Annotated in this window: 43 protein-coding genes and 1 pseudogene (1 of these 44 running past the window's edge); 17 read left to right on the top strand and 27 right to left on the bottom strand. The window is 46.5% G+C overall.

Annotation, left to right across the window (positions count from 1 at the left end; translation table 11 throughout):
• The 3 genes in view from BW944_RS05375 to BW944_RS05365 are tightly spaced (at most 11 nt apart) and all read left to right on the top strand, a layout consistent with a single transcriptional unit that may run on beyond the window.
• On the top strand, positions 1-999 hold the 3' portion of the coding sequence (locus BW944_RS05375; protein ID WP_076557509.1) for a polysaccharide deacetylase family protein. Its footprint begins 726 nt before the window's first position; 999 of the gene's 1,725 nt are visible here — the last part of the coding sequence; its start codon lies off the left edge, out of view; its stop codon occupies positions 997-999.
• Positions 992-2,281, top strand: a complete 1,290-nt coding sequence (locus tag BW944_RS05370) for a glycosyltransferase family 2 protein (RefSeq protein ID WP_076557507.1) — start codon at positions 992-994, stop codon at positions 2,279-2,281. The genes BW944_RS05375 and BW944_RS05370 overlap by 8 nt, the downstream gene beginning before the upstream one ends.
• Before the next feature lie 11 nt (positions 2,282-2,292).
• Entirely contained in the window at positions 2,293-3,375 is a 1,083-nt protein-coding gene (locus BW944_RS05365; protein WP_076557505.1) for a glycosyl hydrolase family 8, read from the top strand.
• Positions 3,376-3,806: 431 nt separating this feature from the next.
• Here BW944_RS05365 and BW944_RS05360 read toward each other — a convergent pair whose 3' ends face one another.
• On the bottom strand, positions 3,807-4,862 hold the full coding sequence (locus BW944_RS05360; RefSeq protein ID WP_076557504.1) for a lipid II:glycine glycyltransferase FemX: 1,056 nt from the start codon (positions 4,860-4,862) through the stop codon (positions 3,807-3,809).
• 308 nt (positions 4,863-5,170) lie between these two features.
• Here BW944_RS05360 and BW944_RS05355 point away from each other — a divergent pair, with 308 nt between their 5' ends.
• Genes BW944_RS05355 through BW944_RS05345 form a run of 3 tightly spaced genes read left to right on the top strand, consistent with a single transcriptional unit; the run spans position 5,171 to position 9,433 of the window.
• Positions 5,171-7,417, top strand: a complete 2,247-nt coding sequence (locus BW944_RS05355; protein ID WP_076557502.1) for an EAL domain-containing protein — start codon at positions 5,171-5,173, stop codon at positions 7,415-7,417.
• Positions 7,414-9,045: a thiamine pyrophosphate-binding protein gene (locus BW944_RS05350; protein ID WP_076557500.1), complete on the top strand. Its 1,632-nt coding sequence runs from the start codon at positions 7,414-7,416 to the stop codon at positions 9,043-9,045. Before BW944_RS05355 ends, BW944_RS05350 begins: the two co-directional genes overlap by 4 nt.
• Position 9,046: 1 nt before the next feature.
• Positions 9,047-9,433 (top strand): carboxymuconolactone decarboxylase family protein, encoded by a 387-nt coding sequence (locus BW944_RS05345; protein ID WP_076557498.1) that lies wholly within the window; start codon positions 9,047-9,049, stop codon positions 9,431-9,433.
• Between the two features lie 340 nt (positions 9,434-9,773).
• On the opposite strand, the gene BW944_RS05340 is transcribed toward BW944_RS05345, so the two are convergent.
• The 5 genes and pseudogenes from BW944_RS05340 to betB form a co-directional block, all read right to left on the bottom strand.
• Complete coding sequence (locus BW944_RS05340; RefSeq protein WP_076557496.1) at positions 9,774-10,919, bottom strand: MFS transporter; 1,146 nt, start codon at positions 10,917-10,919, stop codon at positions 9,774-9,776.
• Between the two features lie 156 nt (positions 10,920-11,075).
• Positions 11,076-12,414: pseudogene (gene ltrA, locus BW944_RS15440) on the bottom strand (group II intron reverse transcriptase/maturase).
• Between the two features lie 513 nt (positions 12,415-12,927).
• Positions 12,928-13,476 carry a choline uptake/conversion transcriptional regulator CudC gene (gene cudC, locus BW944_RS05330; protein WP_159438157.1) on the bottom strand — a complete coding sequence of 183 codons (549 nt, stop codon included), beginning with the start codon at positions 13,474-13,476 and terminating at the stop codon, positions 12,928-12,930.
• A gap of 128 nt (positions 13,477-13,604) precedes the next feature.
• Positions 13,605-15,290 carry a choline dehydrogenase gene (gene betA, locus BW944_RS05325; RefSeq protein WP_076557494.1) on the bottom strand — a complete coding sequence of 562 codons (1,686 nt, stop codon included), beginning with the start codon at positions 15,288-15,290 and terminating at the stop codon, positions 13,605-13,607.
• 27 nt (positions 15,291-15,317) lie between these two features.
• Positions 15,318-16,784, bottom strand: a complete 1,467-nt coding sequence (gene betB, locus BW944_RS05320) for a betaine-aldehyde dehydrogenase (protein ID WP_076557492.1) — start codon at positions 16,782-16,784, stop codon at positions 15,318-15,320.
• A gap of 617 nt (positions 16,785-17,401) precedes the next feature.
• Here betB and BW944_RS05315 point away from each other — a divergent pair.
• Together BW944_RS05315 and BW944_RS05310 are read left to right on the top strand one after the other, a co-directional pair.
• Complete coding sequence (locus BW944_RS05315) at positions 17,402-19,057, top strand: high affinity choline transporter 1 (protein WP_076557490.1); 1,656 nt, start codon at positions 17,402-17,404, stop codon at positions 19,055-19,057.
• Between the two features lie 576 nt (positions 19,058-19,633).
• Positions 19,634-20,344 carry a helix-turn-helix transcriptional regulator gene (locus tag BW944_RS05310; RefSeq protein ID WP_076557488.1) on the top strand — a complete coding sequence of 237 codons (711 nt, stop codon included), beginning with the start codon at positions 19,634-19,636 and terminating at the stop codon, positions 20,342-20,344.
• 188 nt (positions 20,345-20,532) lie between these two features.
• Here the strand turns inward: BW944_RS05310 and BW944_RS05305 are convergent, their stop codons facing one another.
• Positions 20,533-22,044, bottom strand: a complete 1,512-nt coding sequence (locus BW944_RS05305; protein ID WP_159438153.1) for an outer membrane protein assembly factor BamB family protein — start codon at positions 22,042-22,044, stop codon at positions 20,533-20,535.
• 296 nt (positions 22,045-22,340) lie between these two features.
• Here BW944_RS05305 and BW944_RS05300 point away from each other — a divergent pair, with 296 nt between their 5' ends.
• The 5 genes from BW944_RS05300 to BW944_RS05280 all read left to right on the top strand — a co-directional run bounded on the left by BW944_RS05300 (position 22,341) and on the right by BW944_RS05280 (position 26,841).
• The gene (locus BW944_RS05300) at positions 22,341-23,441 is read left to right on the top strand and encodes an acyltransferase (RefSeq protein ID WP_076557484.1); all 1,101 of its coding nucleotides are present in this window, start codon (positions 22,341-22,343) and stop codon (positions 23,439-23,441) included.
• A 62-nt stretch (positions 23,442-23,503) separates the two neighbouring features.
• Positions 23,504-24,436 carry a glycosyltransferase family 2 protein gene (locus tag BW944_RS05295; protein WP_076557483.1) on the top strand — a complete coding sequence of 311 codons (933 nt, stop codon included), beginning with the start codon at positions 23,504-23,506 and terminating at the stop codon, positions 24,434-24,436.
• The gene (locus BW944_RS05290) at positions 24,433-26,175 is read left to right on the top strand and encodes a DUF6020 family protein (protein ID WP_076557480.1); all 1,743 of its coding nucleotides are present in this window, start codon (positions 24,433-24,435) and stop codon (positions 26,173-26,175) included. Before BW944_RS05295 ends, BW944_RS05290 begins: the two co-directional genes overlap by 4 nt.
• The gene (locus BW944_RS05285; RefSeq protein ID WP_076557478.1) at positions 26,172-26,519 is read left to right on the top strand and encodes an EamA family transporter; all 348 of its coding nucleotides are present in this window, start codon (positions 26,172-26,174) and stop codon (positions 26,517-26,519) included. The genes BW944_RS05290 and BW944_RS05285 overlap by 4 nt, the downstream gene beginning before the upstream one ends.
• A 10-nt stretch (positions 26,520-26,529) precedes the next feature.
• On the top strand, positions 26,530-26,841 hold the full coding sequence (locus BW944_RS05280) for an EamA family transporter (protein ID WP_076557476.1): 312 nt from the start codon (positions 26,530-26,532) through the stop codon (positions 26,839-26,841).
• Positions 26,842-27,034: 193 nt separating this feature from the next.
• On the opposite strand, the gene BW944_RS14755 is transcribed toward BW944_RS05280, so the two are convergent.
• The 13 genes from BW944_RS14755 to BW944_RS05215 form a co-directional block, all read right to left on the bottom strand.
• Positions 27,035-27,832, bottom strand: coding sequence for a hypothetical protein (locus tag BW944_RS14755; protein WP_084193638.1), 798 nt, complete (start codon positions 27,830-27,832; stop codon positions 27,035-27,037).
• Positions 27,833-28,081: 249 nt separating this feature from the next.
• Positions 28,082-29,041, bottom strand: a complete 960-nt coding sequence (locus BW944_RS05270) for a tetratricopeptide repeat protein (protein ID WP_076557474.1) — start codon at positions 29,039-29,041, stop codon at positions 28,082-28,084.
• Complete coding sequence (locus BW944_RS05265) at positions 29,041-29,373, bottom strand: DnaJ domain-containing protein (protein WP_076557472.1); 333 nt, start codon at positions 29,371-29,373, stop codon at positions 29,041-29,043. Before BW944_RS05265 ends, BW944_RS05270 begins: the two co-directional genes overlap by 1 nt.
• Before the next feature lie 323 nt (positions 29,374-29,696).
• On the bottom strand, positions 29,697-30,659 hold the full coding sequence (locus BW944_RS05260; protein WP_143525657.1) for a DUF2927 domain-containing protein: 963 nt from the start codon (positions 30,657-30,659) through the stop codon (positions 29,697-29,699).
• A gap of 190 nt (positions 30,660-30,849) precedes the next feature.
• The gene (locus BW944_RS05255; RefSeq protein WP_076557468.1) at positions 30,850-32,802 is read right to left on the bottom strand and encodes a beta-galactosidase; all 1,953 of its coding nucleotides are present in this window, start codon (positions 32,800-32,802) and stop codon (positions 30,850-30,852) included.
• Entirely contained in the window at positions 32,803-33,750 is a 948-nt protein-coding gene (locus BW944_RS05250) for an aldose epimerase family protein (protein ID WP_076557466.1), read from the bottom strand.
• Positions 33,750-35,276, bottom strand: coding sequence for a UDP-glucose--hexose-1-phosphate uridylyltransferase (gene galT / locus BW944_RS05245; RefSeq protein WP_076557464.1), 1,527 nt, complete (start codon positions 35,274-35,276; stop codon positions 33,750-33,752). Before galT ends, BW944_RS05250 begins: the two co-directional genes overlap by 1 nt.
• 13 nt (positions 35,277-35,289) lie before the next feature.
• Positions 35,290-36,279 (bottom strand): UDP-glucose 4-epimerase GalE, encoded by a 990-nt coding sequence (gene galE, locus BW944_RS05240; protein WP_076557462.1) that lies wholly within the window; start codon positions 36,277-36,279, stop codon positions 35,290-35,292.
• On the bottom strand, positions 36,276-37,448 hold the full coding sequence (locus BW944_RS05235) for a galactokinase (RefSeq protein WP_076557460.1): 1,173 nt from the start codon (positions 37,446-37,448) through the stop codon (positions 36,276-36,278). The genes galE and BW944_RS05235 overlap by 4 nt, the downstream gene beginning before the upstream one ends.
• Positions 37,432-39,675 (bottom strand): alpha-galactosidase, encoded by a 2,244-nt coding sequence (locus BW944_RS05230; RefSeq protein WP_076557458.1) that lies wholly within the window; start codon positions 39,673-39,675, stop codon positions 37,432-37,434. Before BW944_RS05230 ends, BW944_RS05235 begins: the two co-directional genes overlap by 17 nt.
• 11 nt (positions 39,676-39,686) lie before the next feature.
• Positions 39,687-40,517: a carbohydrate ABC transporter permease gene (locus BW944_RS05225; protein ID WP_200806497.1), complete on the bottom strand. Its 831-nt coding sequence runs from the start codon at positions 40,515-40,517 to the stop codon at positions 39,687-39,689.
• Positions 40,514-41,443, bottom strand: a complete 930-nt coding sequence (locus BW944_RS05220; protein WP_084193636.1) for a carbohydrate ABC transporter permease — start codon at positions 41,441-41,443, stop codon at positions 40,514-40,516. Before BW944_RS05220 ends, BW944_RS05225 begins: the two co-directional genes overlap by 4 nt.
• 319 nt (positions 41,444-41,762) lie before the next feature.
• A complete protein-coding gene (locus BW944_RS05215; protein ID WP_084193635.1) occupies positions 41,763-43,082 on the bottom strand; it encodes an ABC transporter substrate-binding protein in 1,320 nt (439 codons plus the stop codon).
• A gap of 269 nt (positions 43,083-43,351) precedes the next feature.
• On the opposite strand from BW944_RS05215, the gene BW944_RS05210 reads away from it, so the two are divergent.
• On the top strand, positions 43,352-44,569 hold the full coding sequence (locus BW944_RS05210) for an ROK family transcriptional regulator (RefSeq protein ID WP_076557456.1): 1,218 nt from the start codon (positions 43,352-43,354) through the stop codon (positions 44,567-44,569).
• Between the two features lie 536 nt (positions 44,570-45,105).
• On the opposite strand, the gene BW944_RS05205 is transcribed toward BW944_RS05210, so the two are convergent.
• The 6 genes from BW944_RS05205 to BW944_RS15380 form a co-directional block, all read right to left on the bottom strand.
• A complete protein-coding gene (locus tag BW944_RS05205; protein ID WP_076557454.1) occupies positions 45,106-45,843 on the bottom strand; it encodes an amino acid ABC transporter ATP-binding protein in 738 nt (245 codons plus the stop codon).
• Positions 45,844-45,859: 16 nt separating this feature from the next.
• On the bottom strand, positions 45,860-46,558 hold the full coding sequence (locus tag BW944_RS05200; protein ID WP_076557452.1) for an amino acid ABC transporter permease: 699 nt from the start codon (positions 46,556-46,558) through the stop codon (positions 45,860-45,862).
• A complete protein-coding gene (locus tag BW944_RS05195) occupies positions 46,542-47,405 on the bottom strand; it encodes an amino acid ABC transporter substrate-binding protein (protein ID WP_076557450.1) in 864 nt (287 codons plus the stop codon). Before BW944_RS05195 ends, BW944_RS05200 begins: the two co-directional genes overlap by 17 nt.
• 203 nt (positions 47,406-47,608) lie before the next feature.
• The gene (locus BW944_RS05190) at positions 47,609-49,243 is read right to left on the bottom strand and encodes an amidohydrolase (RefSeq protein ID WP_076557448.1); all 1,635 of its coding nucleotides are present in this window, start codon (positions 49,241-49,243) and stop codon (positions 47,609-47,611) included.
• A 12-nt stretch (positions 49,244-49,255) separates the two neighbouring features.
• Entirely contained in the window at positions 49,256-49,789 is a 534-nt protein-coding gene (locus tag BW944_RS15385; protein ID WP_327290821.1) for a sodium:solute symporter family transporter, read from the bottom strand.
• Between the two features lies 1 nt (position 49,790).
• The gene (locus BW944_RS15380; protein WP_327290820.1) at positions 49,791-50,588 is read right to left on the bottom strand and encodes a sodium:solute symporter family protein; all 798 of its coding nucleotides are present in this window, start codon (positions 50,586-50,588) and stop codon (positions 49,791-49,793) included.
• Between the two features lie 269 nt (positions 50,589-50,857).
• Here BW944_RS15380 and BW944_RS05180 point away from each other — a divergent pair, with 269 nt between their 5' ends.
• Positions 50,858-51,598 (top strand): helix-turn-helix transcriptional regulator, encoded by a 741-nt coding sequence (locus tag BW944_RS05180; RefSeq protein ID WP_076557446.1) that lies wholly within the window; start codon positions 50,858-50,860, stop codon positions 51,596-51,598.
• A gap of 213 nt (positions 51,599-51,811) precedes the next feature.
• The gene (locus BW944_RS05175; RefSeq protein WP_076557444.1) at positions 51,812-52,144 is read left to right on the top strand and encodes a hypothetical protein; all 333 of its coding nucleotides are present in this window, start codon (positions 51,812-51,814) and stop codon (positions 52,142-52,144) included.
• 524 nt (positions 52,145-52,668) lie between these two features.
• On the opposite strand, the gene BW944_RS05170 is transcribed toward BW944_RS05175, so the two are convergent.
• Positions 52,669-55,599, bottom strand: coding sequence for an immunoglobulin-like domain-containing protein (locus BW944_RS05170; RefSeq protein WP_076557442.1), 2,931 nt, complete (start codon positions 55,597-55,599; stop codon positions 52,669-52,671).
• 281 nt (positions 55,600-55,880) lie between these two features.
• On the opposite strand from BW944_RS05170, the gene BW944_RS05165 reads away from it, so the two are divergent.
• Entirely contained in the window at positions 55,881-57,401 is a 1,521-nt protein-coding gene (locus BW944_RS05165) for a diguanylate cyclase domain-containing protein (protein WP_076557440.1), read from the top strand.
• The last annotated feature ends 270 nt before the right edge of the window (positions 57,402-57,671 follow it).

Here is a 57,671-nt window from a genome sequence, read left to right as displayed (position 1 = left end):
CTTCCTTTCATGATTGCTGTAATACCGGTTTACACAGACCCAAAAACAGGTGTGGAATACCACATGTCCGATTACCCAAAAGTGCTTGAAGTACTCAAGTATATGCAGGACAACGGTGGTTCTGTAGTCATGCACGGCTATACTCACCAATATCGCTCATCAGAGACCGGCGAAGGATTCGAGTTTTGGGATGTGGAAAACGATAGTCCTATCTATCAATCAGCGGATGAAGTGACAGAATTAAAGACAGAAAAAGATTTTTCGAACTCAGCAAAGTATGAACAATACAAACAGGATAATATTGATTTCGAAACTCGTTATATTGAAGACAAATTGGAGACCGGTATTAATGAGCTAAACGGGTTTGGTTTAAAACCTTTGGCATTTGAGGCTCCTCACTATACTATTTCCCAAAATGGCTACAATGTTGTTTCGAATCATTTCAATTCCTATATTGGGCAGGCCCAAGTAACAGATGACAACTGGGAAGTCATGGGATCACCTCCTTATATGTCGGAACCTACCTTCATGCACGGAATGAAAATGTACCCTGAAACGATTGGATACGTTCAACCGGATGATAAGAAAGCTATAGATAAAATGATCACTAAAGCTGAGAATCAGTTAATACTAAGAGACGGAATGGTTTCATTATTCTACCACCCTTACCTTGGGCCTGAACGTTTCGAAGAGTTACTGAATCGACTTGAGGAACTCCCGCCAATCGATTGGATTGATCTAAAAGAAGAGAATACTAGAACACAATCAAGCGAGGTATTAATTACAGCCTCAGGAGACGAAATACAATCAAATGGAGGCCCTTTCTCCTCCAGTTTTACTTCCTTCATTACTATGAACCATTTTATTCAAGGACTGGCTGATAAGGCTACTTGGTTAATAGTAGGGACAAGTTCCCTCGCTGTATTATTCTTTTCCGGGTACACAATTATTTCAAGAAGAAGAGTAGAAAAAGAAGAACGGAGTGAGGACCTTGGCTAATTTCTTTCTTTATACGTCCCTGTTTTTAATCTGGTTTATGTTGTTCTACCATATGTTCCTGATGCAGGGAGGATATGTTTTTTCTCAAAACTATAAAAAAACAGCAGCGAAATGGACAAAAAAATCTCATCGTTTCCCTACTGTAAGTATTTTGATTCCAGCCCACAACGAAGAAGTAGTCATTGAAGAAACTCTGAAATCCATGATTCGTCTCGATTACCCGAAGAATAAGATGGAAGTTATTGTGATAAACGATAATTCCAGTGACCGAACAGGAGAAATTGTCGAAAATTATGCGAGACAATTTCCATTTATCAAACCGGTCCACACTAAACCTCCTTATGGGGGAAAAGGAAAATCGGGTGCACTAAATAATGGATTGAAAGAAGCAACCGGAGAAATGATTGTAGTTTACGATGCTGATAATACTCCAGAGCCAGATGCAATACACTACCTGGTTCTCGGACTGGAAAATGACCCTGATGCTGGAGCCGTAGTAGGAAAATTCCGCGTAACAAACAGCAATAAAAACCTTCTCACCCGTCTTATCAATATCGAAACGATAACCTTTCAATGGCTCGCCCAGGCGGGACGGTGGTTCTGGTTCAGGATGGCAACAATACCGGGCACGAATTTCGCTATACGAAAATCGATTCTTGATCGTCTGGGAGGTTGGGATGAAAAAGCGCTCTCTGAAGACACCGAACTAAGTTTCCGCGTCTATGAACTCGGGTATCACATCCGTTTTTTCCCGATGGCAATCACCTGGGAACAGGAACCAGAAAAGCTGAAAGTATGGTGGAAACAAAGAACACGTTGGGCAAGAGGAAATGAATATGTCATATTCAAATACCTGTTTCAGTTTCATAAGTTAAAAAGAAAGAAAATGGCTGTCGATCTTGTATACTTCTTGTTCACTTATCTATTATTTTTCAGTGGTATCCTGATCTCCCACTCGATTTTTGTACTGAATCTGTTCTTTGATTTAAATCTTTCTATCGGTTTCGTTTCTTATGTACTCCTCATACTGGGCTTTCTTCTATTCGTTACAGAAGTCACACTTGCACTCAGTTTTGAGAGAGGACAGTTGACATTGAAAAACTTTTTCACTGTTCTTTTGATGTATATCACGTATTCTCAAATGTGGCTGATTCTCGTGGTGTACGCCTCGTGGCTTGAATTAAAACGTGTAGTTCTGAAACAAGAAGTGGTCTGGTATAAAACCCAACGATTCTCAGAACAGAAAAAGGGTGAGAAATCTGAAAAAGTGAAGGCACGTTAGGAGTGAAAAAAATGACAATCACTTTCACTGTTGTACTTATATTTTTCAGTATCTTTTTTCTACGTGCTTTCAACGGAAATTCGACAAACGAAGACACTTATCGTTTCATCGATCAGAATCTACGAAACTCAAATGGTACTTTTGCGACCTATATGCAGGAAGATACCGAGGAAGATGCAGACGAAGTTCAAGGAAAGGAGGCTCTTTCAGAAACTGTAGGATTGTGGATGGAATATGCCCTTACAGCTGGCAAGCAAGAGCTTTTCGAAGAAGCATATCAGCAATTGAATCAATTTTTCCTGGACCAAGACGGCTTCATTTATTGGAAGCTTTCCAAAGAAGGCGAATATGAAGAGTATATTAATGCTCTGATAGATGATGTCAGAATCATCAAAGCGCTCTGGGCCGCTCATGAAAGATGGGGCGACGATAAATATAGAGAGACGGCTGACAATATAGGAAAAGCCGTAGGAGAAAATAACGTATACGAATCAGTTATGATTGATTTCTATGATAAATCGATCGGCTACTCTTCTGATTTTCTCACTACTTCCTATTTAGGAGTAGAAGACCTGGATTTCCTTCTCGAAAAAGAATATATTACACCAGAAGTCCACGGAGAATCATTCAAGGTACTTCAAAATCTCCCGAAGAAAAACGGATTTTATCCCAAAACATACATGGTAGAGCGGGATGAATTGAAGTACGATGCAAAAATAAATATGATAGATCAATTGATTGTTGCGCTTAATTCACCCGGAGAGTCCAAAGAACTAACATCATTCATTGAAGAAGAGGTCAACACAAGAGGGACCTTGCACGGCATTTATAGCCTGAACACCAAAGAACCTCTCGTTGACTATGAATCGCCTGCTATTTATGGTCTCCTTATCAGCTATGCTATTAAATTTGATAATGAGGAGCTGGCTATGAAAACATATGATCGTTTAATCGAATTCAGAGAAAATGGTGGAGAATACAAAGGAGGTTACTCAGTCGGCGAGGATGAAAACACCCATATATTCGACAACCTCCTCCCGATGATTGCTATTGAAGAATTGAAGAATGCTGGTTGGCTTAACGAGAATTCTTAAAGTCTTTACTAATCTAAATAAACTATAAATCTAAAACTAGAAAACTTTATTGTGAATTGCACCCGATAATTAAGGAAAGTGTTATTAATTAAAATAACAGCAGTTGACCTCGATGTTACATCGGGGTCATTTTCTTTAATCCCCTCCTAATTGAAATCTATAGATATAAACACTAACTTTCCTCTTCAATTCCTCCACTGACTCATATGAACTATAGCCTATCAATGTCTTTAAAGTGATGAAAGAAAGATTCGATCGAAGTATCATTCCGATATTTGCTAAGTCACTAAATAAAATGTTCCCTATTCTTTTCCAATGATCTACTATTCCAAATCGTGCCCCTAGAAAATTGAGATAATACTCTCTTTTGAACGCTATAAAAGTTACTATCCATAAATAATTTCAATAGTGTTGATAATATCTATTTACTCTCATGCTCTATAAGCTGGAAAGAAATTAGTCGATAACTCAGTAGCTACTCTATCTTTTTTTATTTTAGTAAGCTTTTCATAGGAATGATCATCCCAAACTTTTGTGCCTATATAAAAATTTATTAAGCCATTTTTGTTCATGGATTTTTTAAAACGGAACAATCCATCATTTTCACCAGAATGACCTCCACCAAGATGGAATTTCTTATAGCCCTTACGAACTCCCCATTTGCCAACCTCATAAAATAATAAGTTATTTGGGGAAAGGGAATAATATTTAGGATTAGTTGCCCCAAGATGATAATGAATACTCTCACTGCCTTTAAGAACAATCATACCTGAAATTAATTCACCATCAATCAGGACACCAAACAATTCAACTTGATCTTTTGAAGTCATTAATTCTTCAAAATACTTCTCACTGAAATAATAACTATTCTCCGCATTATTTTTATCCATAGTAACATAGTAAAGATCAATGAATTGTTTCAAATATCTTTTTGAGGTTAAACTCTTCACTTCAGGGTTGCGTTCCTGAATCTTTCGAATTCTGTTTCTTGAAGTTGATTTCATATTTCCCCATAAAGATTCTTCATCTTTCAAATCCATATATACAGTTTTCCGATTATATTCAATATCATAGATGTCTCCAAATTGAAATGGAGTTTCGTAAAATGGATGAAATCTTACAAATTCACTGATGACTCCATGGTCTTTCAAGAAATTTGAGTATTCTTTTATAAATTCTATCTTCACTTTTTGAGTAAGATTTCCATTAACTATGATGCCTCCATACCCATAGGGAGTAGTTATATCAAAAAACTCCCCTTTGGGTAGAATTTCTTTGAATTCATCATTTTCACTGATATCACGAAAGCTTACTATATTTATAATTTGAATATCATCCTTTTCAAAATGTAGAAGAAGAGGAGTTTCCCCGAACTCAAGTTTATTTGCATAGATGTAACCTGATTGATAGTATGCATCATCGTAACAATTTTCCTTGACTATTTTGTCCCATTCTTCACTCTTGTGGAGGTCTATAATATTAAGCACTCAGCCACTCTCCTTAAATATTGAATTCATTACAAAGGGTGGTTCTAATTATTTTCACATTAACTTCGATTGTTCTTTCAAAGAAACGATTTTCTTAAAAATAGTATAGTACAACAATTCTTTAAAATCTATAAGCTCTAGTTAATTATATTTAATTTTCTGATAATTTCTAGAAAATAATTTCTAAACTCCCCCCCCACTTTATTATACAAAGAATGTAGTGATAATGCTCAATTTTTCATAGCTTCTTTTGACAGTAGTGAACAAATCAGTATATAGTTAAATTAAAACCTTCAAAGGAGAGCTTTATGACATATACTGAGCCGGATTTCATCATCGAATCGAAGCGTCTATGTGAAGAAGCCGGAATGAATCCCGAAGAAATCCCACGTCCGGATACCATATTGACCACTCAGGAACTGGAAGCGAAAAAAGACGAGTATGACGAAATCCTGGCTGTCGTCAGCTTTTTTTCAAACAAGCTTCTGGATTCCTTGAAAGGTACACCTATCCTGGTCGGGGTGGCAGATGCTGAAGGATATCTCCTGAAAGTGGAAGGCGATGAAACGATCCGTGAAACCATCAGACAGTTCGGGATCTTCCCGGGTAGTCTTTTCAGGCAGGAAGATACCGGAACGAATGTCATCAGCCTCTCTTTGGAACAGAACCATCCTATCAGCCTGGTTGGAACGAACCATTACCATACATTCCTTCATAGTACGGCCTGTTACGGAACCGCTTTCCGTTATACGGATAACAACAACCTGCTTGGCAGCTTATCCATCATGATGCCCATCGAATATAAAAACCCGTTGTTTTTGACGATGCTCTCTCAGGTGGTCGATTCCATCGAACGTGAATTGCTCCTCCGGAAACAGAACAGAAAACTGAATATCATGAATCAGATAATGCTGAGCAGGACACGAAACGGCATAGTTGTTACAGATGAGAAGGGGATTACGACAGAGTTCAATGATTTCGCTCAAAAAATCTCCGGAAACGATAAGGATTCGGTAATAGGGCGTAACATCTGTGAATCACCGGTCACGGGAGAGTTTTTCCACCAGGTATTGCAGAATGAGAAAAGCTTCTCCAATGAAATTCTCCAATTCACGGGTGAAGAAGGTGAAACCGTCGTTTGCCTCTTTGATGCCCAGCCCATCTATGAAGACGAAACTTTAGCCGGTGCCTTCGGTCAGTTCCGGGATATAACAGAACGGCACAAGCTTCAGGAAAAATACAATTACCTCGCCTATCACGATGATTTGACCGATCTTCCGAATCGCCGCTATATAAATCGCGAAACGAAAAATTCGATTGAGGAAGTACGGCAGGGAGCATCACGGAACCTGGCACTCATGTTCATCGATCTCGACCGCTTCAAAATCATCAACGATAATTTCGGACATACGTGCGGCGACCACCTTCTCGTGGAAGTCAGTAACCATCTCAAAAAATATTTAGGTGAAAAGGATGTCCTCGCCCGCATGGGAGGTGACGAATTCGTGTTCCTTCTCAAGGATTTTGAAGATGACTCCTATGCGGTCGATAAGGCAAAGAAAATCCTGCAGGAATTCCGCAACCCTTTCCAGGTGAGTGGAGAAGAGATTTACACCACCGCAAGTATCGGGATTGTCCACTATCCGGATGAATATGTGTCTCTTGAAACGTTCATGGTATATGCCGATAACGCGATGTATCAGGCGAAGTCGGACGGAAAAGACCGGTACGTCGTCTATACGACATCCTCTCTTGAAAACATGATGGAAGAATATCGTCTGGAAGCGGACTTGAGAGGGGCTCTAGAGAAAAGAGAATTCACCCTTCACTACCAGCCTCAAATCAATAACACAACAGGCGAGGTCATCGGAGTGGAAGCACTGATCCGTTGGAATCACCCGGAGCTCGGGCTTCTTTCTCCGGATAGATTCATCAGTCTTGCTGAGAAGAACGGTCTGATCACCCAGATCGGGGAGTGGGTCATCGAAGAAGCTTGCATTCAGAACAAAAAATGGCAGGACGCTGGTGGAAAACCTGTGAAAGTTTCTGTGAATATGTCCACTCAACAGTTTTTGACGAAAAACACCATTTCTCTGGTAAAAAATGTCCTTGAGCGTACCGGGCTGGCCCCGGAACACCTTGTACTTGAAATAACCGAGTATATGGCGCTGGAGTACGACAGCTCCTTCCTTGTTCTGGATGAGCTCCGAGCCAGCGGTGTCGGTATCAGCATCGACGACTTCGGAACCGGCTACAGTTCTATCAATTATCTGAAACAGTTCCGCATCGACTACATCAAGATAGACAAGTCCTTTGTCCGTGAAATCCTCCATGACCCGAACGATGCGATCATTGTAAATGCCATCATCAGTCTCGCTCACAACCTAAATATGCAGGTAATCGCTGAAGGGGTGGAAACGAGTGAACAGCTTGACTTTCTCATCCGACAAAATTGTGACGTGACTCAAGGCTTTTTCTTCAGCAAACCATTGACTGCCGAAGAAATAGAAAAATCTTATATTCGCCCGCAGGCAAATCAGGAGGATAACCGATGAAAAAACTTGCTACTATCTTAACCGATCACTTTGAACACTGGGGCCTCACCCACGTTTTCGGAATACCCGGAAAAGCGATTTCACCGATACTGTTTGAGCTTTTGAATACGGATATCGAATTCGTATTAAGCAAACATGAGGGAGCTGCCGGGTTCGAGGCTTCCGGCTATGCCATGATGAAAAACACACCAGGTGTCGCCATCGGCACATCCGGCCCCGGCGGCACCAATCTTCTGACTGCCGCAGGTCAGGCCAAAGCGTTCCATGCTCCGCTTCTCATCATTACCGGACATCCCTCCATGAAAGATACCGGAAAAGGTCAGGGACAGGATTCCAGCATGTTCGGGACAGACCTGTGCCGTATGTTCGAACCCGTGACGAAATTCAGCGCAAGAGTCGAGTATGCGGAACGTCTCGCTCCTCTCCTCTCCCATGCACTCGAAAAAGCTGTGACAGAAGTACAAGGACCGGTACACCTCTCTATCCCATTCGATATCCTTCTCGATGAAACGGAGCCTTTTCTACTTGATCTCCCGAATCGGACTCCAACGATTTCACCAGAAACGGAGAATCTTATTCCCCTGCTGAATCGAGCGGAAAAACCGGTTCTTTTCGTCGGTAAAGGAGTACATGCGAGCCGCGCTTATGAAGAAGTGGAAAAAGTTGCAGAGCATTGGCAGATCCCTGTCGTTACCACCCCCGGAGGGAAGGGCGCCTTCCGCACGGATCACAACCTCTCTCTCGGTGGCTTCGGGCTTGGAGGTACGGAAGAAGCAGCGGAATATTTAAAAGGGAAAACCGACCTGATGCTTGTTCTCGGCACAAGATTGAGCGATATGAGTCTTCCCGGGTTCACGGATGATATGTTACCGGATCAAGTCTTCCATTTCGACTACGACCCTACTTTCATCGGGAAATCACTGTTTACAGAAACGACGGCGGTTCTCGGAGATCTTAAAGCGAATCTTCAAACCCTACTTTCACAGTCTTCAACCGGGATCTCCCATTTACGCGAACTTCCTGAACCGAAACAGCCCCCTGAACCGGCCCCAACCGAACGAATGTCTGCTGTATCCGTGATCAACGCTATGCGTAACACACTCTCCGATGATACGATCCTATTCGGTGATGACGGGAGTCATTCCTTTTATGGCATCAGACATTTCGATATCCGTAAACCCGGTACATACTTCTTCGACGACATCTTCGGCGCCATGGGGAACGGAATCGGGTTCTCTGTAGGTGCAGCACTTGCAGACCCTGGCGCTCCTGTCGTATGCCTGACCGGTGATGGCTGTATGTTCATGCACGGGACGGAGATTTCCACCGCATATAACTATAATGCGCCCGTCTTGTTCATTATTATGAATAATGAACGGCTCGACATGGTGGAAAAAGGAATGCGTAAAATGATAGGTACTTCTATCGGTGGTGTGTATGAAACTCCATTGGATGGTAAAGTCTTTGCGAACTCTATGGGCCTTGATGCATATAAATGCCACACCTCTGAAGACATTGAAAAAGCTGTCATAACAGCACTTCAAACAATAAAAGACACAAACAAACCAGTAGTCATCGAAGCAATCATCGACGGCGATGAAATACCACCGACCATGGGGAGGCAATAAAATGACAGATAACAGATACGAGACAGGTAAGAAAGCGATGGAGGAGCTTTTCTCACAGGAAGTGCGAAAGGGAATGGAAGGGATGAAGGACATCTCCCCGGATCTATGGGAAATGATTGTCTCTTTCGGTTTCGGGGATCTTTATTCCCGCCAGGCTCTCAGTTTCTCCCAACGTGAAATCGTAACGATCACTTCTCTGATCACCCAGGGAGCATTCGATCAACTGAGAGTGCACCTCCAGGCTGCGCTCAATGTCGGGTTGTCCAAAGAGGAAATCATTGAAGTCATCATCCACTGCGCCGGTTACGTAGGATTTCCGAAGGCCGTCCAGGCGATGGGAATCGCAGGTGAGGTGTTTGAGGAACATGCCGACAGTTCTTCAGAGTGAGTCGAGCCTCCCCTTTTCTTAGTATTAGTCTGGTGAAATCTACTCCGATGGATGTTAACTTGTCGAGGAGGCCTTGCTAATCCTGTGACGCCCCATTTTCCCCTCCTCACATCAGTAATGAACTTCAATAGAACTATATAAAAGCGGAGGTGATATTCCATCACTTCCGCTTTTATTAGTCAAATAGACGTGTCGAGAACGTTTCTCCGATATGCTCTACTACAGAACCGAATTCTTCCTGTCTGAAGGCTTCGTGCATTAGTTGCAAAAATCTATATACCCGCTCAGGATAATACATAACAGAAGAACTTCACTTCTATGTTAAGGTACACTTTTCCCTTTACTCCTTTCTTACTCTGGTTTTCACCGATCCGAACAGATAAATCACTCCCGTGAGCCAGAACACACTCGAAACACTCACTACCTGCGCCACTGTTCCGAACAATAGCGGAGAAGTCACCTGAACAAAGCGATTCGCAGTAATACGAACGCCGAGACCCTGACTGATTACATCCCGTGGCAGCGAGTTGAGAGCGGTTGAAATGGATAAAGGCTGCCCCAGGCCTACTCCAAGGCCTAGTATGAAAGCCAACACTCCTATGACATAGACGTAATCAAAAAACGGTAGTAACAGGAACATCAGACCTGATACGAGTACCGAGGAGAGAATGACTGTGTTTCTTTCGAATCTGGAAAGGAAAAACGTCATTCCCCACCTTACTAGAAGCCCGGCAAGCGCATTCGCCGAGACGATCAGACCTATCGCTGTACCTGAAAATCCCATTTCCACACCAAGAAGCGGGAAAAAGGAGGTGAAGGCGTCCTTACCGGTCAGAATCATCGTGCTGATATAGATAGCCCTCCGGAAATTCACGATCCCTACAAGCTCTCCCATCGGTGCTTTACGCTTTTCCTCCTGATCATCAGGATCCTGGTTCTTTTCTTTAGTCAGCCAGAATGTCATGACTACCGCAATCAGACCTATTATACTGAGGACTAAAAAAGCGGCAGATGTACTTATTGCATCCGCAATGCTTCCACCGATTGCCGGACCTAGAAACGTTCCGGTTGCAGCTCCGATACTGAACTTCATTACGTGGTGATCACGTTTGGCTCCGTCATTCGACTGCCCGACGTAACTTTGAGCAGCGATGATAAAAGTCGTATGAAAGGCTCCTGCTAAAACCTGAGAGGTGATCAGGCCTGCAAGGGACGTCCAGAAAAACGGCAGACTGAGTCCGGCCATCGCCAAAGTGGCACTGATAAGAAGCGTTCCCTTGCTCCCCTGCACGTTGATGAATCGACCTATGTAGACTGATAAAAATAGCGGCAGTAATGGGAAGAGGGCAATGATTATACCGATCTGAAAGGAAGATGCTCCGAGTTCATTGCCGAGAATCGCCACTAGCGGCCTTGTTCCCATTCCGGCAGTCATGAAGAATATTGATATTATAGCAAGCAGTGTATAATCTTTTTCTTTCACCATTGGAAAAATCCTTCCATCCAAAGTAATTTCTTATTATTATACTAAAAAATTATAAGAAGCACTAAGTAAGCATACCTGCCGAGAATATCGAGTAGGAGGAGGTGACTAACCTCCGTCCTCTCACACCACCGTACGTACGGTTCCGTATACGGCGGTTCAATACGTTGAGTGTGCTTTCTTGAAAAGCTGATTGAGATTTTTCAATCCAGCCTTTTCAAGACTGTCATTTCCTATCGTTCTATGAAGGATATGGCTACAGGCAATACGCCAGTAACCTTTCCTTGTGTTTGCCCATTCCCAGGCTTTCTGCCTGGAAATCTTTAATTTCACAAGGTATCGATATTTGGTTTGGACCTTTTTCCAACGTTTCCATATGACTTGTCGCATCCGAGGTCTCAGCCATTGGTCTATGCGTTGGATATATCCCTTCATATAACTGATGCCGTAGTAGGTAATCCATCCGGTTGTTACTTCGTTCACTTCTTTCATGATGTGACGGATGGAACCACTACGTTTGCGACTCGTCTTTTCTCTGAGTTTCTTTTCGAATTTCTTTTTCGATTTGAAATGAGGGCGGAAGCCAACCCCGTCTTTGGTGGTATGTAGGCAGAAACCCAGAACCTTTCGTTTCGTCGGGCTGCCCACTTCACTTTTCTGACGGTTCACGGTAAGTTTTAAGTTATTCTCCAGGAAGGCGGTCACGCTATCCATGACTCTGTGTCCTGCTTTTCTGGATGTCACGTAAATATTACAGTCATCGGCATATCGAACGAATCTATGTCCTCGTTTCTCCAGTTCCTTATCCAGTTGATCGAGATAAATGTTACTCAGTAGAGGGGAGAGATCCCCCCCCTTGTGGGCATCCTATTTCCGTGGGATAGACAGCACCATCTACGGATACGCCACTTCTGAGAAATTTACGGATAAGTCGAAGAACGACGGGGTCTTCCACATGTTCCCCGATATGGTACATCAGTTTATCGTGATTCACGGTATCGAAGTACTGTTCCATGTCGATATCCACCACGGTGCGATGTCCCTCTTCATAGTATTCTTTCGCTCGACGTATGGCATCGTGAGCGTTTCGATTCGGCCTGAACCCGAAACTGTTATCCGAGAACGTGGGGTCTATGGTTCTTTCTAATACTTGGAGTATCGCCTGTTGAACCAGACGGTCTTTGACGGTAGGGATACCCAGTTTCCGTTTGGACCCGTCCTCTTTATCTATTTCCGCACGCCTGACAGGCGAAGGCTCATAAGAGCCATCTTTAATTTCAGAGATGAGCGTGCGCTTATTCAAAACTAAATAAGCGTACAGTTCTTGGACGTTCATCCCGTCTACACCTGCGGCACCTTTATTGGCTTTCACTTTTTCGTAGGCCCTATTCAGATTTGTACGACTGGCGATTTTGTCTATGACATAAAACACACCATCTTTTCCATCCGTTTCACCACAAGAGATGCTACACGCTTCTACATTTCTTTCGGATTCCATCCTATTCTCCTGTAGATAGCCGCCGTCAGGCGTTGGCTGTGATTTCTGCATCCTTCCACCTCCACGGTTTCCAAGATTCCTATTGTTCAGCCCTTCGTCCCTGTAGGGACTACTATGGCTTCGGCTGACTTCTTACAATTCACCAGAACATCACTGATCTGGTTGTTCCTGTGGAAAATCTCTTTCCTCTTGGCGGGAACCCTTGTAAGACCTCCCCGGGTAAGAGCTATAACTTTCCTCCCATGTAACTGCTGTATTTACTGCCTGGAATTCGGGCAGTATCGGACTTCACTTTGTTGTGCAAACTCGTCCGTTCCAAGACAGCCTTTTATACAGTTCCTATCCGTCAGTCCGGGATTTTGCCTTCGGCTTCCTTCAGATTCCACCTCACGATGGACACACTTGCCATTGGCTAACAGTTCCTACTGCCAAGCCTGTAGTGGACTTTCACCACCTAGTTATAGCCCATGCCGGGCACACACAAAAAAGAACATCTGCCCATGACAGATGTTCTCATTTTTTCTCTTCGTCTACCGGCAAAAAGTCGAAAATCTCCCCGGACTCGATCGAATCGGCCAATCGTTCAAGCCATTTGCAGTATTTACGGTAGTCTTCGAGCTGATCATAATCCAGCTTAGCTCTTTCCCGCGCTTCCTCATCGGCTTCTTCATCATCGATCACCTGCTGAAGGATATCTTCCGCGTAGTTGATGGCAGTGAGGTTCAACTTGGCTTCTCTTTCCCACTTGTTTCCGAAAAAGTGGGAGAAGTACTTGAAGAAATTCTTCTCGGCCCGGTACGAATCTTTCCGTGAGCCCTTCTTCCATACTTTCTGCACAATGCTGACTTCCTGCAGGTTTCTGACGGCGATACTCATACTCGGTTTACTCATACCAAGGTCGTCCTTCATGTCATCAAGGGTCATTGGTTCATGTTTGAAATACATCCTGGCAAACAGACGACCGGTGGAAGGCGTGATACCATAAAGATCCATGGTTTCCGCAATGGAATTGACGACCGCCCCTTCCGCTTCTTCAATCATTGCTTCCGGCTGCTTTTTCAAAGAAAGTCCCCCTTTCTTTTACCATTTTAAACATTTAATTCATTCAATATATATTAACAGTCACGTACACTATAACACAAAAAGAAATCAGGAGCCTGCTTAGACCCCTGATTCACTTTAACATATGCTTACTTGTTCACTGTGCCTGCATCGGCGGGATGGACGCCGTGCTGATAGTAGTCGATATATTCCGGTTCGAGCGGTTTTCTGCCGAGAATGATATCTGATGCTTTCTCCGCAAGCATCAGTACGGGAGCGTGGATGTTTCCGTTTGTCACATACGGCATTGCGGAGGCATCCACTACACGAAGGTTGTCCATTCCGTGAACTTTCATCGTTTTCGGATCGACGACAGCCATCGGATCGGAGGCCGGCCCCATTTTCGCTGTGCAGCTCGGGTGAAGTGCCGTTTCCGCATCTTCAGCTACCCAGTCGAGGATTTCATCTTCTGTCTGGACGGATGGTCCCGGTGAAAGTTCACCACCATTGTAAGGCTTCATCGCCGGCTGATCCATGATTTCACGAGTGACCCGTACAGCTTCGACCCATTCCCGCTTATCCTGCTCGGTGGAAAGGTAATTGTACACCATGCTCGGATGAGCTTTCGGGTCGTTCGACTGTATTTTCAGGGAGCCGCGTGCATCGGAGTACATCGGTCCGATGTGCACCTGGAACCCATGCTCCACCGGTGCTTTTTGTCCATCGTAACGGACCGCTACCGGAAGGAAGTGATACATCAGGTTCGGGTAATCGACGTCTTCATTCGAACGGACGAAACCTCCGCCTTCAAAATGGTTCGTCGCAGCTGGTCCTTTCCGGCCGAGTAACCATTGCAGCCCGATCCACGGCATTTTCGTCTTCTTCAGGCTCGGTTGTTGGGATACCGGTTCCGGACAGGCGTGCTGTATATAAACCTCCAGATGATCCTGCAGATTTTCCCCCACACCGGGAAGATGAACTTTCGGCTGAACGCCTACAGAACGGAGGTGATCCTTATCACCGACCCCGGAAAGCTGAAGCAGTTGCGGTGTGTTGATTGCGCCTCCGGAGAGCACGACTTCGTCTGCTTTCACGTAATGTTCTTTTCCGTTCCGCTTATATGTCAGACCACGGGCTTTGTCGCCGTCGATATCGATATGCTGTACGAACGCGCGTGTTTTCACTGTAAGGTTATTCCGGTGCATCGCCGGGCGCAGATAAGCCCGGGATGTGGAGAGTCTTCTTCCTTTGTACACGTGTTTATCGAACGGGGCGAACCCTTCCTGACGAAATCCGTTCACATCTGGCGTGCGGGGATGACCCGCTTCGACAGCCGCATTGAAAAATGCCTGGAACAGCGGACTTGTAGCCGGACCCCGTGTCAGCTTAATCGGGCCATCATGACCGCGGAATTCATCATCTTTATCGGAATCGAGGGCATTCTCGAGACGTTTGAAATATGGCAGGCAGTGGGCGAAATCCCACGTGCTCATTCCTTCATCCGCTCCCCAGCGCTCGTAGTCTTTCGGATTTCCGCGCTGATAAATCATGCCGTTGATTGAACTCGATCCACCGAGTACTTTTCCACGGGCATGCTTGATGCGACGTCCATGCATGTATGGTTCAGGGTCCGATTCATATTTCCAGTCATACAGGGATTTTCCTGCCGGGTACGGCAAAGCTGCCGGCATCTGAATCAGAAGGTCCCACGCATAGTCGCTGCGCCCCGCTTCCAATACAAGAACACTTTTCGTCCCGTCCTCGCTCAGCCGGTCGCCGAGGATCGACCCCGCGCTTCCGGCACCTATGACAACAATATCGTATGCTTCACTCATGTAAAAATCCTCCTCATTAGTCAGTGATTATTTGAACCAGTGAATCGGTTCAGGCTTCAGGTTTCTGTATATATGCTTCGTTTCCGTATATTCTTCAAGTCCCGGCTTACCGAGTTCACGGCCGATGCCGGACTGTTTGTATCCACCCCACGGCGCCTGTGCGAAATACGGATGGAAGTCGTTGATCCAGACCGTACCCATGCGCATTTTTGCAGCGGCACGTTCCGCTTTGTCGATATCAGTGGTGAATACCGCTCCGGCCAGACCATAAATCGAATCGTTCGCCAGTTTCACCGCTTCTTCTTCCGTCTCGAACCGCTCTACGGTAAGAACCGGTCCGAACACTTCCTCCTGCACAATTCTCATATCAGAGGTGCACTCTGTGAAAATCGTCGGCAGGTAGAAGAAACCATTCTGAAGCTCTTCATCTTCCGGACGTGCTCCGCCGATCAGGAGATTCGCTCCTTCTTCTTTACCGATTTCCACGTAGTTCTCCACTTTGCCGCGGTGCTCCGCCGAGATAAGGGGACCGGACTGTGTATCTTCCTTGAAGCCGTCCCCGAGCTTGATACGCTTGGCGCGTGCCGTAAGTTCCTCGACGAATTCGTCATGGATGGAATCTTCGATGATCAACCGGGAGCCTGCCGAGCAGACCTGACCGGCATGGAAAAATGCAGCGTTCAACGCCTGATCGACTGCCGTTTCGAAATCAGCATCCGCGAATACGACGTTCGGGTTCTTCCCTCCGAGTTCAAGCGCGATTTTTTTCACGTTTCCGCTTGCCGTCTGCATGATTTTCTTACCTGTATCGATACCGCCGGTGAAGGAAATCAAATCGACATCCCCGCTTTCCGCGAGTTCATTTCCGACGGTCGCTCCGGCTCCGAGCACGAGATTGGCGACACCTGCAGGGACACCCGCTTCTTCTATCAGTTCCGTCACTTTCACGGTCGTAAGCGGTGTGATCTCGCTCGGTTTCATGACGATCGTGTTCCCGGCAGCAAGCGCAGGAGCGATTTTCCAGGCTGCCTGCAGCAGCGGATAGTTCCAAGGAGTGATCTGACCGCAGACACCCACCGGTTCCCGCACGACTTTACTCTGACTATCCGGAATCGGAGACTCGATCACTTCGCCCCCGTCTTTGTCCGCGATGCCTGCGAAATAGCGGAAAACGCCGGCGATGTCATCCATATCCACGCGGCTCTCTTCCACTGTCTTACCGGTATCGAACGTTTCCAGCTTTGCGAGTTCTTCCCGGTCCCGCTCTATCAGTTCCGCTATGCGAAGAACTTTCTGACCACGCTCCGCCCCTGGGGTGTGCTGCCATTCCCCATGGTCGAACGCTTCTCTTGCAGCAGCGATGGCACGTTTCGCATCTTCCGCGTTTCCTTCCGCCGCTGTAGCTACGACTTCCTGATTATAAGGATTGATGATTTCTCTCGTTTCTCCGGAACGGGCGTCTACCCATTCCCCATTGATAAACATTTGTTTCATTTTTGCTACCTCCTCTGTTTCGTTTATTTTATTTAATTATTTTTAAACGTTTTTAACAATTTTCATGCTAGCATAGGGTTTTTATGTTGTAAACAGCTAGTCATTAAACTTTTCGGTTCCAAGGCGGAGATTTTATTGAGCCCTTAATGGATGGAAAATGTATAAACCTTCATTCTTTTCATTCATTTTGAACTCTTCGATTCGTTTCTTCGGTTCGTTTAAAGCCGACTGTTGATGGCCGGAGTGGAACGACCTCAGTGTGTTCCCGGAATTTCACAGTCAAACCGACCGGAAGATGACCGCCTAAAACGTGTAAAAAAGTAGTAAGTTTTAACGAAGCCAACTCTTTATCTATCAATACGTCCTTCAAATGCTGATTCCGGTATATACCGTCCAGCCATCTCACTTTTAAAAATCCGTTGAGCCATTGCCGCTGTGGTGCTGATTCCGGTTTTTCCCCCGTCACTGAGTTGACATTATTTTTATCTACGTTACAGTAATACATGTTGATTGTTTAATAATTATTAAACGTTTTAAATTAATTAAGCACAACGGTACCGTTTCAAGCGATCGATCGCCAGTAAAACAATTAAAAAATTATTTTAAGGAGTGATCTCGTGCAGCCGCAACCATCTGCAACGCCAGACAGGAAGCAGGATAATAAAAATAAAAATTATGAAAAAGCAGGATTATTAGGGTTTATAGGATTACTGCTGGTAGTAGCCGTATACGTAGCCTTCACCGGAAACGACGTCAATTGGGGAGCTCTTGTATTCATGTTCATCTCCTATGCGATTATTTTCTATATAGGATCAGTTACAGCCGGGAAAAAATCGGACAGCGCCTCGGATATGATGGTCGCCGGTCGTTCCATGCCGTTGTGGGTAGCTATGTTCACGATGACCGCAACCTGGGTCGGAGGAGGCTACATAGCCGGTACAGCCGAAACGACGTTCGCTTCAGGTGTCGTCTGGGCGCAGGCTCCATGGGGGTACGGCCTCAGTCTGATCATCGGCGGTATTTTCTACGCACGTAAAATGAGAAGGTATGAGTTCACCACGATGCTAGACCCGCTTGAAGTCCGTTTCGGGAAAAAAGTGGCGGGAGTGTTGTATCTGCCCGCATTACTAGGGGAATTGTTCTGGAGTGCCGCTATTCTGGTTGCGCTCGGAACGACATTCGGCCTGATTCTCGGACTCGACTTCACCACATCCATCATCATCTCAGCTATCATAGCCGTCGCCTACACATTCGTCGGCGGTATGTGGTCCGTCGCCCTCACCGACGTTGCACAAATCATCATGATCATCATCGGCATGTTCCTCGTCGTTCCATTCGCCCTCTCCGAAGTCGGAGGGCTGGGACAAGCCTGGGGAGCTTATAAAGAAGGGATGGCCGGATTTACGAATCTTCTGCCGCCACTCGATGGATGGAATCATCCAGACTGGGGCAATTATTACTGGAACTGGTGGGACTATGCATTGCTGTTGATTTTCGGGGGAATCCCGTGGCAGGTATATTTCCAACGTGTACTCTCTGCGAAAAATGAAAAAACAGCGATGTGGTTATCAATCGCAGCCGGATTCCTTTGCATCATTCTTGCCGTACCGGCCGTTATGATCGGTGTTGCAGGTTTCTCCGCTGACTGGGCGAGCTACGGCATCGAAGGTCCTGGTGCCGCTTCGGAAATACTCGCTTATGTCGTCAACTATATGTCACCTTATCTCGTAGCGATTGTCGCCCTCGGTGCCATAGCGGCAGCGGTCATGTCATCGATGGATTCTTCCATCCTCTCCGCTTCTTCCATGGCGGCCTGGAACATTTACCGTCCGCTCGTGAAACCGAAAGCGAACGGCAGAGACATCAAGCGCACGATTCGCGTGTCCATCATTCTCATCGGGCTCGCAGCAACGATTGTCGCCTTGAACATCGACAGTGTGTACACTCTTTGGTACTTATGTGCCGATCTCGTCTACTGTATGCTGTTCCCTCAGCTGACGACGGCACTGTTTGATAAAAAAGCGAACACGTACGGAGCGATTGCAGGACTTTCCGTGTCTCTCTTCCTTCGTCTCGGTGGCGGTGAACCGGCACTCGGACTCCCGGCTTTTCTTCCGTATCCGATGATAGAAGATGGCGTCGTGTTGTTTCCATTCCGGACGCTCGCGATGGTTTCCGGACTACTGACGATCATCGTAGTGTCACGTCTCACGCAGAAATCTTGTCCTCCTCAGCCACTTCGCAAGCTGAAGACGGAAATGCAGGACGAATAGTTTCATTTGAACCAGGCAGCTGATCAGAGCTGCCTGGTTTTTTTTGGAAGGTTATATAAGGTGTTCGGAGGTTGTAACAGGGGCTGAACACCTCAAAAATTATCTTGTGTGGTGCTCAGTGGCTCTATCTTCTTCTGAGCACCTTATACATTGACAATATGTGGTGCTCACAAGGCTAATACCTACCTGAACACTTTACAAATACAAAAGAAGCTACCTGGGCTAAGATCTCTGGCCGAAATTTCTTTTGTGCGACGTTCAGCACTTGAAGTGGGCTCCGAACACGTCATAAGTTATTTTTCACGGTATTCAGTCTACGTACAGCACATTTTGGATTGACTCATTTATGATATTATTTCATTGTTCAAAAGACCTTTATTCTGATACTTTCCTCCTAAACTTCACCCAACTCATGTCGATATGATAAATATATCCAATTTAAACCGAAACACTTACACACGTACATTAGAACACCTTAAGGGATACAAAAAATTTTCCTACCTATAGATCTATAGTCTTACACACCAACAGATTGAAGTATTTTCAAAAAGCAGGTCAAAGCTGGAAGGTGATTCCATGAACTACACAGAAACATTATACGAAAAGAACCTCATTTTCTATCAACAATTGAATAGTCGGTTCACCATCGAAGAATGGGAGGACACCAGATCTCTACTCACTTCGGGGGATAAGTTGCGTTTTCATGAAACGTTGATGAAACGGGAAGGGGCTGAGGAAACGGCTCCGGACGACACAGAGTGGGAGAGTATCAAGTTCAGATGGAAGAACATGCTGGTAGCTTCGACCTGCCACCATCATTTTCAGCCTTCCGTCCAGATCTTCTCTCTGATGAAAACAATTGATGAAATGGGACCGGAGTCCATTCAGGAAGGTGCACAATTTCTGACTGAGAAAATATTTTCGCTTTTTGAGGAGAAGGAAGCTGGGGACAACGATTTCTATTCCCGGCACGTCAAACGGTCGAGGAATTTCATCGATCGTTCGCTGCAGAATCCGGCGCTCCGCCTTACGATGATTGCGGAAGAACTCCAATTATCGCCACCTTATCTGTCAAAGCTATTCCACGAGGAAGCCGGAGAATCGATCACTACATATATCCATAAAAAGAAGATCGAATCATCCGTCGATAAATTGATGTTCAGCAACTCGTCGATCAGTGACATAGCGGCAGAATGCGGCTACACCTCCTCCACGACGTTCTGTCGTAAATTCAAAGAACTGAGAGGGACGACACCTTTGAAGTACAGACGCACCTACAGTATGTAAAGTCTCTGCCGGATTATATATATATCCATGTAGATCGAATTCTTTCAATGAAACCCCATCCCTCCACTAAGGATGAGGTTTTTTTGCGATGTTCGAATCTCCGACATCGTTCTGATCACCTGAAAATCCCACACCAATCAAAAAAAGCGGACCCCTGATCTATCAGGAGGCCCGCCTTTATTCGGATACTATTCTTTTAATGGAAGTCCCCGTTCCGTGCGTATAATTCTGCGGACAAGATAGACCCCTATGGAGATCGCTATTACAAACAGCGCCACCGGCAGAACGAATACCGTTACGAGATAAGAAAGATAGCTGCTGCCCTCTTTCGGAAAGGCGACATCGTTCTCGAGAATATCTTCTTTCAGTACCGCATATACGTTTCCGTCCTGACTGCCTGCAATCAGATGATCGTTCATAAGCAGAGGACCGGAGGGAGCCAGTGTATCGCCGATCCAGCGCTCCCCTTCCACTTCGCCACTGTCGGTGTGGATCGCGAATACGAATCCTTCCGTGTCAGCGAAATAGACGATTCCATCTTCGGCGACTGGAGGAGCTTTGGCGGCATTCGCTTCGAATGTCCACGCTTTCTCGCCGCTTTCAGCATCCAGGGAATAGAACTCTTGTGTAATAGGGCTGGCCACATAGACATGATCTTCATAGATCATCGGTGCACCTGATTTATTGTTCTTCACCATTTCCCCGTCTCCGAGACTGTTCTCCCAGACGAACTCGCCGCTTTCCATATCCATCGCATATGCTTTGTGGTTGTATTTTTCAACCGGATATTTTCCGGCCTGACCCGGGAAGACGCGGCTCCATATGTTCTGATACACGTCCGGAGCTCCGTTTTTATCATAAGATTCCTTCAATGTTCGTACGTCTTCCGAACCTTCGACGGCTGTCGTGATGACTTTTCCGTCATGGATGACGGGTGGAACGTCATCGAGTCCCGCTTCCACGTTTTCAAAAGGAGTCGTCCAGGCGACTTCCTGCGATTCGACATCAATACCGAGGAACGCGTATTCTCTGTCTCCGGAGACCCCTCCGACATAAAGCATACCGTCACTCAGCACAGGAGAAGACATACTACTCCGGTAGCCGAGATCGATCGACCATTTCTCTTCGCCGGTTCCAGGGTCGAGCGCATACAGCATCGCTCCTCCGGTGACGACGTACAACGCATCTCTTTCGTCATCATAAACCGGTGTAGGCATCACTGTACCATCCGTGCTGAACTGCCAAAGGGTCTCACCGGTCTTGGAATCCACACTCATGACTCCGCTCTCTCCGGTCCCTCTCAGTTCACTGCTCTGGAACATACGGTTCCCATATCCGACAAAAAGCTGTTCATCGTTGTAAATCATCTCCGAATGCACCCAGTTCGGTGCGGACGTTTCCCAGTTCTGATTCTCGATCACCAGATTATAAGCCTGTAGAGTCCCTGTACCATGATTACCGATGAAAATTTTATTACCGATCACGACAGGGGTAGAACGCACTTCTCCGTCCGTTTCGATGTACTGATCGAATTCCTTCGAGTACTCACTGTTGTAAACCGGGTTGTTCTGTTCATTCATACGGTACTGATGCCACTCGTCCGGCCCTATAGATGGAGAGGCCTGGACGCTTCCTGCTCCGATAACACAGAGTACGAACGCCAAACATAAACCTGAAAGTTTCTTTCCGTAACTTGCCAACATACTTCCTCCTTCTTCTTTCCCCGTTTCCTGCGACAGAACCAGTGATGACCTGTCCAATTATGTAACAGTTCTGTCATGTCCGATTTATTATACAGGAATCGTGTGGAAAAAACATCGCTCTTTTTCCGCATATTCCCTGATTTCATGAAAGTTATTTATAAATCCACCCGTTCATTATATCATTTTGAAGGAAGAAAAGGGAATCACAACCGAATCCTTATAAACTCATTACGGACACTCTTCTTCATTGATGATACAATAGCAAAGAACACTTTTCCCGGAGGAGTCCTTTCATGCAAAAACAACATATAGGTTCCATCTACTACTTACGCCTGATGGCGATGCTTTTCGTCGTGCTCGTCCACGTTACGGCCGCCTACTCGGTGACACTCGGAGCGGATACGACCTCGTATCAACTTTATCATTTCGTCAACCGGATCGTCCGGATCGAAGCGGGTATTTTCATCATGATCACCGGGCTCGTATTTTTCTACAATTATTACCCGAAACAGATGACGGCGGAGAAGCTGAAAGACTATTACCGCAAACGAGTGTTTTTCATCGTCGTTCCTTATCTCGTCTGGGCCCTGTTCTACGAATGGTTCGCCTATCAAATGGACGGTCGGGAACTCATATTCGGTGAAGTCGTGCAGCGTGTGCTGACAGGGGCATCGTTTTATCAGCTTTATTTCATTTTTCTTATCGTGCAATTTTATATATTCTTGCCCTTGTTCGTCTACCTCACCCAGAAAATCGGCTGGTTCCGGAAATATCTCTGGCTCGTCGGTGTGCTGATTGAAATCGGGTATCACTACCTGAATGCGGAATATGGCCTGACGTCGACGGTGTTGTTCCTGAAAAGTCTCGGTACGTTTTTCCTCGGAGGCTGGCTCGGCATTTATTTCTCGAGGGAGACGGCGAAACGGAAGGCTCCGTCCACGATGTATTGGGGAATAGGCACGCTCATTCTGGGAACAGTACTGGCACTCTATCATTATTATGTCTATACGACCGGACAGATTAGCTTCGCCTTCGATCCGTATAAAATCGTCGATGCCGCTTATCTGATGGTCGGCGGGTACTTCTTTTTCCGGGTGATGGAAACGGCTTACGAAAAAGGGAAAGGCATGCCGAACGAAATCGTTCGGAACGTGGCCCTCTATTCGTTCGGTTTCTATCTTGTCCACCCATTCATACTACGACTCGTCAGCCTTTACATCCCGGTGTACAACAACTACTCGTTCCACGTCCAGGTTGCCGCCCGGTACATCGTGGTGGTAGCACTCTGCTATCTGTTCATATTTACGATTCATAAACTTTCCCCGCGTATCGCCAGTCTGATGTTCGGAAAATTGCCGGACAAGGCGGTGTTTCTGAAGGAAAGACAGAAATGAGTACCTTCCTCCTCTAACGGGAAGAAGGCGAAAAGGATATTACTATTTAAGGAGAATGTCTCATGGAAATTGCTGTATTATTGCCCTGCTATAATGAAGAGCAGACCATAGGTGACGTCATCGAAGAATTCAGGCATGAACTGCCCGATGCGACGATCTATGTATATGACAACAACTCGAAAGATGCCACCTCCGAAGTCGCCGAAAGACACGGAGCGGTGGTGAAGAAGGAATTCAGACAGGGGAAAGGGAACGTCGTCCGCTCCATGTTCCGTGATATCGAAGCGGATTATTACATCATGGCCGACGGAGATCGCACCTACCCGGCTCAATTCGCCCATCAGCTGCTCGAACCGCTGATCAACAAAGAAGCGAATATCGCTATCGGAGATCGTCTCTCCAACGGGACGTACGTAGAGGAAAACAAAAGACAGTTCCACAACTTCGGGAACAACCTGGTGAGGAATCTCATCAACTTTCTATATAAAAGCGACCTGAAAGACATCATGACCGGATATCGCGCATTCGACCGTCTATTCGTCAAGTCGATGCCGGTCATGAGTCCGGGATTCGAAATCGAAACGGAAATGACCATCCACACGCTCGACAAGCGCTTCCGTATCGTGGAAATACCGATCGAGTACAAAGACCGCCCGGAAGGCAGCGAATCGAAACTGAACACGATCTCAGACGGCTATAAAGTCGTCAATAAAATCTTCACCCTGTTCAAAGAGTACAAACCGCTCATGTTCTTCACGATTTGGGCGGCAGTCTTTCTCGCCGCCGGACTAGGGGTCGGAACGCCGGTCATCATCGAATTCATTCAAACCGGCTTCATCTCGAAAGTACCTTCGGCGATCCTCGCTGTCGGACTCGTCATCATATCGATGGGGGCTTTCGTCTGCGGTCTGATTCTCGACACCGTCGCCTCGAACTTCCGGAGACATTTCGAATGGGAACTGAACCGGATCCAATCGGAGAATCATAACCGATGAAAGGGAAAATAGCACTTACTGCTTTTCTGATTCTCTTATTCAGTACAGGAAGCGCTTATGCCATATCAGTATTCTTTCATGGAACAGCTTCAGGTACTTCCGTACATCCGCTGTTCCTGTTGCTGGTTCTGTCGCTTTCATCGGCCGTAGCATTTAAAGCATGGACGGATAGAAAAATAATGGTTTCTCTTTTCCTTCATAAAGGGGTAATCGTCTTTCTTCCCATTTTCTCTTTTCTTTTATGGATAAGCTTGAAATCACCGGAAGGGTTGAGCGGTGATCCTTCCATATGGATGACGATATTTTTCTATATCGTCATCTACATCCTCCTTGCCATCTATACGGCAGGTCTCTTGAGTCTATTCACTCTTATATCAGTGACAGCAAAGCATACTCCTGTATCAAAATGGAAAATACTTATGTATGCACTACTTCCAATAGCATTCTGGTCCATTTACCTGGTTGCTTATTATCCAGCCACGATGACGCCGGATTCTTTGGCCCATTGGGGGCAGATCCATACGCTTGATTTCAGTAACTGGCACCCGGTCATCTATACGTGGTTCATTCTTGCACTGACCTCCATATGGCACTCCCCAGCTATTGTGGCTATCGCGCACATAATCATTATGGCAATCATCGCCGGGTACGGAGCCTACAGTGTCGAGAAAAAAGGTGTTCCTTCTATATGGGTCACTGGTGGCATGGTCCTGTTTGCCATTTATCCGCTCACAGGCGTATTTACGATTGCAATCTGGAAAGATGTCTTCTACAGCGGCTTACTGTTACTTTGGACGATACAGTTGTTCCAAATCGTATCGACCAGAGGCGAGTGGCTGAAGTCGAACGCCCGTATCATATTCCTATCAGGAACAGCGCTCGCTATAGCTCTTATGAGAAGCAACGGTTTGCCGATTTTCGTCGTCATCGGGCTTTTTCTACTCGTGATGTACCGCACTTATCTTTGGAGAATGCTGATATCACTCGGGTCTGTCATTATACTGTACCTGCTGATCACAGGGCCGTTCTATTCCTATATGGATGTAGAACCAGGGGATCCGAATGAAGCATTAAGCATCCCTACGCAACAGTTCGCCCACATCGTTAGTGAAGACGGAGATCTCACTTCAGAGCAGGCTGAATACCTAAGTGAAATTATGCCTTTGGATAAATGGGAGGAATTATACAATCCTTATCTCACAGACCCGATCAAGTTTTCGGCCCCTTATGATTCGGAGGTCATTTTTGAAGACTTCGGTTTATATTTGAGCCGATGGGCCGGGATTGTAGGTCAGAACTTCGGACTTGCCGTGGAGGCTTACATGGATCAGACATCGGTCCTCTGGCAGATGAATCAGCCGGAAGACGGCTATACAAGTACGTACGCCAATAATATTTATCTATATAATGACTATGATCTCAAGCGGGACCCTTTACACGACGGCACGTACGAATTCGTCCAGGGCGAACTTGCCAATCTCAACGAGAACTGGCTTGAGCCTTTCCTGAGACCGGCGTTCTACACAGCGCTCATCCTCATCATGGGAGCTGCTCTGACAATTAAGAGCGGAGGGAGATTCGCGCTCATATTACTTCCTGTCCTGCTGAATACGGGGACGATGCTGCTCGCTGCCCCGGCTCAGGACTTCCGCTATCAATATTCGAATGTGCTCATCACGTTCCTGATGGCGGGGTATGTGTTCATCAAATTCACTAACACAACGGAGAGAAAAGAATGAATCCATTTATAGCATCACTGAAAAAAAACAGCCTCGGCATCGTGCTCATGATCGCTGCCGCACTCCAGACCGCCCTCGGGCAGATGTTCTGGAAGATGTCGGACGGAGAAATCAACCTGCAGCTGATCATCGGCTTTTTCCTGTACGGAATGGGAGCGGTGCTCATGATCGTCTCGTTCCGCTATGGCAGCTTGTCGGTCCTGCACCCGCTCTTAAGTATCGGCTACGTATTCGCCCTGTTTTTCGGCAGCCTCATTCTTCAGGAAACGTTGTCGGAAGCGAACCTTATCGGTACCGGTCTCATTATCATCGGTGCCGCTCTTATAGGAGGTGGGGACGATTAGCTGGTTACCTATGATTCTTGTCTTCACCTTGTTCGGCTCGCTGGGCGGTTACTTTTTCAAAAAAGCTTCCGCCCACGGCCTCGTACTCAATAAATACTTCATCCTGCACGTCGGAGCGGGCGGTCTGTTCTATGGAACCGGGGCGATTCTGAATATCATCACCCTGTCCTATCTTCCATATACGATCGTCTTCCCATTGACGTCGATCACCTATATATGGACTCTGCTGTTATCCGCCGTTTTCCTGAAAGAGACATTGACGGTGAGGAAAATTGCAGGTGTGCTGTTTATCGTCGCAGGTTCGTTTTTCTTAATGAATTGAACTACCCCTACGCAGGTAGCGGAGGCGATTTATACCCCCCTAAGTCGTTAAGGAGGGAGATGAATCGCCTAAAGCTGATACAATGATCCCCCCTCACCCGTTTATTATCAACAAACGGATGAGGGGGTATTTATTACTCTTATCATAAGTTGTGTACGAATGGGGCTGGGTAAATCCAAAATCAGGGTGTTTGTCACTCTACCAGTATCAGTTTCACCGGTTCCTCGGATTCGATAGTCCCGCCTTCTGGCGCCTCGAATATATACTCCTCTACTCCGAATCCATCCGTGCCGCTACTATCGAGTATAGTATTGACGAGAAGGTTGCCGGAGCTGCTGTATACGACAAAATTACTCCCTCGTCCTACCGGTACTGCTTTATAGCGGTTCGGCGGTATATCTTTCCCTATCGTAAAATGACCGGCCGGAAGCTGGACCGGCTCCGCCTGAGTCTCCTGGATCGACGTATCGATACTTGCGAGTTCTTCATTCTTCGCGGCAATCTGACCATCCAGGTCTTTTATTTCATTCTTTTTCGCATCCAGCTGCCCGCTGACATCAGACATTTCATTCTCGAGGTCTGCCTTCCCATCGATCATAGCATTGATTTCATCCACCTCGGACTGCTTCGTCCTGATTTCCTCGTCAAGCTTTTCTATCTCCCCTTCCTTCTCTTCGATTTCCATCTCCCGCTCACTTTTCGTCTGCTCTGCCGCTGCCACTTCCGATTCCACCCCTTCCAACAGCCCTTCCTGTTCTTCGATCATACTCAGAAGCTCTTCATAAGCGACTTCACTCCCCTGCACTTCCGCCTGGCGCTCCCCCGGGATCGTCATCAAAACTCCTATCACCATAATGCCAAGCCCGGCCCCGATCGTTCTAATCGCCGTTTTAGCAGATTCCTTTCTGAACAACATCACTACCATCCACACTACCCCGAAGACAATAAGTAACGCGGAAAGACCTACGATTGTTGCTGCGAAATCTGTCATCCTCTCCTCCACCTCTCTTAGTATGTGGGGTTCTCCATTTTCTTAAAGCCCTGTTATCATTCCTAGTTGATTTTCATCTCTACGGGTGGGAGCTTGCCGCGGGCATGACGTAAACTTCCGGAATCTCCCTACGTTCGATTCCGGTGATTTTCCGTTCATGCTTCTCCCGCAGGCGTCTCCACCTTCCGTTCCTATCATCAACAATAGGTTTTAACAGAGGTTTCTTTAAAAAAACGAGTGGTCAACGCTTCACTCAAGATTAATCAAGAACAGGAAAATATAAAAAGTTACGAAGATGGCGAATCCGACACCATTCCATACATTTTTAATCCTTTCTGCCCGGTAATACCAAAGCATGCCACTTACGAAACCGAAGAAAAAATCGATGAACAAAGCAACGACTACCCCAAAAGCGATCGACCACGAGACAGACCCTCTCCCGGCACCTTTCCTCCTGGAATCACGTTTGGTATCTTCAGGAGAAAAAGCCCCCCTCCCGCTGATAAAGCTTTTCCCCGGCTCCTCTCTGATGTGACTATTTTCATGAAGAGCTGTATCATTTTCTTCTTTGAGGACTTTCGATCGGTTCTCAGGATAGTAGAATACATTCTTCATTTTTTTATCATTCATTTTCCCGAGCCAACTCTCTGCTTCCTTCGATTTCCCTCCGCTTATTTCACTGATGACATTCAACAGATCGATGTAAAAGTAGTGAACGGGAGCCATCATCTCCATATCTTTACTGAGTGCACGAAGGATGGTCGTCCTGTTCTCTTCCTCCGTTCGACGGGCAAACCGGATCAATGTCTGTTTGGATTCTTCATATAACCGGATATCTCCAACGAAACTGGAACTGAACAGGAGCAAAATCATCAGCTCTATCGATTTCATATCCAACTCATGAGAAGAGAAATAATCCGAGGCTATCCGGGAAGCACTGAAGAAATCTTTCTCGAGCGTATACGTCTGGGCATATTTCCAAACATAACGAGGATTGTGCGGGTCCAGGGAAAGAAGCTTCAACGCATAGGGACGAGCTTCTTCAAACGCCGCCTTATCAAAGCAAAGCCTTAGCATCAAATGCAGCCATGCTTCCTCGTTGTCTCCTTCCGGCATCCATTTCATCATTTTCTCCTCGGTCTCTTCAAGCAGATCCAGTTGCAAGTAACAGTCACAAAGCAGAAGCCGTGCTTCTTCCTTGCCCGGCATTACGTCTTCGTAGTTCTGCAGAATCTCAAGCGCCTCTTCAAACTCCCCTTTTTGTATTCGATCCAGGCACGCTCGAAACGTTCCTCAAAAAAATATTGTTCGCGCATCTTCATCGCATCATAGGACGGATGGTCTCGAAGCTCTTCGTCGTATTCCTTCCTCGAATCAGGATCGCTCAGGATATTATAAGCTTTGGTAATCAACCGGAATTCCTTGGCATGCTTTTCACTGGAGTACAGGCTTAGCTTCTTCACGTATGCTTTCTTGATCGATTCTGCCGGAGCATTCTGTGGTATTTCGAGCATTTCATAATAAGTCGTCGAAGTGTCCATCGCCACGCCTCCCTTCAGTCTATTAACCCTACTCCTTCATAAAACGAAAAACACTTTTTAAAGAACGATTATGGTGAAAATATACTGTTCATCCAGAAATCAGAGAAACAGTCACAATTGCTAATGATTCAAACCATCCGTCCTGGTATCGAAAAACTCCGCTACAGAATACCGATCACGATATCAGAATTTTCACACTTTTATTATAGCATGATTTACTGATTTTAGGAGGGCAAAAATATGTACACCTAAAAAATCGACCCCGCCATAATGACAGGGCCGTCCTCGTTCTCTTATTCACTTTTAATCATTGGCCTCATATGTCACCCATCAAGCGCGCTTCTCGCTTCTTCCCGGTTCATACCCGGATCGATCCGATCATCATAAAGCATCTGGATCAACTTTTCGTCAATATCAAGAAACTCCTGAGTCGTCGTCCAATGCTGGTAGAACATACTTTCAGGATATGTCTCCGAATCTCTGGTCAATCCCAACGTCTGCGTAAGCTCTTCCCTAACAAGGTGGGACCTTTCCCCCTGATCGGGGAAATCCGTCGCTATCAATATTTTAGAACGATCGATGACATATCTGTCTCCCGTCCAGTAGTAGAACAGACCCCAGTTCCCTCCTTTTGGATTCGTCACGTATTGATCGAATTCATCGAGAGGAACATAATAGACATCGATATTCGCATTATTTTCAACCAACTTCAGGTCTATACTCTCCTGCAACGAATTCACATCATCAATCACTGAATTCAGGGAGTTCATATCTTCTTCCGTAGGATTACCGTGAACTTTAATTCTCGGGTCACTTTCCCATTTTCTAAGAGGTATATCCGAGCTACCCCATTCGGAGCCGAAGGCGATTTCCTCGAAATAAGCCATTTCCTTCTCGGAATACTCGGGCAGCTTTTCGATTTCGAATTGCATAGTCACTTCTTTCTCCAAAAGCCTCCCCGTAGCGGAAGAAATCCCCTCAGCTACATGGAGATTATAAGTAGCCCCGGATCGATACCCTTCCTCCGGCGCTTCCACCAGAACAGCTTCTCCATTTTCCTTCAACTCCACTGTCGTCGCAATCGGATTTCCATCCTTGTCTTCCACATAAATAGTATTTCCATTGACTGATTGTTCATCCAGTTCCGTATTGAATTCCACCGTCCAGTCATAATCAGGTGCCACCCCGGTCTCATCCCAGGGTGATGCTGCAGCCACTCCCATGCTTCCTGCAAAAACCGCTAGTCCCATGAACAGTACCGCCATCACCAAACTTCGATACTTCAATACCGACGCCCCTCTCTATCAAGTAAATCTTTCCTTAAATTATAACAAATTCCGACTATGGAGTTAACTCTCTATCCCATCTTTATGTGGGGCAAGGAGAAGGTGGACAGGCCTGTTCAGTTCACTGCATTAATCACTAAAAAGCCTTTCTGCAGATCACTCAACGAGATTTACAGAAAGGCTCTAAAGATTATTTGTTGATGATTTTACTTTCATAAGGAGCAAGCGTATGCTCCTGGAATACCTTTTCCTCTTCACTATGATTCATGACAAAAAGATATTCTTTCCCACTCGAGTATCGACGATAGACCTCCACATCTTTTTCCGTTTCTATCATCTCGATCTTATGGTTTTCAAGTATGTCTTCTGTGATCTTATCAAGAGGAGCTTCATTCATTCCTCCCCCGACATAATACACGCTCCCTCGCCCATAATCATTTTTCGTGAGGGCGGCGTAGTCACTGAAAAATTTATCTGTATATCGATAAAGTACTTCTGCTTTCTCAGGTACTAATAGATCTCTCCATACCGAAATTGTCGCAGGAGTGTCATGAAACTCTCCGACCCCACCTAGTGATAATTCTTTCCCTGCATTCAGAGATTCGATCTCTTCAACTCTCGCTCCGACCAAGTCACGAACAGGACCAGGCAAGACGTGACCTAAGCGAAGGTTATTCGATTTATCTTTCAGACCGGCACGGAAGGAGAAGATGATGCTTCCTCCTTGTTCTGCAAATCTCTTCAATCGATCTGCCAACTCGGCTTCGATGATGGTCATAACCGGCAGCACAATCACTTTGTACTTCTGAAAATCCCGATCGGACGGAATTACATCTACATGAATGTTTTTTCTGTAGAAAGGTCGATAGAGTCGTAAAAGTTCTTCATTGAAATCAAAATCGACGCTCTGAATCTGAGCTCTCCACGACCATATATTATCATAGTCGTACAAAACAGCCACTTCGGAGTCAATGGAAGAATTCAGCACCTCCTCATAGTTACTGATATCCCGGAACACAGACTGAACTTCCCTGTATTTCCTGCCATAGACGTCATCGTGGTCTACGACACCGTAACAGAACTGCTCGGCCCCTCTCGTCATTCCTCTCCACCGAAAATAGAGCATATTCGAACAACCATGAGCGAATGCCTGATAAGACCACATTTTTGCCTGATTCGGCCTAGGCAGATAGCCGATCACATCATGACCTTGAGCCCCCATCAATTCTTCGACGATCCAAAAATTCTTATCGAGAAGCCCCCTGTTGAAGTCATGAGTCATCGCTATAGCTTCCGGTGCTACCGGCTCTTCAAGCCCTCCCCACACTGGATAATTGTCGTAAGATACATAATCCATCGGCTGGAGATTTTCCGGGTGGTCGAACCATTTGTCGAAGAACCCTCCCGACACATTCGTCGTAACGTCCTGATCTTCTCCTTTGTTCTTCTGGACAATGCGGGTCATTTCATGAGTGAACCCGTTCACCGATGCAGAGCGAAAACGTGCCCACTCCAGTTTCAGACTCGGATTATGCGTAGTGACCGTAGGCTTAGGGGCAGGAATCTCCGAAAAATCATTGTACGTCTGTCCCCAGAAAATAGTGCCCCACTCTTCATTCAGCTCGTGGATCGAAGCATATTTCGTCTTCAGAAATTCCTGAAACTTTGTATGACACTGATTGCAGTAACACTGATCGCTTCCTTCATGACCGAGTTCATTATCGATTTGCCAGGAAATGATCGCTTCTTCGCCAGCATAATGACTGACAAGCTTTTCGGTTATTCTTGCTGCATACTCACGATATTTTTCGGAGTTGAAACAATACTGTCTTCGCCCTCCAAATGCCTTCTTATTTCCGTATTCATCTTCTGAAAATATGGAGGGGTGTTTTTGTGCAAGCCAGGCGGGAAAGGTTGCTGTAGGTGTACCGAACATGACTTTCATATTTTTCTTCTTCGCTTCGGCTACCACCCCGTCAAAAAAAGAAAAATTGAACTCCCCTTCTCTCGGCTCCATGTTATGCCAAGCGAACTCACCGATCCGGATGATATTCGCTCCCAATCCTTTGATTCCTTCCAAATCCTCCTCCATTTTACTGATAGGCCAATGCTCCGGATAATAATCAACACCGAGATACGTCATTTATATTCCTCCCACTTCTAATTTCAAAGTCCATTCGTATGTCCCAGCGGCAGGGATTTTCGACACCTTGTCAATTTTGTCAGCGATATATACATCATCATAAACTCCTGTACACGGTTCCAAAGCTACGTTATATTCTCCCCTGTATCCTCCTCTGTTTTTCCAGACCCCAAGGTATGGTACTTGATCTTCAGGGAATTCATAGGTGAGTGTACGCTTTATATCTTTTTGCACTATGGCACAGTTTCCCTTATCCAATCGCTCTGTGAAATAGAATTTCTCTATCGTTTTATCTTCACGGGGTTCCAATTTGGAAAGGTCTATGGATGTGCCAGTCTTCCTCGACTGAGTCACCGGATAGGTATGAGGAGTGCCCCACGATCCGAGATGATGTGTGGCTTTTTCCACATTCATTATCGACTTTAAATGCTCCGGCACACTTATCTCCGTAGCCTCGTCCATATTCAAAAGTGCATGGGCCGTCCATATGAAGGGGAAAGCTTGAGCACTGTGGTTGATCGCTTCATATGTAATCAACAACCCTTTGGTCATCAATTTGATTTCCTTTTTCAAAGTATAGGGAAATACCGGACTGGTGACTTCGAGTTTGAACGTCCCATTTTCCTCTTTCCAGGACCAGGGCATTGTCCAAACTTCGCCGTGATCGGGAACAGTATGATCAATAGTAGGATGCGGACCTTCATCAATCCCCGGAAACATTTCATCGAAGCCACTGGAATCATAATCCGAAAAATCCGCACCGTAAGGAGGAACCACAAGCTCTTCATCGGATTGATAAAGCCATTCATAGTCCGCTTCTTTATCATACAAGCTGACCATCTTCCCTCCGTAAGAAGGAAGAATGACGCACGTTATATGTTCGTTATCCAACTCGATTCCCTCTAAACCTTTATATGTTGTCATCTTCCAAGAGAATGTCTGTTCCATCAGCTACTTCCTTTCTGCTGCACTACCTTCAGAAAACGGTGAAAAGCCTCTTTCCCTTCCTCATTCCGCTTGAACACCCCTGCATCTTCCAAAACCTGCGAAAACCGTTTCCCTACTTCTCTTTGCAATACAAGATGAATCGTCTCTCCATCCATCATTTCCTGATTGATGAATTCTTTCACCCAGGGGACGTGTTTGGCTGTATTATCGTCTTGTTCCGCTCTTGTTTCCCAATCATCATTTCTGATATATGCCGCTAGACTGTCGAGTTCATGAACCAATCTTCCCGGCAAAACCGCCAGTCCCATCACTTCAATCAATCCGATATTTTCTTTTTTTATATGATGGACTTCTTCATGAGGATGAAATATGCCGTGAGGATAACGATCACTCACTCTATTGTTACGAAGGACCAGATCAAGCTCGAAGGAACTGTCGCGTTTCCTTGCTATCGGTGTAATCGTGTTATGCCGTTCCCCTTCTGATTCCGCTTGAATACCCACTTTTTCATCCGAATAGGAACGCCACATATCAAGAATATCCTCCCCTGCTTCAGAAAGAAGGTACCTGTCCTCACTGCGCAGACGGATGACGGACATCGGCCATTGAACGATACCGAGATGGACCTCCGGATGTTTCTCAGAACGGAACCATTCTTCAACAGGAGCTTTTGCCATCGGAAAATCATGACGGCCCCCCTGAAAATGGTCATGAGATAAGATGGATCCACCCACAATAGGAAGGTCTGCATTCGAACCGACAAAATAATGTGGAAATTGTTCTACAAAACCCAACAGACGATCGAACCCGTCCCTGGAAATCTTCATCGGTCGATGCTCTCTGGAAAGAACGATGGCATGCTCCCCATAATAGACGTAGGGAGAATACTGGAAGAACCATTCCTCCCCCTCCAACTCCACCGGAACGATTCTGTGATTATCACGAGCTGGATGATCCAGTCTGCCTGCGTATCCGACATTCTCTTTACAAAGCAGACATTTCGGATATTTTTCATCTTCCCCGGTAAGTCTGGCAGCCGCTATAGCCTTCGGATCCTTTTCCGGTTTCGATAGATTGATAGTGATTTCCATATTTCCATAGGCCGTTTCACTGATCCATTCCTTGTTTTTAGCGATGCGATCAGTCCGGATGTAATGGGATGCTTCGGATAAATGATAAAAAAAGTCCGTTGCTGCTACAGGACCGATGGTTTCATAACGATGATAGAAATTTTTTATCACTTCAGAGGGCCGGGGCATGAGACAGTTCATGATTTTGGCATCGAAGAGATCTCTTTCCGTTTCAGTATCTTCTTCCACCAGTCCTCTGGCTACGGCATAATCGATCATCTCCCGCAGTAGTTCCGAAGCGTCTTCAGGAACATTCGCATACTCGGAGAATTCTGTCCCGTTTTGACCAAAAAGATGAAACAGACGATTTCTCGAATAATCGATGTCCCAAACAGAAATCAACCCTTTCGATACTCCGTATTCAACCAGTGCATCAATCAACTGATAGATTCGCATAATTCTCCTCTCCTCACTTCAGATAACCGTCCGGGTGCGTTTCGAACCATTCCCACGCAGTTCCTATAATCTGTTCCAGATTGCTGTATGCAGGTTTCCATTCAAGCTCTTCCATAGCGAGAGAGGAAGATGCAACCAACCGAGCAGGATCTCCTTCCCGTCTCGGAGCCACCTCCATAGGGATGTCCCTCTCCGTGACCTTCCGGGCTGTTTCAATTACCTCTTTCACACTGAACCCTTCACCATTTCCGAGATTGAAGATAGCGCTCCCCCGTCCTTTTTCCAACCGTTCCAATGCAGCCAGATGGGCAGTGACCAGGTCAGTCACATGAATATAATCACGGATACAGGTGCCATCAGGGGTCGGGTAGTCGTCCCCGTAAATCATGATCTTTTCTCTTTTTCCCTGTGCGACTTCCAGAACAATGGGAATCAGATGGGTCTCAGGATTATGGTCCTCACCGATCCTCCCTTTCGGATCGGCGCCTGCGACATTGAAGTAGCGTAACACGGTATAGTTGATGTCATGGGCTTTTTCCACCCATTTCAGCATTTTCTCCATCGTAAGCTTCGTTTCTCCGTAAGTGTTCGTAGGAATAGTCGAGTCCGACTCCTGGACGGGAATCCTTTCAGGTTCTCCGTAAACGGCTGCGGTGGAAGAAAACACGATCCGCTTCACCCCGTGCCTCACCATCGCGTCAACGAGCGCAATCGTTCCGCCGACATTATTATTGTAGTAGCGGAGAGGGTCTTCCATGCTCTCGCCGACCAATGAATCAGCTGCAAAATGTAAGACATCATCGATGCGGTTCTCTTCGAACACCTTATCGAGGAGGGACTCGTCGCGTAAATCTCCTTCGTAAAAATGGGCGCCATCGAGTACGGCGCGGCGGTGACCTTTTTGCAAATTATCCAGAACTACGACCGATGCCCCCCGGTCCAGCAAATGTGCCACAGCATGACTGCCTATATACCCCGCTCCTCCACAAACGAGAGTAGTCATTGCGTCACCCCCTCTATTTTTTTTGCTCCATCTCCGATTTCCACGGCATAAAATTCAGCGTCGAGACCAGTCTTTTCTTTATATTGCTTACGGACTTCCTGAAAGAATTCTTCCTTTCGGGATCGTTCTACGATATTGATGGTACATCCGCCAAATCCTGCACCTGTCATCCTAGCACCCAGAGCCCCGTGCTCCCAGGCTGCTTCCACCAGAGCATCCAGTTCCGTGCCTGTGACTTCATAATCATCACGCAAAGAAATGTGGGATTCATTCATCATTTTCCCAAACCCTTCAAGGTCATGGTTCGTGAGTTTCTCCGCAGCTTTTTTCGTACGGTGATTTTCGTAGACGACGTGTCTGGCCCGCTTCACCTGCTCGGGATTCTTGATCAGGTGCCGGAAGGATTCGAATGTTTCAATGTCAACCTCCCCCAGATTCCTGATACCCAGTTCCTTCTGCAACTGTTGCAATGCATGTTCACATTCCATACGTCTTTCATTGTATTTGGAATCCGCAAGACCTCTGCGCTTATTCGTATTAGCGATGATAAGCTGATACTCCCCCAGCTCCACAGGAACTTTTTCGAACTCCAACGTGTCACAATCCAGAAGCAACGCGTGATTTTGTTTCCCCAATCCGACAGCGAACTGATCCATAATGCCACAGTTCACCCCTACGAACTCATTCTCTGCCTTTTGGGATATCTGGATCATGGTAAGCATATCAATACGGAAATCATACAAATCCTTCAACAGCACAGCTGTCACAAGTTCTATAGAAGCAGAGGAAGAAAGCCCTGCTCCATTCGGAATATTGCCGTAATAGAGAATGTCGAGTCCTTCCTCGATCCGATATCCTTCCCTCCGGAATATCTCGATGACACCTTTAGGGTAATTCGCCCAGTCATCTGCTTCAGAATAATGCAGATCTTCAAGGTCGGAGGAAATCACTCCGATTTTTTCAAAATTCATGGAGTACCATTGAACTTTCGAATCGGTACGTTTACGGACTGCCACGTACGTCCCCAGGCTCAAAGCGCAGGGAAACACATAACCTCCATTATAATCTGTATGTTCCCCGATCAAATTGACGCGACCAGGGGCGAAAAAGAGTGAAATCGCTCCCCCGTCTCCGTATATTTTTCTGAATTCATTATAAAGCTTTTCCACGAGACCCTCCTCCTTTCTTTGAAACGCGTTTTATGAAAAATAAACAGAACTGCTCGTCTCCTCCGCGAGTCATTTCAGTATGATTGGCGCCATTGAATTCTACTCCTGTATCTATTCCTGCATACATCAGCTCATCGCCATAAAACTTCCGGTCATCCACTTCGTAAAGCACTTCTTCCTCAAGGCCGACCAGACGAAGACGCTGATCATTCTCGGGATTCGGGGACGCGAAAGGTTTATACCACCCCACGATGCCGTCACCTGTGATACTGTCATAAATCATCCAGGCTGTAATATCAGTTTCAAAAGGACTCGACAGACGATAGAACAACCCGTTATGGATCAATGGCTGAATCCGTTTATAATCAGCTATTTGCTTCTGTACTGTTCTTTTATCCTCCTTGGATAAACGTTCCGGGTCGAGCTCGAAACCGAACGTACCGAAATAAGCGACCGCTGCGCGGAATGCTAAAGAGTTCTCTCGCAACGTCTGGTGATTGGGGACCGCGGACACGTGGGACCCTATGGAAGATAACGGGTAGGCGACCGAAGTACCGTACTGGATTTTGAGCCTATCGACAGCATCCGTATTATCACTCGCCCACGCCTGTGGAGCGTAATACATCATCCCAAGATCAAATCTCCCACCACCACCAGCACAAGATTCGAATAAAACCTCCGGGTACTTGGATGTGAGTCGTTCATATAAATCATAGACACCGAGTATATAGCGATGAAAGAACTCTCCCTGTCTGGATAAATACATGGAATAAGGCTCTGTAATATTACGGTTCATATCCCATTTGATATAAGTCAATCCTGTCTCTTCGATGATTGCACTCATCCGTGAGTACAAATGATCGACGACTTCAGGATTCGAAAAATCAAGTACATACTGGTTCCGTCCGAGGGTACGATGCCGATCATCTTTCCCTATCATCCATTCCGGGTGCTCGTGACCGAGTCCACTATTTGGGCTGATCATTTCAGGTTCGAACCACAATCCGAACTGTAGACCCTCCCCTTTGATCCGTTCTGCAAGAGCCCCTACCCCATCAGGGAGTTTCGATTTATCAGTGAACCAGTCTCCAAGGGAGGTAGAATCATCATTCCTTTGGCCGAACCATCCGTCATCAAGGACGAACATATCTATTCCCAACTCTTTGGCTTCTTTCGCAAAAGTCACGAGTTTGTCCTCGTTGAAGTCGAAGTAAGTCGCTTCCCAGTTATTGATGAGCACAGGTCGATTTTCCTTTTGCCAACGCTTTGAAATAATATGCCGGTAGGTCAACTTATGCATCGCCTGGCTCAGTCCATTCAATCCTTCTTCCGAATAAGCGAGCACCGCTTCTGGAGCTTCGAACGTTTCCTGCGGCTCAAGCCGCCAGGAAAATCTGTCGGGGTGGATTCCCATCTGGATCCTCGTTGTTCTGTAGTGATCGACCTCCGCCTGAGATAAAAAATTTCCGCTATAGATGAAGTTCATACCGATCACTTCCCCGGTGTGCTCTGTTGCCTGAGGACGCTTTAACGCAAGGAACGGGTTGTGCTGATGAGAACTACTTCCCCTTTGACTTGATATTCTCTGAATACCGGGGGCCAGCGTTCTTGTCGTTACATATCTCTCCCGGGCCCAGGCACCGGAAAGATGAAGCATTTCATAGTGGTCCTCCGGAAAATCTACGCTTAGCGAAAGCAGCCTTTTGATTTCTACTGCTGATCCTCCGTGGTTCAGTACTTTTACACTTCTAGTGATTACCGGCAGTTCAGCGAATATGGTGTAGAGTAACTGGACTTTCACGCGACTCTTTTCATCTTCCATCGTCACTACCATAGTCTTCGCTTCCTGATCGTCTTGCACATAAGTAGAAGGCAAAGTCCCCATTTGCGGTTTTCCTTCTATAATCTTGTGACCTTGATAAATGAAATCAGCAATAATCTCCCCATCGGGTCCCTCGATCAGCACCGCCGCTTCTCTGAAATCCCCTTTACCATACACAGGATATTCCTGAGCCGCTGTTTCAAGCGAGAATGACTGGTCCCCTGAGAAAGCGTGGCTTGTATTCGGGTTTACGTTATCACGGGGCCCGAGATGACTGTAATCTCTTCCAGGCCGCATAGCTTTTCCATAATATAAATGACCCAACTGACCATTTTTCATGATATTGAAGATATAACTGACGGAACCATTCGTCAGATGGAACACACCATTCTCTGTGAATATCATAGCCTGTCCTCCTATTCTTTGACGGAACCACCGAGGATCCCTGAAATGAACTGCTTCTGCAGGAGAAGGAAGAATATCATAATAGGTAATGTCGAAAGGGTTGTACCCATCATCACCTGTCCGTAATCAATACGGGACATACCCACGAGACTTGATAGCGCCACAGGGAATGTGTACATCTCCTGAGACTGCAGCACCACTAGTGGCCAGATGAAATTATTCCACTGGAACATGAATAGAAAGATCGCTACTGCAGCCAGCGCCGGTCGCATAACCGGAAGTACGATTCGGAAAAAGATGTGAAACTCTCCGGCCCCATCCACACGGGCGGCTTCAAGAAGTGAATCGGGAATCGACTGCATATTCTGACGCATAAGGAAAATCGCGAAAGGATAGGACAGTTGCGGTAAGATCACTGCCTGGAACGTATTGAGCCAGTTCACCACAGAAAAGATTTCGAACAACGGGATAAGCGTTACATGGTAAGGAATCATGATCGCTACCAGAAGCATGAAGAATATCTGATTCCGACCCTTGAACCGGAATTTTGCAAAAGCATATCCCGCTGCGGTACAGATGAGGGTGGATAACGCTGTAAATGATATAGTGATGAACAGCGAGTTACCCATGACTCTGATGATTCCGATATTCTCATTCAAATTTTTGAAGTTCTCCCACCCATGGGTCCCTGGAAGAAAGTTGGGGGGTATATTAAAAATTTCTCCAGAAGGGTTCGTCGCCCCGACGAACATCCAGTAGAAAGGGAAAACAGAAACGACTACTCCGACAGAGAGAAACGTATACAGAAGTATTTTTTTCATAGGACTCATGCGATTTTTCATTCGTCATCACCTGCCCATTTCATTTGTGCCCAGGATAGGACACCTATTATCAATACAAGAACATATGCGATAGCGGATGCGTAACCGAAATCAAAATACTGGAACCCGTTTTCGTAAAGGTAGAGCGTAATGGTGAGCGTCGCATTGTTAGGCCCACCTTCTGTAAGAATATAAGGTTCATCAAACAACTGAAGTGTACCGATTGTGGATAATACGAACGTGAACACGAAAATCGGCTTCAGCTGAGGAAGCGTGATATAGAAGAACTGTTTCAATTTACTGGCTCCATCTATTTCAGCCGCTTCATATAAGGAAGCTGGTATGTTCTGCAGTCCTGCCAAAAATATCACCATGTTGTAACCGGTCCACCGCCATGTGATCGCTACCATCAGCGCCACTTTCGCCCAAAACGGGTCGGACAGCCAGGCGATCGCTTCTATACCCACCAACGACAGGAGATAATTCACAAGTCCATAATTTTCATCAAGCAAAATCATGAAGATGATGGAAGAAGCCACCAGTGCCGTGATCGCCGGCATGAAGAAAGCTACTCTGAAGAAACTTTTCATTCTCAAAAACTGTGAATTCAGTGCCACAGCTATAATAACTGCAAGGAACAATTGAATCGGGACCTGGACGATCAGGATCAGGAACGTGTTACCCAGCGCCTTATAGAACAACGTATCCTGGAACAGCCTTATGTAGTTATCGAGTCCACTGAAAACGTACTCCGACCCTTCCCTCGTCTGAAAACTGAGCAACAGAGAAGAAATGACGGGATAGACGGTGAACACGAGGAAGAAAGCTACGGCAGGAAACACGAATAAGTACGGGACAGTCTTCGGCGTAATCCAGCGGTTCTGTTTACGTTTTTGTTGCGGCTTTTTCTCCACCTCTTGCACTTTGTTTTGACCCAAAGGAACCATCCTCCCAAATTTAAGTAGTCGCCTAAATATAAGCGCTTTCAAAAGTTAGTTAATTAATTTAATTAACTATATACTATCACAAAGATCATCTCTTGTGTATCGATTTTTTAAATTTCAGTCAACTTTTTCTCCCGTAGAAAATCATCTCTCTAAAGTCTGGGAGACGTGTAAAAATAAGGATTTTTATCTTTGCACTCTCCTGGCCCTATGGGAAATCGAAAAAAGGAGGATGCATGCGAGTAAATTCAACACCCGCATACAAAAAACCGGCACCGCATAATCCACGGTACCGGTCTTTGAAAGAATTTCAGTTCATCACTCAATTAGCGGAACGATCTGTTTCGCTTTCGAGTTTATCTGCAGCTTCCTGCAGAGCCTGGTCGATTTCAGCATTATTCAGAAGAATTTTCGACTGTGCATCCGCCATCGTATCAAACGCACGTGAGTAGTCTGATGTATAATTCGCTACAGGGATATCAGCTACCTGCTCCGCAAACAACTGCCATACCTGTTGTCCGGAGAAGTACTCAGACTCCCGGGAGAAATAATCCTCTTCGTAAGTAGCACTGAGAGATGGGAACATTCCTAGTTCTTCAAGCGCTTTCATCTGTGGTTCAACGTTAGTAGTGAAATATTCCACGAATGCATAAGCACCTTCCTTGTTATCTGTAGCGGAAGGAATGACGAGATCGGATCCGCCAAGGTTTGCCGCACGGTTTCCACCTTCTTCAAATGCCGGAACCTTGAATACTCCCCAATCTCCGCTCTGGTCCGGAGCCTGATCCATGATTGTTCCGGAATACCAGACACCGAATGGAACTGTTGCCACTTCGCCATTGACCGTAGCTGACACAACTCCGTTCCAGCCATCATTGTTCAGGACAAGGTCTTCGTTGTTCAATTGTTCAATGACCTCAAAAGCTTTCTTCGATTCTTCGGAATTGACGTCGATATTCCCTTCCTCATCGAAGTAGTAAGCACCTTGCTGGTTCAGCATGATTCTGTATAAAGCATCATCTGCTGCAATATCGATAGGTACCATATCCGTGCCCGTCTGATCCTTGATCGTCTTACCTGCTTCTACGTAATCACTCCACGTTTCAATATCGTCCGGATTAACCCCGGCTTCTTCAAAGATATCCGTTCGATAGAAAACACCGGTCGGTCCGATATCCCATGGAGCCGCGAAGAAATCTCCTTCACTGTCCTGAGTAACGGAACGTTTATATTCCCCGAATTTATCAGCGTGATCATCATATCCCATCTCGGAAAGGTTCGTCAGTGCATCAGGGAATTGTTCCTGATAATTGGCGAGCCGGTCCGATTCTACAAGCACTACGTCAGGCAGACCGTTTCCGCCGGAGGCCAACCCTACCGTCAGTTTTTCATAAACATCAAGTCGTCCAATATCTTCCACTGTCACTTCAACATCAGGATACTGTTCCTGAAAACCTTCTACAGCCATCTCCATAGATTGAGCTGCCACGTTCCAGCCCCAGACAGTGATTTCACCTGATGGTTCTCCGTTTTCGGATTCCCCTCCGGCAGAGTCACTCTCACTTCCTCCATTGCCCGAACATGCTGCAAGAACCAACAGTACAAACCCCATGATAGCAAAGCTTTTCAACAAACTTTTCACTATTCATCCCTTCCCCTCTTTTTTGATAGCGTTTCCAAAACTTAATAAAATAAATTAATTAACTTAAACATAGATTAGCATAGTTCCACACATAAGAAAAGAGTTTTCTCACAATTCTTTAAATTTTGTATGAAATTAAAGAAGGGTTTATGCTATAAATAGATAGAATACGAAAAACACCAGAAAATTCATTAGGTGTTAATAAAATAAATTTAATAACTAAACAATATGTTATACTAAACAAATCAATTCCAGGGAGGAAACGTGGTATGAGCACAAAATTCACAAGAGGAAGTTTCCAGTTGATGAAATCTATGAACAGATCCATCATCCTGAATATGGTCAGGGAAGAAGGGCCTATCTCTAGAGCAGCAATCGCCAAGAAAACCAGCCTCACTCCTCCCACTGTCAGTAATATTGTCAAAGAACTGATTGAAACGAAATTCGTAATCGAAACCACCCAAGGAACTTCTAATGGAGGGCGAAAGCCTACTTTCTTGGAAATCAATGCCGACCAGTTTCTGACACTAGGCGTTGATGTCGGAACAGTAACGATGAAATTCCTGGTTACGAACTTGCGTGGCGATATCAAACACCAGTACGCGCTGGAGATTCCCTCCTCGCCTACTAACACGGACATACTAGACACTATGGAGGAAGGCATCCGCTATCTGCTCGATAAAGCGGAAACACCTGGTAAATTTCTCGGAATCGGTATAGGCATGCACGGCATTGTGGATCCTGAACAAGGACTATCTTTATTCGCACCGGCTTTTCATTTAAGGAATATTCCAATCAAAGAAACATTGGAAAAGAAATTCAAATTAATGGTGAAAGTCGAAAATGATGCAAGGGCCATGACACTCGGAGAGTACTGGTTCGGACACGGAAATGACATAGATAATATTGTCGGGATCAACGTCGGAAACGGTATCGGTGCCGGCGTGATGGTTAAAGGGAACATGTTTCATGGCTTCCACAACTTAGCCGGTGAAATCGGTCATATGACGGTCGATCTTTCCGGACCCAAGTGCACATGCGGGAACTATGGTTGCCTCCAGGCTCTCTCAGCTGGACCTGCGATTGCTGAACGTGCAAAGAAAGAGTTGAAAACCGGTCGAAATTCAAAACTTTATGACCTCGTAGAAGGAGACCTTGAAAGGATAGATGGTGCTATCATCTACGAAGCCGCTCTTGAAAACGACGATCTAAGTATAGAATTATTGCGCCAAACCGGAAGATATCTCGGCATCGGACTCACGAACCTGATTCATACCATCAATCCCGAACGTATGATTATCGGAGGTGGCGTTTCCAAATCCGGCTCTTTTCTACTTGAAGGCCTGGAAGAGACGATTCGTACACGCGCACTAACGGAAGATTCTAAAAATACGTCTATCGTCTTATCGAAACTTGGAGAACATGCTTCTGCAATCGGCGCCTGTGTCCTTGTGCTGGAAGAGTTTTTCGCCCGGAGTGAACATTAAAGGATAAGAAGGAAAGTAGGGTCATTTGAATATTCGAGGCGATACCTAATCATCGTTCTCGTTTATTCTTTTATGAAAGGCTCTTTTAAAGAGTCTGGGACAAAAACTGCTTTTACGTTTAAAAATCCGAACAATATTGTTCGGATTTTTATATACCTTCGTTTATGGAATAATTCATAAGAAAAACACGTCGCTTTCCATGGGCCCGGCTTCAGCTAAATGGATCAAGCCATTCGCTTGATCCATTGGATCTTCAGCTCGTGCTGTTCCCATAGGAGTCTCCGTGTTTTTCTTCGAATATTCGTTTTTGTACCATGACGTATGGAAATTCCCGGACTCTGTTAACAGTTTGTGTTGATAGGAGGAATATAGAGAAAGGAGGCGACTCCGACGGGAATAGCAATATCTGAAGACCCCGCAGGGAAACGAGGAGTCTGAAGCATTGCTCCTGGATGAGCGTCCGCCTGAATATTTATTTTCTGGGTAGCCTAATGTAAAAAATGCACCTGCCGTAACAACGACAGGTGCATCTTCATCTACTCTTTCAACAAATTGAGAAATCGCTTCGTACGTTCTTCCTGTGGATTCTCGAATACATCCGTAGGAGAACCTCTTTCAACGACCAGCCCTTCGTCCATGAAAATGACTTCGTCGGCCACTTCCTTCGCAAAGTTCATTTCATGAGTGACGACTACCATCGTCCGCCCTTCTTCCGCCAGCTGTTTCATGACACGGAGGACTTCCCCGATCAGTTCAGGGTCGAGCGCCGAGGTCGGTTCATCGAAAAGCATCACTTTCGGATCGATCGCCATGGCTCTCGCGATACCGACGCGCTGCTGCTGCCCACCGGATAACTGATGCGGATGGGTGTCGACTTTGTCCTTGAGACCTACCTTCGCTAAAATCTCCGTAGCTTTTTCGCGAGCTTTCGCTTTCGGCACCTTCTGCACGGTCACCGGTCCCTCCATCACATTCTCGGCGGCCGTGAAGTGAGGAAACAGGTTATACGTCTGGAATACCATCCCGGAGAGACGGCGGAACCCGCGAATCGATTTCTTCGGGATCTTCTCATGGAAATCAATCGTCTGACGATCGATGGTGAGCGACCCTTCTTCCGGCTGTTCCAACAGGTTGAGACAGCGCAGCAGGGTCGTTTTTCCGGAACCGGACGGGCCGATGATGACGACGACCTTTCCGGTTTCGACATTGAAATCGATATTTTTCAGTACTTCGAGATCTCCGAAACGTTTTGAAATATTGGTTGCTGTAATCATAGAATTCTCCTCATCTTCAGACATACCGGTTCAGTTTGTTTTCGATGCCACCCTGGATGATGGAGAGGATGAAACAGATCGCCCAGTAGATGGCTGCCGCCTCCATATAGATCAGTAGCGGTGTGTACGTCGTCGCCACTATTTCCTGTGCTTTCCGGAACATCTCACTGACCAGAATTGTGGAAGCGAGTGACGTTTCTTTCACCAGGCCGATGAAAGAGTTCGACAGCGGCGGAATCGAGACCCTCGTCGCCTGCGGGAGAATCACCCGGCGCAGCGACTGCATGTAGGACATCCCGATCGAAGAAGCCGCTTCCCACTGCCCCTTGTTCACGGAAAGAATCGAAGCGCGGATCGTCTCCGAAGCGTACGCTCCCGTATTGAGGGAAAAAGCGATCAGTGCACCGGTGAACGGCTCGAATTTCAGGAATTCTATTCCGAGGTTCCCGAGACCGAAATACACGATGAACAACTGCACGAGCAGCGGCGTTCCGCGGATCAGTGATACGTAGACACGGGCGATACCGGAAAGCACCGAAATGCCTGATATCCGGAACAATGCTGTAACGACCGCCAGTACAAGTCCGATGAAAAACGATAGAAGTGACAAAGGAATCGTATAAGCAAGAACTCCTCTCATCAGGGGAAGAAAGGAGTCCTTCAGTATTTCTATATTTTCCGGCGAGAGCCCGAGGATACTATTGAACAGAAACATCTTCGTCGAACCATTCGTTGGAGATTTCTTTCAACGTTCCGTCTTCTTTCATTTCTTTAAGCGCTCCGTTCACAGCTTCCACCAGTTCCGGATTGCCCTGGCGGAACATCATAGCGGATTCGGACGCATCATCCTGACGATCGACGATCTCCACACCGGCTTTATCTCCTCTCGTATTGAGGAAATCAAGTACGGACAGACGGTCGTTCACCGTTGCATCCGCACGACCCGTCGCGAGAAGTTCCATAGACGGATTGAACCCTTCAACGCCTTCGATTTCCGCTCCGTGTTCTCTGGCGATATCCCCATAGTTACTCGTCAGCGACTGAGCGGCTGTCGCTCCTTCAAGGTCTTCGAACGTCTGAATCTCTTCATTGTCTTCCTGTGTCACGAGTACTGCTGAGGTATACGTATAAGGTACAGAGAAAGCGTACTTCTCTTCCCGGTTCGGCTTGATGCCGACCTGGTTGGCAATCATGTCGAAACGCTCGTTGTTGAGCCCTGCGAACATGGAATCCCATTTCGTTTCCTGAAAATCGATCTCGACACCGAGACGTTCCCCGATTTCCTTGGCCACTTCCACGTCATAACCGGTGAGCTCATCTTCTTCGTTATGGAAGGTGTAGGGAGCATACGTCCCTTCTGTTCCGACGGTAAGAACCCCTTCTTCCTGGACTTCCTGCCAAAGGTTCTGCTCCTGCTGACCTCCGGAAGTCTCTTCAGTACTACCCTCTGAGGAGGCATCTTCCGAGCTTCCTTCACCTGAGCCACTCTCTTCACTGGAGCCACAAGCGCTAAGCAACAACACAAAAATAAGTATCGATATAAATCCTAATGTCTTCTTCATAAAAAACGTCCTCTCCTTAAAACTTAGTAAGTTGGTATGTTTAATAAGAATACAAGACGCATTTCTCCTCGTCAAGACTATTGCCTATTTTTAATGATCCTCCTTCCAAAAGGCGCCTCTCGCACGAATTCACCCTCCTATTGCTTAGCCGCAAAAGCTTTTTTCAGCTAAAAAAAGCAGCCCCCTCAAAGGGGACCACCTCTTCATGTACCGTATACTTTTTCTCCACCGATATACGTAGCCTCTACAGAAATATCTTTGATCGCCATCGGATCGCATCGCAAAGGGTTGGTATCCAATACCGCGAAGTCCGCCCGTTTTCCGGCCTCGATTGTGCCTGTGATACCTTCTTCGAAATTCAGCCAGGCGCCGTAGCTGGTCATCGATTTGAGCGCAGTCAGCGCATCGATCTTCTGACCTTCCCCGAGAACCTCTCCTCCGGAAGTGATACGGTTCACAGCTGCCCAGATAGAGAAGAGCGGGGAAATCGGAGTGATCGGACAGTCGGAATGAAGGGTGAAACGGAATCCTTTCTCCGCCGCATCCTTCAGAGGGTTGAGCCGGGCGGCCCGCTCGTTTCCGAGAAAAATATCCCTGTGCCGATCTCCCCAATAATAGACGTGATTAATGAAGAAAGAAGCTTCGATGCCCCAGTCCTTCATTCTGTCCAAATCTTCCGCCGAGCCCGTCTGTACGTGTTCGATGCGGTGGCGACGATCTTTTTCCGGATTCTTCTCCAGGGCATAGGTATAGGCGTCAATGATAGAACCGATCGCACGATCTCCGTTTCCGTGCGTGGCCATCCGGAAGCCCCTGCTATGCAGATCGAGCACTTCTTCATTGAAATCCTTCTGCTCCTGGATCAGATTTCCGGTAATCGATGAATCACAGTGATAAGGATGACGCAGAGCGCCGGTCAGTCCCTGGATCGAACCGTCCTGGAACATTTTCGCGCTGTCGAGCGTCGCCCTATCGTCCGTGTCTTCGCTGATTTGTTGCTGGAGTTCCTCTCTCGTGTAGCCGGCAAAGGGCGCCCCTTCCCTCAACAGATGATGCAGCACCATATATCGCATCCGTAGCGGTATCCGATTCTCTTTCAGCACCTTCACGTGGGCCTTGTATTCTTCCATACCACGGACCAGCCCCACCCCGGCATCGGTGCTGGTCGTAATACCTTTGGATACATATTCACGGGCACCCTTCTCCATCAGTTGAGCCAAATCTTCTTCGGTATACTCCGGAATGATCGAATCCACAAAGTCCATGGCACTGAACTCATGAAGCACTCCGTCCAAGGCTCCTTGCTCATCTCGCCCGAAATGACCACCGGGCGGGTCTTCGATCGTTTCATACACCCCGGCAAGCTCAAGAGCAAGAGAGTTGACCGCTGCAAAATGGGCAGAGATATGTCGTATCAGCACCGGGTGGTCCGGCGCTACGGCGTCAAGGTCTTCTCTCGTCGGGTGACGGCTCTCTTCCAGAAGCGTATCGTCGTATCCCCAGCCGATGATCCACTCGCCTTTTTCTTTCTGTTTCGCTTCCGCTTCAATCAGCTTCTGTATATCCCCGATATTTTCATTCAACGGAGAGCGGCAGTTGATCTGACCGAGATATTGCGAATACATAAGCAGGTGATTGTGGGTATCGATGAACCCCGGTATCAGCGTACGACCTTCAAGATCGACCACTTCCCCGCTTTCCGGAGCGTCTACCGGATACTTTTCCGTAGAGATCCATGCGATTTCTCCATCCTTCACCGCAACAGAACCGGCTACGGAATCGTTATCATCAAGCGTTACTACTTCTGCATTCGTGATCAGAACATCCATTTTTTCCATTGTCACTCTCTCCTATTCTCCGACTTTTTTACGCTCGGAAGATTTAAGATTTTCCCAGTATACAGCCTTCACCTGTTCCGTGGAAGCGTGGGAGGTCAACAGACTGACGATGATCACACTAAGAAGGGAAATCGATAGACCGAAAATCGTATGGTCGATCGGTACGCCAAGGTACGGATATGCGAGCGTTGCAGCTGCAGCGATGAGTATACTGCTCTCCACCGCGATTCTTGTAACCCTTCGCCAAAACATGATCGCAAGAAACGGAAAGACGAGCGTCGCCGCAGATAGACGCAGGGCCCATTGATAGAAGCTGACAATGTCTGTCACGTTGAACGCGACAATCAGACCGAGCACGGAAATGATCGCTACGGTCAGACGGGAAGCGAACATCATCTTCTTCTCGGAGGCATCCGGATTGATCAGATGCTGGTACAGATCGACCGTCAAATTGGAGCTCCCCTGAAGAATGAAGGACGTCGCTCCGGTCATCAGTGCCGCCAGCAGACCGACAAGCACGATACCACCGAGATACGATGGCATCATTTCATCCGTCACATAAGAGAAGATGAGATCGGGATCCATATCTGAAGGGACATAGTTCCTCGCGATGACTCCGATCGAATAAGGGAAGATGGAAAGGTCCGACCGACAATGCGAAAAGCAGAACAGCCCCGAGTCCGTCCGGTCCTGTAGGTGTCAGGTACTCCGGAGCCGTATTGGAAAGAATGTTCCCGATACCACCCCCGTAGATAAGACTGGCGATGAACAAAGCGACGATTCCAACGATGACGATGATACTCTGGATCGCGTCTGTAATGATCGTAGCAGGCAGCCCACCAAGAATCGTAAACCCGAGAATCAGAACGAATGCCAGGATCAGTCCTGTCGTCACTTCTAAACCGAACGCAATCGTGAAGACGGTCGTCATACCGACCATCTGCAGCGATAACGTAGGTACGGAATAAATGATCGCAGAGAGTACGGAAGGCAGAATCCCTGTCCTCGTCCCGAAGCGCTCACTGAACAAGTCCGCGAGTGTGAACAGTCTCTGCCTGCGGAGCGGCTTCGCAAAAACGAGAATGAGAAACACACTGAACAGTACAGCCGGGAGTGCAAATTGGAAGTATCCCGATATCCCCACGGAAAAACCCATACCGACCCATCCGATGAATACAGCGGCTCCGCAGAACGTACTGACGATCGTCCCGACGATCGACCAGAAGCCCATATTCCAGCCTGCGATCAGGTAGTCTTTCGACGATTTCACTTTCATGAAATAATATGTACCTAAAATGAACATGAATGAAAAATAAATGATGATATAAGCCAAATACCAACCCAATGGATATCCTCCTCTGAATGATTCACCTAGAATGCAAAACAACTATTATAAGCTACATTTCAACTGATTATTCGGAATTTTAACACACCTTGACAGTTCAGTACAGTTCGGTACATTCTCTCTTTCTCAGTCCTTGAATCATAAATAGCCCTATCTATATTCAATTTTTTGCACATGAATGAACAAAAAGACCTGAAACTATTTTCACCCATAAAGTTTTCGGTTACTATAGTAATACAGATATCTCACCGTAGAAAGAGGCGATTCTTTTGGAATCCTCGGAACAGTTATACTTGAAGCATCTCGATAGAAACATCAGTACGATGAACAGCATGGATGTCGGTCACTACCAGATCGCAGATGTCCAGAGTATCTACAGATTGCTGATGATCAAAGACAGGGAAACGTTGCTGCGCATCTTCCTTTTATCCGAAGAGCCGCACGAGGATACCCTTACCGGACAGGAATGGGAAAAAGTTCAATTCTATTGGAAAAGTATTATCATAGCTGCAAGTCTCCAGGCGAACATCCAGCGCTATACCCCGATGACGATGGCGCAGATCTTTTCCCTGTTGGCTGCCATCGACGATATGGAAGCTTCACAGTTCAATGCGGGAGCCCACTTCCTTACCGACAAAATGTTAGCCCTTTACGCTTCCGGAATGGAAGAGTTCGATAACATTTCCAATCCGCATGTCGCTAAATGCGTCCGTCTCATCCATTCTCAGGTGAAGTCTCCTGACTTAAGCTTGAATACGATAGCGAAAAAGTTGAATATTTCTTCGCCGTACCTTTCCTCCATTTTTCAGAAAGAGATGGAAATGACGCTCATCACTTATATCCATAAAGTGAAAATCGAAGCCTCTCTCGATCATCTCAAGTTTACGAACCACCCTGTCCAGCAAATCGCTAAAGAATACGGATATTCTTCCATAACGACATATGGAAGGAAGTTCAAGGAGATCATGGGAACGACTCCCTTGAAGTACCGTAAAAGCAACGGCATATAATACACCTCTTCCAGGAGCCCCGGAAGAGGTGTATTTCGTGTGTTCGCATATTATCCGCTGCCGTTCATCCTTTTTTAAGTTCTGCATATTTTTACAATTCTGAGATTGAATCCCCACTAAATTGTAAATAAGTGTTTATCTATAAAACGAACGGGTATACGATTAAGAAGTACAGGTATCAGGGAGAGGGTAAAAATAGGAAGGGGTATATGTATGAGAAAAACACTGACGGACGAACATTTGGATAAGCTGGCAAAAGCATTCATCTATCATACTTACGGGGAGCCGGAACCGAAAGACATTCCGGAACCGAGATTGTCCTTCGAATGTTACGTCGAAGCCTGGAAGAACGGAGAGGATTACACCGCAGACCTTCGTATCATCCAGCAACACGAACCGGTAACTGAAAGAACGAAGAAGAAGACGGTGCAATTTCCTTCCCGTTCCGCATCAATCGTCCGGAAACCCGCTGTTCCAGCCGTTCAGGAAGTCGTCGAAGAACAAGAACCTATGCGCCCGTCCACTCCTGTCGCGTTCCATTCTTGAATGATCTGTCTGTGATGCTGATTGTTTTCTGATAGTACCGCCGTTTGTTTTCCCTGCCTGGTACCTGTCCACTCATTCATTTAATAGTTCACCTGATGCGAGGAGACACCAGCAGAACCACATCTTACATAGATGCATACCTCAAGGCGTAGAGATTTCTCTACGCTTTTTCTTATGAATCGAATTATGAGGTGCTCAGGAGAGTGATTCCTGTGTGAGCACCTCATAAAAATGGGTTATGCCGTACTCAGACCTCCTTGTTGTTTCCGAACACCTCCATTTATAAAAAAATAAGGTGCTCAATACAACAAAAGCCTGGTGAACAAGCTATAAACTCTATGTTTGTTCCGAAAATGTCAGAACCTATTGAATCAGCGGAAATTCTGCTCCCTTCCCTCACTAAGATGAAGCTACACAGAAGTCTTTCCGAAACTCATAAACCACTCCTTTCACATCTATCTGGTCAAAAAAAGACCCCCGAATCAACGAATTGATTCGGGGGTCGATACTCATAAAGCATCCGTTTATTGTACGTCGTCTTCTGTGCGTGGTGCCACTTTATGCTCGTCGAATGTATACACGACAACGCCGGTCACGCTATCCAACGTATCACCGACCTGTACAGAAAGATCCATGAACTCATTATCGAGAATGAATTCGTTTCCTGCATCGTCTTCCACCGTAAATTCACCGTATTCGCGTGCACCTGTCACAGTTACATCAGAAAGCGTCACGAGCTCGGCTTCCATCGCTTCTCCGATATCCGCTCCGCTCACGTCCTGCGGAGTCACTTCTGATACACCGGTTTGCGTCACTGTTACGTTAGAAGCTTCAGAGAGCGTGATCTGTTCCTGACCGTAATGGGCACCCTTTTCGCCAGTCATTTCAATCACGTCACCGACCTCGGCATCAATATTCCCCTTTTCATCATAGATGACGATGCCGTCCGTATCGTCCTGAATGTAGTAGTTGCTTCCATTAATCGCAGTGATCTCTCCTCTCACTTTCGTTTGCACACCACTATCGAGGGTCCGGGCTTCCGTGATGTCAACAGGAGGCGTTTCCGCGAGGACGGTGAACGTCATGTCTTTCGTCACCATTTCGTCTCCGTTTTTGATCGTCGCTGTCAGCATCACCTCTTCATTTTCCTCGCCTGCTTCAGGACGGGTAACCGTTCCGTCGTCCGAAATGACATCACCGTGATCCGAACTCCAGGAAATGCTTGTGCCATCAAACCCTTCTGTCGGAAGAACGATATCGCGGGTCACAGCTTCCATGTCATCGCCGGCCGCATAGCCGATATCGAGATTTTCTCTCATATAAGCCACCGCTTCTTCTGCCGTCCATCCGTCGAGCCCGAAATCGATCTGAGCAAGGACAGGGTCATGGTCACTCGCCCGGCCTTCCACCGCGGAAAAGTCGGAGTTGATGTTCAGGATATCCGCTGTCGTGGAACCTGCCAGGCTGTTGTTGACGAGGATATGGTCAAGTACCTGCGAATTCCCTGTATAGTTGTACGTGTACTGCTCGTCTTCCGGTAGTGTTTCGATCATATTCGTCATATCGTCGCCCTTCAGAATATCGAGGGTCTCCGAGAACTGGAAGTCGTTCATGTCCCCGAGGACGACGACGTTCGCATCCGGATCGTCTTCGAGAATGCCGTCGACGAATCCGTTCACTTCTTCAGCAACCGCGTGACGCTGTTCTTCCGAGGCCTTTATCGGTGGTTGGGTCAGGCCGTAAAGGGCACTGTCATCACCCTTGGAGTTGAAGTGGTTCGCTACGACGATGACGTCTTCTCCCTGGAAAGTGAATTCCGCTGCCAGAGGGATGCGCACCCCTTCAAGAGCTTCACTGTTCGGGGAAACACGTCCCGGGTTCAAGGTCAGATCCCCGTTTTCATAAGCGACCGCTTCTTCACTTCCGCCTTTGTCCGCTCCATCCTTCAGGGATACACGGTCCGGGTTATACAGGAATCCGACCCGGATATTCCCGCCCGGCTCTCCGCCTTCTGCATTATCGACAGGAGGGATATCCGTATATTCGTACGTCGGTCCACCGGCGCTCTCGATCGCATCGATCAACACCTGGGCACTCTGCTCTGCAGAAACCGTACCATCGTCCGTGGCGCCATTGTTGTCCTGCACTTCGACCAGACCGATGACATCCGGCTGTTTCATGTTCTTGGCTATGGAATCAGCAATTTTATTCGCTTTCTGTCCGGCATCATCCGGTGTGAAATTCTCGATGTTGTACGTAGCCACGTTCAATTTCTCTGAAGCACGGTCGAGTTCCGTGGAAGAAGGCTCATAATCCTGCTGATCGAGCTCCGGTGGCGCTTCTGTTGCGAGTACCTGGAAATTACTGAAATCATAGTCGACGATACCTGTAATCGACCCTTCATACTGATCCCCTACAGTCGCCGGATACGTAGCCGTGCTCGCATAGCCTTCCAGGTCCACAATCACCCGCTCCGGATTCACATCATCCTCCTGGAGAAGAGCACCACCCGCTTTCGTCCGGGGCACATCATCCGCTCCTTCCGGCAGCACCGTCACTTCATTATGGTCGATCGGAGAGGAGACGGTCGGAGTTTCCATATCGACACGCATCCCTTCCATACTTTCGTAGTAGTCGAGGGCATCGTCTTGTGCATCGAACGTCGTACGGTTGTCGTCATCGATTACACTCGGCTGCGGGCGATCTTCCCCGATCGTTACAGGGGCCGGGACATCGGCAATGCCGGTTTCCGTTATGTCAGAAGCCACAATCTGCGTCGTCGTGAGTTCATTTTCCGTACTCATGTAATCGGGTAAGTCCGGTTTTCTTTCCTCTACCATCCCATTTACTGAAACGACGGTACCCGGTTCGAATTCTTTATCGGACACGACGAAAAGCCCTTCCGAAGTTCCGATATCCCCGTCCTGTTCCAGCGACTGTATGTAGAACCCTTTCGGAAAATAGCCGCGGTCGAGATTGTGTGTGACTACACCTTGCACCTTACTCATCGTATCTCCTTCATACGGAGAGAAGTGTCCAGCCCCCTGGATGTCGTGCGGGGCACGCATGTCTTCCTCCCACGGGATGATGTATTCTTCATCCTCCTCCGTAAAAACGTCATCCCCTGCTTCAGCGAGATTCTTCAGTACATGATCCGCCTCTTCATCAGAATCGAGAAGTGCTGTGACATAAGGGTCATACTTGACGATCGAATCACCATCAACGCCTATCCCGGCGATATCATGATTCGTGATATGCTCATAAAGATCACTGCCTTCGCCGTCGAGCATAGCTCTGGCGAAATCCTCATAGCTGACACTCGTCCAACTACCATCATTATCAAAAACGATGGACGTAATTTCTACCCCTTCCTCGTCCGCCTGAACTGCTGCCGGCGCGATAGCTGCCGCAACGATGACACTAGTAGCAAGAACTTTTCCTGGTACTTTCCTCATCGAACCTCTCCTCTTTTTGTAAATTAAAAGTCTGACCTCTATTATAACGAACTATGAAAAGGCTTTCAATGAATGTTCACTCATTTCTGATCACGGGAAAACGGGTATACGTACCTGGTTGCTGTTTCATCGGACCTGAGAGACTTTTATGCGGACATTTGCCAACATACTTGCCAGATATATTTCACAAGTATTTACAATCAACTTTCCTTCAGGATATCCCTCATTATCGAGAAAAATGAACCGATACATAAGAAAGAACAAAAAAGTAGGTGCTCCGCATGAAAATACAAACACAGACGTTCATCATTCTCATTATATTCATAGGATTGTTCCTGTCCCTCCTCTTTTTCATCATCAGACCACAGCTACTTGAGGAAGCGCATAAGTACGACCAGAGGTCCCTCGAGGAGGATATCACCCGAGTGGAAAATTACATTGAAATGGAGAAAGATAGCCTGCTCCGTCTCAACCGGGATTGGGCTGTATGGGATGCCACCTACAATTTCATCAATGACAAAGATGAAAATTATTTAACATCAAACCTGGCAGACGAAACTTTCACCAATAATCAACTTCAATATATGATGTTTCTGAACGAGCATTACGAAGTCGTTCATCAAAAAGGGTACCAGTATGCAAAAGAAACAGCGCTTGACATAGAGCCTGCGTTTCTCGACAGACTTCTCTCAGAAATCCGCCTCCGGGGCGGCGGAGAGAATACATTCTTTCTAAGAAACAACGGCACCATGATGATGCTCAGCACCCACGAAGTGGCCCGTAGTGACACCACTATGGGAGAAGATTCCGGCATGCTGGTCATGGGGCGAATGATGAACGATTCTTATGTTCAACGGATCGGGGAGTCCTTATCTATCGACCTGACTGTGTCTCCGGAACCCCTTTCTTCCTCCATCAAAGTGACAGGAGAGAATTCTCTTACAGGAGTGATCCGAATCGGGGATATCCCTGGAGAAACGCGGCTGATCCTCGAGGTGACCGGAAGCAGGACTTTTTATAATGAAATGCTGTCAAGTTCCTACGTGCAGATGCTGTTGGTTACGATCGGGCTCAGCACTCTTTCGTTACTGTTTTACTTTATCGTTAAATATTTTGCGATCGATCCGGTGAGTCAGATTGCCAAACAGATGAAGAAAATCGACTTCGATGCCACTTTCACTTCCCGCGTTTCCGTCAAACGCAGAGCGAACACAGAAATCAGGGAACTGGAAAGATCGATCAATTCCATGCTCGGCACTCTGGAAACCAACCACGAAAAAACGCTGCACATGGCCTATTATGATCAGTTGACTCAGGTTTCCAACCGTTTTTATCTATACAAGGAGTTTCCTCGATTCGCGGCAAACTCCGATAAAAAAACGGCCATTCTATTCTTCGACCTGGACGGATTCAAACAAGTGAATGACACATGGGGGCATGAAATCGGGGATAAATTGCTCATGAAAGTCTCCACCCGACTCAAAGAGTATTTTTCAAAAGACAAGGTCATTCTTTCAAGAATCGGCGGGGATGAATTCGTAGTAGTGATCAATTATGAGGATGAGGAGTATTTGAACACAAAAATCAGCGGAATCGGGGAAGTGCTCAACAAAAAATATGATTTTGATGAGGTGTCCACGTATATATCAGCAAGCATCGGAGTTAGTCTGTATCCGGAAGACGGAACTTCTCTGGTTCAACTTCTCAAAAATGCCGATATCGCTATGTATAAGGCGAAAGACCTCGGTAAGAACAATTTCGTTTTCCACCAAGACTCATCAAAGGAAAGTCACTCCAGCTAATTGGCTATACTGAAAAAGGTGTTCTGTTGTTGCACCTGAACGAGGAGCTGAGTTATTAAACAGACAGCAATGAAATCATTGGAAGGGAAGCACTGTTGTGCTATGTCTTCGACGTCCCTTCCTAGAAGAGCGTTGCTGATTGAAACACCAGGAAAAGGAGAAACTACTAATTATGGGTTCTCCACAATGAAATGTGTTGATTTCTTCCTCTAACGTAGGATTCCTTTTTATTTCTAAGCTGGCGGACGACACTCCATACGGATCCGTAGG

Source organism: Salimicrobium flavidum (assembly GCF_900156645.1).
Classification (GTDB): domain Bacteria; phylum Bacillota; class Bacilli; order Bacillales; family Halobacillaceae; genus Salimicrobium; species Salimicrobium flavidum.
The sequence above is the reverse complement of the archived record's forward strand: the minus strand, read 5'-3'. Positions and strand labels throughout refer to the sequence as shown.

Bases quoted from the DNA above. Each gene is read 5' to 3' on its own strand.
- BW944_RS05170 (WP_076557442.1), bottom strand. From the start codon at position 55,599: ATGAGGAAAGTACCAGGAAAAGTTCTTGCTACTAGTGTCATCGTTGCG.
- galE (WP_076557462.1), bottom strand. From the start codon at position 36,279: ATGACTACTCTCGTTTGTGGAGGAGCGGGGTATATAGGCAGTCATGCT.
- BW944_RS05210 (WP_076557456.1), top strand. From the start codon at position 43,352: ATGAGCACAAAATTCACAAGAGGAAGTTTCCAGTTGATGAAATCTATG.
- BW944_RS05290 (WP_076557480.1), top strand. From the start codon at position 24,433: ATGAAAGGGAAAATAGCACTTACTGCTTTTCTGATTCTCTTATTCAGT.
- BW944_RS05220 (WP_084193636.1), bottom strand. From the start codon at position 41,443: ATGGTTCCTTTGGGTCAAAACAAAGTGCAAGAGGTGGAGAAAAAGCCG.
- BW944_RS05355 (WP_076557502.1), top strand. From the start codon at position 5,171: ATGACATATACTGAGCCGGATTTCATCATCGAATCGAAGCGTCTATGT.
- BW944_RS05345 (WP_076557498.1), top strand. From the start codon at position 9,047: ATGACAGATAACAGATACGAGACAGGTAAGAAAGCGATGGAGGAGCTT.
- BW944_RS05230 (WP_076557458.1), bottom strand. From the start codon at position 39,675: ATGATATTCACAGAGAATGGTGTGTTCCATCTGACGAATGGTTCCGTC.
- BW944_RS05310 (WP_076557488.1), top strand. From the start codon at position 19,634: ATGAACTACACAGAAACATTATACGAAAAGAACCTCATTTTCTATCAA.
- BW944_RS05200 (WP_076557452.1), bottom strand. From the start codon at position 46,558: ATGTTTCTGTTCAATAGTATCCTCGGGCTCTCGCCGGAAAATATAGAA.
- BW944_RS05300 (WP_076557484.1), top strand. From the start codon at position 22,341: ATGCAAAAACAACATATAGGTTCCATCTACTACTTACGCCTGATGGCG.
- BW944_RS15385 (WP_327290821.1), bottom strand. From the start codon at position 49,789: ATGATGCCATCGTATCTCGGTGGTATCGTGCTTGTCGGTCTGCTGGCG.
- BW944_RS05165 (WP_076557440.1), top strand. From the start codon at position 55,881: ATGAAAATACAAACACAGACGTTCATCATTCTCATTATATTCATAGGA.
- betA (WP_076557494.1), bottom strand. From the start codon at position 15,290: ATGAGTGAAGCATACGATATTGTTGTCATAGGTGCCGGAAGCGCGGGG.
- BW944_RS05350 (WP_076557500.1), top strand. From the start codon at position 7,414: ATGAAAAAACTTGCTACTATCTTAACCGATCACTTTGAACACTGGGGC.
- BW944_RS05365 (WP_076557505.1), top strand. From the start codon at position 2,293: ATGACAATCACTTTCACTGTTGTACTTATATTTTTCAGTATCTTTTTT.
- BW944_RS05285 (WP_076557478.1), top strand. From the start codon at position 26,172: ATGAATCCATTTATAGCATCACTGAAAAAAAACAGCCTCGGCATCGTG.
- galT (WP_076557464.1), bottom strand. From the start codon at position 35,276: ATGCGAATCTATCAGTTGATTGATGCACTGGTTGAATACGGAGTATCG.
- BW944_RS14755 (WP_084193638.1), bottom strand. From the start codon at position 27,832: ATGACAGATTTCGCAGCAACAATCGTAGGTCTTTCCGCGTTACTTATT.
- BW944_RS05340 (WP_076557496.1), bottom strand. From the start codon at position 10,919: ATGGTGAAAGAAAAAGATTATACACTGCTTGCTATAATATCAATATTC.
- BW944_RS05280 (WP_076557476.1), top strand. From the start codon at position 26,530: ATGATTCTTGTCTTCACCTTGTTCGGCTCGCTGGGCGGTTACTTTTTC.
- BW944_RS05225 (WP_200806497.1), bottom strand. From the start codon at position 40,517: ATGAAAAATCGCATGAGTCCTATGAAAAAAATACTTCTGTATACGTTT.
- BW944_RS05265 (WP_076557472.1), bottom strand. From the start codon at position 29,373: ATGGACACTTCGACGACTTATTATGAAATGCTCGAAATACCACAGAAT.
- BW944_RS05175 (WP_076557444.1), top strand. From the start codon at position 51,812: ATGAGAAAAACACTGACGGACGAACATTTGGATAAGCTGGCAAAAGCA.
- BW944_RS05205 (WP_076557454.1), bottom strand. From the start codon at position 45,843: ATGATTACAGCAACCAATATTTCAAAACGTTTCGGAGATCTCGAAGTA.
- betB (WP_076557492.1), bottom strand. From the start codon at position 16,784: ATGAAACAAATGTTTATCAATGGGGAATGGGTAGACGCCCGTTCCGGA.
- BW944_RS05190 (WP_076557448.1), bottom strand. From the start codon at position 49,243: ATGGAAAAAATGGATGTTCTGATCACGAATGCAGAAGTAGTAACGCTT.
- BW944_RS05270 (WP_076557474.1), bottom strand. From the start codon at position 29,041: ATGCCGGGCAAGGAAGAAGCACGGCTTCTGCTTTGTGACTGTTACTTG.
- BW944_RS05250 (WP_076557466.1), bottom strand. From the start codon at position 33,750: ATGGAACAGACATTCTCTTGGAAGATGACAACATATAAAGGTTTAGAG.
- BW944_RS05295 (WP_076557483.1), top strand. From the start codon at position 23,504: ATGGAAATTGCTGTATTATTGCCCTGCTATAATGAAGAGCAGACCATA.
- BW944_RS05255 (WP_076557468.1), bottom strand. From the start codon at position 32,802: ATGACGTATCTCGGTGTTGATTATTATCCGGAGCATTGGCCTATCAGT.
- BW944_RS05195 (WP_076557450.1), bottom strand. From the start codon at position 47,405: ATGAAGAAGACATTAGGATTTATATCGATACTTATTTTTGTGTTGTTG.